The 57,671-nt window shown below is 34.2% G+C and carries 52 protein-coding genes and 2 tRNA genes (2 of these 54 cut by a window edge); 38 read left to right on the top strand and 16 right to left on the bottom strand.

Going from position 1 to position 57,671, the window contains the following annotated elements:
• From ABD859_RS22630 to ABD859_RS22605, 6 genes are all read right to left on the bottom strand, one after another.
• On the bottom strand, positions 1-512 hold the 5' portion of the coding sequence (locus ABD859_RS22630) for a bifunctional 4-hydroxy-2-oxoglutarate aldolase/2-dehydro-3-deoxy-phosphogluconate aldolase (protein ID WP_345147040.1). The gene continues 157 nt to the left of window position 1, outside the view; 512 of the gene's 669 nt are visible here — the first part of the coding sequence; it begins with the start codon at positions 510-512; the stop codon falls past the left edge of the window.
• A gap of 11 nt (positions 513-523) precedes the next feature.
• Positions 524-1,546 carry a PfkB family carbohydrate kinase gene (locus ABD859_RS22625; protein WP_345147039.1) on the bottom strand — a complete coding sequence of 341 codons (1,023 nt, stop codon included), beginning with the start codon at positions 1,544-1,546 and terminating at the stop codon, positions 524-526.
• A gap of 102 nt (positions 1,547-1,648) precedes the next feature.
• On the bottom strand, positions 1,649-3,052 hold the full coding sequence (gene uxaC / locus ABD859_RS22620) for a glucuronate isomerase (RefSeq protein ID WP_345147038.1): 1,404 nt from the start codon (positions 3,050-3,052) through the stop codon (positions 1,649-1,651).
• A gap of 24 nt (positions 3,053-3,076) precedes the next feature.
• On the bottom strand, positions 3,077-3,868 hold the full coding sequence (locus tag ABD859_RS22615; protein ID WP_345147036.1) for a gluconate 5-dehydrogenase: 792 nt from the start codon (positions 3,866-3,868) through the stop codon (positions 3,077-3,079).
• 4 nt (positions 3,869-3,872) lie between these two features.
• Entirely contained in the window at positions 3,873-4,712 is an 840-nt protein-coding gene (gene kduI / locus ABD859_RS22610; RefSeq protein WP_345147034.1) for a 5-dehydro-4-deoxy-D-glucuronate isomerase, read from the bottom strand.
• A gap of 98 nt (positions 4,713-4,810) precedes the next feature.
• Positions 4,811-6,277, bottom strand: a complete 1,467-nt coding sequence (locus ABD859_RS22605) for an MFS transporter (protein WP_345147033.1) — start codon at positions 6,275-6,277, stop codon at positions 4,811-4,813.
• 397 nt (positions 6,278-6,674) lie between these two features.
• Between ABD859_RS22605 and ABD859_RS22600 the strand changes: the two genes are divergently transcribed.
• Positions 6,675-7,610, top strand: coding sequence for an alpha/beta hydrolase (locus ABD859_RS22600; protein ID WP_345147032.1), 936 nt, complete (start codon positions 6,675-6,677; stop codon positions 7,608-7,610).
• 86 nt (positions 7,611-7,696) lie between these two features.
• Here the strand turns inward: ABD859_RS22600 and ABD859_RS22595 are convergent, their stop codons facing one another.
• The 3 genes from ABD859_RS22595 to ABD859_RS22585 all read right to left on the bottom strand — a co-directional run bounded on the left by ABD859_RS22595 (position 7,697) and on the right by ABD859_RS22585 (position 12,863).
• Positions 7,697-9,130, bottom strand: coding sequence for a PepSY-associated TM helix domain-containing protein (locus ABD859_RS22595; RefSeq protein WP_345147031.1), 1,434 nt, complete (start codon positions 9,128-9,130; stop codon positions 7,697-7,699).
• Positions 9,131-9,204: 74 nt separating this feature from the next.
• On the bottom strand, positions 9,205-10,440 hold the full coding sequence (locus ABD859_RS22590; RefSeq protein ID WP_345147029.1) for a DUF4374 domain-containing protein: 1,236 nt from the start codon (positions 10,438-10,440) through the stop codon (positions 9,205-9,207).
• 23 nt (positions 10,441-10,463) lie between these two features.
• A complete protein-coding gene (locus tag ABD859_RS22585) occupies positions 10,464-12,863 on the bottom strand; it encodes a TonB-dependent receptor (RefSeq protein ID WP_345147028.1) in 2,400 nt (799 codons plus the stop codon).
• 107 nt (positions 12,864-12,970) lie between these two features.
• Between ABD859_RS22585 and ABD859_RS22580 the strand changes: the two genes are divergently transcribed.
• The 6 genes from ABD859_RS22580 (at position 12,971) to ABD859_RS22555 (ending at position 18,475) form a co-directional block, all read left to right on the top strand.
• Positions 12,971-14,002 (top strand): helix-turn-helix domain-containing protein, encoded by a 1,032-nt coding sequence (locus ABD859_RS22580; RefSeq protein WP_345147026.1) that lies wholly within the window; start codon positions 12,971-12,973, stop codon positions 14,000-14,002.
• A 504-nt stretch (positions 14,003-14,506) separates the two neighbouring features.
• On the top strand, positions 14,507-14,821 hold the full coding sequence (locus ABD859_RS22575; RefSeq protein WP_345147024.1) for a hypothetical protein: 315 nt from the start codon (positions 14,507-14,509) through the stop codon (positions 14,819-14,821).
• A 100-nt stretch (positions 14,822-14,921) separates the two neighbouring features.
• Positions 14,922-15,482 (top strand): 2'-5' RNA ligase family protein, encoded by a 561-nt coding sequence (locus tag ABD859_RS22570; protein WP_345147023.1) that lies wholly within the window; start codon positions 14,922-14,924, stop codon positions 15,480-15,482.
• Positions 15,483-15,628: 146 nt separating this feature from the next.
• Positions 15,629-16,552: a helix-turn-helix domain-containing protein gene (locus tag ABD859_RS22565; protein ID WP_345147022.1), complete on the top strand. Its 924-nt coding sequence runs from the start codon at positions 15,629-15,631 to the stop codon at positions 16,550-16,552.
• A 225-nt stretch (positions 16,553-16,777) separates the two neighbouring features.
• On the top strand, positions 16,778-17,503 hold the full coding sequence (locus tag ABD859_RS22560) for an SDR family oxidoreductase (RefSeq protein WP_345147021.1): 726 nt from the start codon (positions 16,778-16,780) through the stop codon (positions 17,501-17,503).
• 207 nt (positions 17,504-17,710) lie between these two features.
• The gene (locus tag ABD859_RS22555) at positions 17,711-18,475 is read left to right on the top strand and encodes an SDR family oxidoreductase (RefSeq protein ID WP_345147020.1); all 765 of its coding nucleotides are present in this window, start codon (positions 17,711-17,713) and stop codon (positions 18,473-18,475) included.
• A 99-nt stretch (positions 18,476-18,574) separates the two neighbouring features.
• On the opposite strand, the gene ABD859_RS22550 is transcribed toward ABD859_RS22555, so the two are convergent.
• From ABD859_RS22550 to ABD859_RS22540, 3 genes are all read right to left on the bottom strand, one after another.
• The gene (locus ABD859_RS22550; RefSeq protein ID WP_345147019.1) at positions 18,575-19,048 is read right to left on the bottom strand and encodes a hypothetical protein; all 474 of its coding nucleotides are present in this window, start codon (positions 19,046-19,048) and stop codon (positions 18,575-18,577) included.
• A gap of 163 nt (positions 19,049-19,211) precedes the next feature.
• Entirely contained in the window at positions 19,212-19,907 is a 696-nt protein-coding gene (locus tag ABD859_RS22545; protein WP_345147018.1) for a LytR/AlgR family response regulator transcription factor, read from the bottom strand.
• A 1-nt stretch (position 19,908) separates the two neighbouring features.
• A complete protein-coding gene (locus ABD859_RS22540; RefSeq protein WP_345147017.1) occupies positions 19,909-20,943 on the bottom strand; it encodes a sensor histidine kinase in 1,035 nt (344 codons plus the stop codon).
• Between the two features lie 175 nt (positions 20,944-21,118).
• On the opposite strand from ABD859_RS22540, the gene ABD859_RS22535 reads away from it, so the two are divergent.
• From ABD859_RS22535 to ABD859_RS22515, 5 genes are all read left to right on the top strand, one after another.
• A complete protein-coding gene (locus ABD859_RS22535) occupies positions 21,119-22,504 on the top strand; it encodes a TolC family protein (protein ID WP_345147015.1) in 1,386 nt (461 codons plus the stop codon).
• A 12-nt stretch (positions 22,505-22,516) separates the two neighbouring features.
• A complete protein-coding gene (locus ABD859_RS22530; RefSeq protein ID WP_345147013.1) occupies positions 22,517-25,801 on the top strand; it encodes an efflux RND transporter permease subunit in 3,285 nt (1,094 codons plus the stop codon).
• Positions 25,791-26,876: an efflux RND transporter periplasmic adaptor subunit gene (locus ABD859_RS22525; RefSeq protein WP_345147011.1), complete on the top strand. Its 1,086-nt coding sequence runs from the start codon at positions 25,791-25,793 to the stop codon at positions 26,874-26,876. The genes ABD859_RS22530 and ABD859_RS22525 overlap by 11 nt, the downstream gene beginning before the upstream one ends.
• 319 nt (positions 26,877-27,195) lie before the next feature.
• Entirely contained in the window at positions 27,196-30,435 is a 3,240-nt protein-coding gene (locus tag ABD859_RS22520) for a DEAD/DEAH box helicase (protein WP_345147010.1), read from the top strand.
• A gap of 9 nt (positions 30,436-30,444) precedes the next feature.
• Complete coding sequence (locus ABD859_RS22515; protein ID WP_345147009.1) at positions 30,445-30,984, top strand: hypothetical protein; 540 nt, start codon at positions 30,445-30,447, stop codon at positions 30,982-30,984.
• A 51-nt stretch (positions 30,985-31,035) separates the two neighbouring features.
• Here ABD859_RS22515 and ABD859_RS22510 read toward each other — a convergent pair whose 3' ends face one another.
• Positions 31,036-31,269 (bottom strand): hypothetical protein, encoded by a 234-nt coding sequence (locus ABD859_RS22510; RefSeq protein ID WP_345147007.1) that lies wholly within the window; start codon positions 31,267-31,269, stop codon positions 31,036-31,038.
• A gap of 439 nt (positions 31,270-31,708) precedes the next feature.
• Here ABD859_RS22510 and ABD859_RS22505 point away from each other — a divergent pair, with 439 nt between their 5' ends.
• From ABD859_RS22505 to ABD859_RS22485, 5 genes are all read left to right on the top strand, one after another.
• Positions 31,709-33,067 carry a hypothetical protein gene (locus ABD859_RS22505; protein WP_345147005.1) on the top strand — a complete coding sequence of 453 codons (1,359 nt, stop codon included), beginning with the start codon at positions 31,709-31,711 and terminating at the stop codon, positions 33,065-33,067.
• 30 nt (positions 33,068-33,097) lie between these two features.
• Positions 33,098-33,170 (top strand) — tRNA-Lys (locus tag ABD859_RS22500).
• A 6-nt stretch (positions 33,171-33,176) separates the two neighbouring features.
• Positions 33,177-33,249 (top strand) — tRNA-Lys (locus ABD859_RS22495).
• A gap of 228 nt (positions 33,250-33,477) precedes the next feature.
• Complete coding sequence (locus ABD859_RS22490; RefSeq protein ID WP_345147004.1) at positions 33,478-33,705, top strand: DUF2683 family protein; 228 nt, start codon at positions 33,478-33,480, stop codon at positions 33,703-33,705.
• On the top strand, positions 33,695-33,991 hold the full coding sequence (locus ABD859_RS22485; RefSeq protein ID WP_345147003.1) for a type II toxin-antitoxin system RelE/ParE family toxin: 297 nt from the start codon (positions 33,695-33,697) through the stop codon (positions 33,989-33,991). Before ABD859_RS22490 ends, ABD859_RS22485 begins: the two co-directional genes overlap by 11 nt.
• Before the next feature lie 108 nt (positions 33,992-34,099).
• Here the strand turns inward: ABD859_RS22485 and ABD859_RS22480 are convergent, their stop codons facing one another.
• Positions 34,100-34,648, bottom strand: coding sequence for a type 1 glutamine amidotransferase domain-containing protein (locus ABD859_RS22480; protein WP_345147001.1), 549 nt, complete (start codon positions 34,646-34,648; stop codon positions 34,100-34,102).
• Positions 34,649-35,362: 714 nt separating this feature from the next.
• Here ABD859_RS22480 and ABD859_RS22475 point away from each other — a divergent pair.
• The 9 genes from ABD859_RS22475 (at position 35,363) to ABD859_RS22435 (ending at position 44,921) form a co-directional block, all read left to right on the top strand.
• Positions 35,363-36,040, top strand: a complete 678-nt coding sequence (locus tag ABD859_RS22475) for a response regulator transcription factor (protein WP_345146999.1) — start codon at positions 35,363-35,365, stop codon at positions 36,038-36,040.
• Positions 36,037-37,392 (top strand): sensor histidine kinase, encoded by a 1,356-nt coding sequence (locus ABD859_RS22470; RefSeq protein ID WP_345146997.1) that lies wholly within the window; start codon positions 36,037-36,039, stop codon positions 37,390-37,392. The genes ABD859_RS22475 and ABD859_RS22470 overlap by 4 nt, the downstream gene beginning before the upstream one ends.
• Positions 37,393-37,489: 97 nt before the next feature.
• Entirely contained in the window at positions 37,490-38,776 is a 1,287-nt protein-coding gene (locus ABD859_RS22465; protein ID WP_345146995.1) for a TolC family protein, read from the top strand.
• A 30-nt stretch (positions 38,777-38,806) separates the two neighbouring features.
• Positions 38,807-39,895: an efflux RND transporter periplasmic adaptor subunit gene (locus tag ABD859_RS22460; protein ID WP_345146993.1), complete on the top strand. Its 1,089-nt coding sequence runs from the start codon at positions 38,807-38,809 to the stop codon at positions 39,893-39,895.
• 31 nt (positions 39,896-39,926) lie between these two features.
• A complete protein-coding gene (locus ABD859_RS22455) occupies positions 39,927-43,028 on the top strand; it encodes an efflux RND transporter permease subunit (RefSeq protein WP_345146991.1) in 3,102 nt (1,033 codons plus the stop codon).
• A 125-nt stretch (positions 43,029-43,153) separates the two neighbouring features.
• Complete coding sequence (locus tag ABD859_RS22450; protein ID WP_345146990.1) at positions 43,154-43,525, top strand: hypothetical protein; 372 nt, start codon at positions 43,154-43,156, stop codon at positions 43,523-43,525.
• A 161-nt stretch (positions 43,526-43,686) separates the two neighbouring features.
• Positions 43,687-44,478, top strand: a complete 792-nt coding sequence (locus ABD859_RS22445; RefSeq protein ID WP_345146989.1) for a helix-turn-helix domain-containing protein — start codon at positions 43,687-43,689, stop codon at positions 44,476-44,478.
• Positions 44,479-44,575: 97 nt separating this feature from the next.
• Positions 44,576-44,785, top strand: coding sequence for a cupin domain-containing protein (locus ABD859_RS22440; RefSeq protein ID WP_345147069.1), 210 nt, complete (start codon positions 44,576-44,578; stop codon positions 44,783-44,785).
• Complete coding sequence (locus tag ABD859_RS22435; RefSeq protein WP_345147068.1) at positions 44,715-44,921, top strand: cupin domain-containing protein; 207 nt, start codon at positions 44,715-44,717, stop codon at positions 44,919-44,921. Before ABD859_RS22440 ends, ABD859_RS22435 begins: the two co-directional genes overlap by 71 nt.
• 196 nt (positions 44,922-45,117) lie before the next feature.
• Here ABD859_RS22435 and ABD859_RS22430 read toward each other — a convergent pair whose 3' ends face one another.
• On the bottom strand, positions 45,118-45,555 hold the full coding sequence (locus tag ABD859_RS22430; RefSeq protein WP_345146988.1) for a cupin domain-containing protein: 438 nt from the start codon (positions 45,553-45,555) through the stop codon (positions 45,118-45,120).
• A gap of 530 nt (positions 45,556-46,085) precedes the next feature.
• Between ABD859_RS22430 and ABD859_RS22425 the strand changes: the two genes are divergently transcribed.
• From ABD859_RS22425 to ABD859_RS22375, 11 genes are all read left to right on the top strand, one after another.
• Positions 46,086-46,679, top strand: coding sequence for a TetR/AcrR family transcriptional regulator (locus ABD859_RS22425; protein ID WP_345146987.1), 594 nt, complete (start codon positions 46,086-46,088; stop codon positions 46,677-46,679).
• A gap of 248 nt (positions 46,680-46,927) precedes the next feature.
• On the top strand, positions 46,928-48,145 hold the full coding sequence (locus ABD859_RS22420) for an efflux RND transporter periplasmic adaptor subunit (protein WP_345146986.1): 1,218 nt from the start codon (positions 46,928-46,930) through the stop codon (positions 48,143-48,145).
• A 12-nt stretch (positions 48,146-48,157) separates the two neighbouring features.
• Complete coding sequence (locus ABD859_RS22415) at positions 48,158-51,322, top strand: efflux RND transporter permease subunit (protein ID WP_345146985.1); 3,165 nt, start codon at positions 48,158-48,160, stop codon at positions 51,320-51,322.
• 127 nt (positions 51,323-51,449) lie between these two features.
• On the top strand, positions 51,450-52,868 hold the full coding sequence (locus tag ABD859_RS22410; protein ID WP_345146984.1) for a TolC family protein: 1,419 nt from the start codon (positions 51,450-51,452) through the stop codon (positions 52,866-52,868).
• Positions 52,869-53,206: 338 nt separating this feature from the next.
• Complete coding sequence (locus ABD859_RS22405; protein WP_345146983.1) at positions 53,207-53,812, top strand: Crp/Fnr family transcriptional regulator; 606 nt, start codon at positions 53,207-53,209, stop codon at positions 53,810-53,812.
• A 73-nt stretch (positions 53,813-53,885) separates the two neighbouring features.
• Positions 53,886-54,617 (top strand): GNAT family N-acetyltransferase, encoded by a 732-nt coding sequence (locus tag ABD859_RS22400; protein ID WP_345146982.1) that lies wholly within the window; start codon positions 53,886-53,888, stop codon positions 54,615-54,617.
• A 266-nt stretch (positions 54,618-54,883) separates the two neighbouring features.
• Complete coding sequence (locus ABD859_RS22395) at positions 54,884-55,264, top strand: DoxX family protein (RefSeq protein WP_345146981.1); 381 nt, start codon at positions 54,884-54,886, stop codon at positions 55,262-55,264.
• 12 nt (positions 55,265-55,276) lie between these two features.
• Positions 55,277-55,486 carry a hypothetical protein gene (locus tag ABD859_RS22390; RefSeq protein ID WP_345146980.1) on the top strand — a complete coding sequence of 70 codons (210 nt, stop codon included), beginning with the start codon at positions 55,277-55,279 and terminating at the stop codon, positions 55,484-55,486.
• Between the two features lie 76 nt (positions 55,487-55,562).
• Positions 55,563-55,934 (top strand): VOC family protein, encoded by a 372-nt coding sequence (locus ABD859_RS22385; RefSeq protein WP_345146979.1) that lies wholly within the window; start codon positions 55,563-55,565, stop codon positions 55,932-55,934.
• A gap of 26 nt (positions 55,935-55,960) precedes the next feature.
• Positions 55,961-56,467 (top strand): DinB family protein, encoded by a 507-nt coding sequence (locus ABD859_RS22380; RefSeq protein WP_345147067.1) that lies wholly within the window; start codon positions 55,961-55,963, stop codon positions 56,465-56,467.
• Positions 56,468-56,470: 3 nt separating this feature from the next.
• Positions 56,471-56,935: a DUF1440 domain-containing protein gene (locus tag ABD859_RS22375; RefSeq protein ID WP_345146978.1), complete on the top strand. Its 465-nt coding sequence runs from the start codon at positions 56,471-56,473 to the stop codon at positions 56,933-56,935.
• Positions 56,936-57,014: 79 nt separating this feature from the next.
• Here the strand turns inward: ABD859_RS22375 and ABD859_RS22370 are convergent, their stop codons facing one another.
• Positions 57,015-57,176 (bottom strand): DUF1328 domain-containing protein, encoded by a 162-nt coding sequence (locus tag ABD859_RS22370; protein ID WP_012026284.1) that lies wholly within the window; start codon positions 57,174-57,176, stop codon positions 57,015-57,017.
• A 269-nt stretch (positions 57,177-57,445) separates the two neighbouring features.
• Here ABD859_RS22370 and ABD859_RS22365 point away from each other — a divergent pair, with 269 nt between their 5' ends.
• Positions 57,446-57,671 carry the 5' portion of a glycoside hydrolase family 130 protein gene (locus tag ABD859_RS22365; protein ID WP_345146977.1) on the top strand. It continues 854 nt past the right edge of the window, so only the first 226 of its 1,080 coding nucleotides appear in the window; the start codon lies at positions 57,446-57,448; its stop codon lies off the right edge, out of view.

Below are 57,671 nucleotides of genomic sequence, written 5' to 3'. Positions count from 1 at the left end.
GTTGGATAAACACCGCCTGTAGGCATAATGTTTGTCCACGGGCATGGCCCTTTTATTGCTTTAATAAACTCAGGCCCGTAAGTATCTGCCGGAAATAATTTTACGATTTCACAGCCTAATTCTTCTGCTCTGGCTATTTCTGATAAAGTACCGCATCCAGGAGACCACAATACTTTTCTGCGGTTGCAGGCAATGGCGATATCTTCTCTAAATACCGGCGTTACAATAAAATTAGCTCCCAGACTCATGTATAATGAAGCCGATGCCGCATCTGTAATAGATCCAACGCCCAGAATCATTCCCGGAAGTTCTGCTAATGCATATTTATTTAAAGCTCCAAAAACTTCGTGCGCAAAATCACCTCTGCTTGTAAATTCCATTAATCTGGAACCGCCGTCGTAACATGCTTTTAAAACTTTTTTGCTTAATTCTATATCAGAGTGAAAAAACAAAGGAACCATCCCATTGTCTTTCATTGTCTGTGCAACCTCTATTCTTGAAAACTTTGCCATATTTTTATTAATTATCTTGATACTAATGCAGAACCATCACCATCAATCATATTTTCAACTTCTTTTAAAGTAACCAGATTATAATCACCAGCAATTGTGTGTTTCAAGCAACACGCTGCCACTGCAAAATCTAAGGCTCTCTGGTTATTGTTTTGATATTGTAACAATCCGTAAATTAATCCTCCCATGAAAGCATCACCGCTTCCTACTCTGTCTACAACCGGAGTAACTTCTTTTACAGCGGCCTGATAAAGTGATTTTCCGTCGAACAAAACGCCGCCGATTCTTTGGTGAGAAGCACTCACAGAATAACGAAGTGTAGTCGCTGCTATTTTTAAATTTGGGATTAATTCAAATAATTTTTCATATAAAACAGGAAGCGATTTTTCGTCCTGATAATTCGGATTTACTTTTGGAATTCCCAGCATAAAATATGCTGTATCGATATCTCCTAAAATTACATTACTGTATTGCAGCATTTCCGGCATTACATCGCTTGGTGTTTTGCCATACTGCCAAAGTTTTGATCTGTAATTCAGGTCGCATGAAATTTTAATTCCTTTTTTATGTGCAGCTTTTATAGCTTCTAAACAAGCTTCTGCTGCGGTTTGAGAAATAGCCGGTGTAATACCGCTCCAGTGAAACCATTCGGCTCCTTCAAGAACTTTATCCCAGTCTATCTGTCCTTTTTCTATAGTTGCCATAGCACTGTGTGCACGATCGTACACTACATTGCTGCCACGGGTTCCGGCTCCGGTTTCCAGAAAATAAATTCCTAAACGGTCTCCTCCATACACTATATTCTGTGTACCGACATTCATTTTTCGCATTTCTTTTAATGCAGATAAACCAATCTCGTTTTGAGGAAGTCTTGTAACAAATTCAGCGTTTACGCCATAATTAGCCAAAGAAACGCAAACATTAAATTCGCCGCCTCCGTATGTAGCACCAAATGCCGTTGACTGCGAAAAACGTAAATGTCTTTCAGTCGACAAACGCAGCATGATTTCTCCAAATGCAACTACTCTGCTCATGTTATATTTATTTTGCCACAGATTACAAAGATTTGAAGGATTAAAAAACTTAGCGAACCTTGCGTAAATCTTTGCGAACTTTGCGGTTAAACTTTACTTTAATTAAAATTTGAAATACTCTTTTGCATTATTGTATGAGATGTCTGAAACTAATTTTCCAATCCATTCCATATCGTTTGGTAATTCTCCTCTTTTAATTTCGTCACCAAGAAGATTACATAAAATACGTCTGAAATATTCGTGTCTTGGGAACGATAAGAAACTTCTAGAATCTGTTAACATTCCAACAAAACAGCTGATTAATCCCATGTTAGACAAAGCATTTAATTGTTTTGTCATTCCGTCTTTCTGATCTAAGAACCACCATCCTGATCCAAATTGTACTTTTCCGCGAACGCTTCCGTCGTTGAAATTTCCAATCATGGTTGCCATAACTTCATTATCGGCAGGATTTAGGTTATAAATAATTGTTTTAGTCAATTTATCTTTACTGTCTAAAGCATTTAAGAAAGCAGATAATTTTTGTGCCTGTGGATAATCTCCAATAGAATCCCATCCTGTATCAGGTCCTAAAATTCTGTGCATACGAGCATTGTTGTTACGCAATGCACCTAAGTGAAACTGCTGTACCCATCCAAACTCATGATATGTTTCTGATAAGAAGATTAGAATGGCACTTTGGAATTTTAAAGCTTCTTCCGGCGAAATGATTCTGTTTTCTCTTTTCTTTTTGAAAATTGCACTTACTTCAGATTCAGTAAATTCTTCAAAGTCGATTTGATTTAAACCGTGGTCACTTAATTTACATCCGTTTGCATTAAAAAACTCAATTCTGTTTCTTAAAGCAGATTGTAAATCAGCATACGTATTAATTGCAACTCCGGACACATCCCCTAATGTGTCCAGATATGCATTATATCCATCATTAGCAATTAAGATGGCTTTATCAGGTCTGAAAGCCGTACTCATTTTGATTCCAGTCGAATTGTTAGCGAATTTTTGGTGAAATTCTAATGTATCGATTGGATCTTCTGTTGTACAAACTAATTCAGCATTTACTTTTTTAAGAAGATTTTGTGTGCTGTATGCCTGAGAATTAATTTTTTCCGAAGTTTCGATATAAATTTTCTCAGCCGATTTTTCATTCAATAAATCATAAATATCAAAATAGCGCGCTAACTCTAAATGTGTCCAGTGGTACAAAGGATTACGCATTGTGTACGGAACTGTTTTTGCCCAGTTTAAGAATTTACCTTTATCTGAACCATTTCCGGTTACAAACTGCTCGTTAATTCCTAATGTACGCATTGCACGCCATTTGTAGTGATCTCCATTGATCCATACATTGGTAATGTTATCAAAAATCTTATCCTCTGCAATAAACTGTGGATTTAAGTGATTATGATAATCAATAATTGGCTGATTTTTAGAGTAATTATGATACAACTCTTCAGCGTATTTATTTTCTAATAAAAAATTGTCATGTATGAATGTGTTTGCGCTCATGTCTTTTTAAATATAATTTGAGAATTATTCTTCGTTTGAAGGTTTTCCAATTGTAGCAAGAATTCCGCCGTCGACATATAAAATGTGACCGTTTACAAAATCACTTGCTTTTGAAGATAAAAATATTGCAGCTCCGGCTAAATCACTTGGATCTCCCCATTTTGCAGCCGGTGTTCTGCTTATAATAAAATCGTTAAACGGATGTCCGTCTACACGAATTGGTTTTGTCTGTTCTGTTGCAAAATATCCCGGACCAATTCCGTTGATCTGTACATTGTATTTTGCCCATTCTGTTGCCATGTTTTTAGTCAGCATTTTTAAGCCTCCTTTTGCAGCTGCATAAGCCGAAACTGTGTTTCTGCCTAATTCGCTCATCATAGAACAAATGTTGATGATTTTTCCTTGTCTTCTTGATATCATTCCTTTAGCAACATGCTTAGAAACGATAAACGGACTTACTAAGTCAATATCAACAACTTCTCTGAAATCCGAAACTTCCATATCCAGCAATGGAATTCTTTTAATGATTCCGGCATTGTTGATTAAGATATCGATTGGCCCAACTTCACTTTCGATTTTTTGAACAGCCGTTTTCACTTCCTGCTCTTCGGTTACATTAAATTTGTAACCTACTGCATGAATGCCTTCACTTTTTAATTCTGCTACAGCATTATCAATTTTTTCCTGAGAAGAATTTCCGTTTACTACAATGGTAGCACCCGCTTGACCTAATCCTTTTGCCATTGCCATTCCAAGCCCGTGTGTCGAACCTGTAATAAGAGCAACTTTTCCTTTTATATCAAATAAATTTGTCATTTTCTTATCTTAAATCAGTGATTTTACAAACATCCATATCTCCGTAATCTAAGTTTTCACCTGCCATTCCCCAGATAAAAGTATAATTGCTGGTTCCTGAACCTGAGTGAATTGACCAAGGCGGAGAAATTACTGCCTGATGATTGTTCATCCAGATATGTCTTGTTTCCTGCGGCTGTCCCATAAAATGACAAACAGCCTGATCTTGTGGAATATCTAAATAAAAATAAACTTCCATTCTGCGATCATGAACGTGTGCCGGCATGGTATTCCAAACACTTCCCGGTTTCAACTCTGTCATTCCCATTTGTAATTGGCAGGTTGTAACAACACTTCCAATAATCATTTGGTTTACGGTACGGTGGTTTGCCGTTTCCATTGTTCCTAATTGTAATTTATTAGCTTCAGCCAGACTTACTTTCTTAGTTGGGTAAGTTGTGTGCGCTGGTGCTGAGTTCAAATAGAATTTTGCAGGATTGTTTTTATCATCACTTTTAAAAACAACTTCTTTATTTCCGGCTCCAATGTAAAGAGCATCTTTAAAACCTAATTCGTATGTTGTTCCTTCAACTACAACAGAACCGTTTCCGCCAACATTAATGATTCCTAATTCTCTTCTTTCTAAGAAATAAGGCGCTTTTAGCGGATCAATAGTTTCTAATGGTAAATCACCTTTTACAGGAACAGCAGAACCTGCAATGTATCGATCGTAATGTGAGTAAACCAGAACCACTTCATCTTCCTGCATTAAGTCATCAATTAAGAATTCTTCTCTTAATTGCTGTGTATCATATTTTTTTACAGCTTCTGGGCTTGACGCGTATCTTGAACTATATTTTGTCATAATTTTAAATTAATGTAATCGATTGCACAAAATTAATTTTTTATATTGAAAAACCATAATTGAAACTGAAAAAATATTTTATCAGCTTACATTTTTCGTTACAAATCTGTAATTGGGCTGTATTTTGGCACTAATGATTTCATCACGATCCATCCTGTTAAGTAGCAGACAGCACAAATAGAGAAAATGATGAAATAACCTGCTTCAATTCCTTTAAAGCCTAAAAACACCATTTCAGTATCTTTAGCATAATCAAATAATACACCTGATCCTTTGTTAATTAAAGTCGATCCTACACCGCCTGCTAAACCTCCAATTCCGGTAATGGTTGCAATTGCTTTTTTAGGAAACATATCACCAACAGTTGTAAAAATATTTGCCGACCAAGACTGGTGTGCCGCACCTGCAATTCCGATAATAACAACCGGAACCCAGTAACTAATATATCCTAATGGCTGCGCGATTAAGGCTAATAACGGAAAGAAGGCAAAAATCAACATGGCTCTCATTCTTCCTTCGTACGGATTCATTCCTTTTTTCTCTACGAAATATGTTGGAAGCCAGCCACCTATGATTGATAATAAAGTAATCATGTAAAGTACAAACAACGGAAGTGCCGCTTCTGTAGAATCCATTCCGTAAACAGAACTTAAATAAGCCGGAGTCCAGAATAAGAAAAACCACCAAACACCGTCTGTCATAAATTTACCAAAAGCAAAAGCCCAGGTTTGTTTGTATTTAAAACATTCTACTAATGATACTTTTCCTTTAGCTTCTGGCTTAAAACCTATTTTACTATCTTCAATATCATCCTGTTGAATATAAGCTAATTCTTCTGCACTTACTTTTGAGTGTCTTTCTGGTTTATCGTACATAAAAACCCAAAATCCCATCCATACAAATCCTAAAGCTCCAATGATGATAAATGACATTTCCCATCCAAAAGATTTTGCAATAAACGGAATTGTAATTGGCGCCGCTAAAGCTCCAACGGTTGCTCCTGCATTAAAAATACTGGTTGCAAAAGCTCTGTCTTTTTTAGGAAAATATTCGGCAGTAGTTTTAATCGCTGCTGGAAAGTTTCCAGCTTCTCCAACAGCCAGAACAAAACGTGCAAAAATGAAAAGTGCAACACTTACATTGATTACCAATGCAGTATCATTTACAGTTTCGATTATTTCTTTTGAACCATGAAAACCAACAAACCAGTTTCCTGTAATAATTCCTGAAGTGGCAATGCCGCAAAATGCGTGAAGACATGCTCCAACAGACCAAATCCCGATTGCCCAAAGAAATCCTTTTTTAGTATCTAACCAGTCTACAAATCTTCCGGCAAATAATAAAGACACGGCATAAAAAATAGAAAATAAAGCTGTTATATTTCCGTAGTCATTATTTGTCCAATGAAATTCCGGCGCAATAAAATCACTCCATGTTAACGATAGAACTTGTCTGTCAAGATAGTTAATAGTTGTAGCAAAGAACAAAAGCGCGCATATACTCCAACGGTATTTTCCAGCAGCTTTGACGGATTGATTTACTGTAACAGCATCGGTTTGATTCATGGTAAATGGTTATTATAGTTAGATATTTTTAGGAAATCTTTTACATCAATACAAATGAATTTAAACACATTAAAATCAATATTTTAATTTAAAAAGCGTACAACAATGTAATCGATTGCACAAATATAGTTTTTAATCTTTACATTCCAAATAAATTATAGATAAAATTATTTTAAGTGTTATATTTCATGTATTGCGTAAAAAAAAGAACTCAAAATTACACATTAAACAATATATTTGTTAAAAGCTATAAGGTGAAATTTATCCGTTTTTAGGGGTAAAATTGTCCTGAAATTTGATAGCTTTGAAAAAGGAGTTTTATGGAATTTGAACATCTGTAAAATCGCTTTTAAAGACACAAATAACCCATTGTAAAACAATTAATTACTTTTTAAAATTGAAAAATACAGCCAGCCATCCGTTTAAAAAATACATACTAAGTTTCCTGCTTTTTCTGGGAGTTTTTATTCAAATTAATGCACAGGAAATGCCTCTTTGGAAAAAAATTCCTGATGAAATAAAAGCAGCAGATTACAAAGAGAAAGAAAATGTAACTGACGGAAAGTTACAAAGCACCAGTTTAGTTACAATACCTACAATTACGGCATTTATTCCTGCTGTAACAAAACCCAACCAAACAGCAGTGATTATTCTTCCCGGCGGTGGTTATCAGCATCTGGCAATTGATAAGGAAGGAACAAAAGTGGCACAATGGTTTAACAGCTTAGGAATTCCTGCTTTTGTATTAAAATACAGACTTCCGAGTGATTTAATTATGAAGAATAAAAATGTGGGACCTTTGCAGGATGCACAGGAAGCTGTACGTTATGTAAGGCAGAATGCAGCAAAATGGAACATTGATCCTAATAAAATTGGAATTCTTGGTTTTTCTGCCGGCGGACATTTAGCTACGACTGCTTCTACGCATTATGATGATAAGGTTTATGAATCAGCATATAAAGTGAGTGCACGTCCTGATTTTTCTCTTTTAATTTATCCGGTTATATCTATGGAAAATGCTATTACACATAAAGGTTCTCAGTCTAATCTGCTTGGTAATAATCCAACGCAGGATTTAATAGATTCTTTTTCCAACGAAAAGAAAGTAACGGCACAAACACCGCCTGCATTTTTAATTCATGCGACAGATGACACTGTTGTTCTGCCTGAAAACAGTATAAACTACTATTTAGCGCTTAAAAAAAACGGAGTTACAGCAGAGTTACATTTATATGAAAAAGGCGGTCACGGTTTTGGTTTAGGCGTAAAAGACACCAGTAAATTCTGGACGAGAGACTGTGAAGAATGGCTTAAAGCGAATAGTTATAATTAAAAAATAGAAAAGGCAAAACGTATTACGTTTTGCCTTTGATCAAAAAAAAACAAAAAAAGAAATTAAAAACCAATTTTAATTTTTCTCTAAGCAGGAACTTCTTGTTCTGCAATATTTTTTTTAGCAATCGGAATTGCTTTCGCTGCTATTTTAGGTTTTGGTGCGGGCTTCTTTTTACCAAACTTTTGTTTACCCCACCAAATTATAAATCCTGTAATAGGCAGTGTAGCCGAGATTAAACTGGCAAAAAATGCAATAAATTTTCCGGTAAGTCCCAATACGCTTCCCACATGAATATCATAATTCATTCTGCGGATTTTATCAGGTATATTGGCTTCTATATATTTACCCGAAAAGGGTGTTTTTATAGAAATTTCTTTTAAGGTCTGCTGATCAAAATTATACCTATCCATATTATAGTAGGTATTTTTTTGTTTGTAAATAAAAGCACCAATTGGATCTGCGGGTTTTGACGGAATAGAAATCAAAATTCCGGAAGCCTGTGGATTTTCTTTTCTCATTTTAAGCAGTACTTTATCTGCTGTTGTTATATTAAAAGCTTTAATATTTGTTGTATCAGATTTAGGCGATTCACGGTTTTCGGTTAATGGTTTTCCTCCAGAAGTTACCCAGTATAACGATTTACTCCACCAGCCAAAACTCCACACTAAGCCTGTAACAGCAATGAAGAAAAGAAATATACAGCTGTAAAAGCCCAGTACATTATGAAAGTCATAATTGACACGTTTAAAACTGGCATCCCATTTAATTTTAAAACTTTTATCAATTATTGATTTAATCCATTTGGTTGGCCACCAAAGAACTATTCCGGAAATTAACAAAACAACAAAAATTAAAACTGCAACACCTACAATTGGTCTTCCAATATCATATGGAAGCCATAAAGCTCGGTGTCCGTTTAATATCCATCTGAAAAAATCAGGAGAATCTCCTCTTGAAAAAGATTTCACATTTAATATTTCTCCTGTATAAGGATTCATATAAATACTGGTAAAAACACCATTTCTTCTTTTTCTGGGTTTTTCTTCTTTCTTTTTATCTTTTCCCTTTTCCTGAGTTTTGAGTTCCGATTTTCCTTTTGGATTTTCGTTTTTAGCGAAATCCTTTTTTCGGTTTCCTTTTCCTTCTCCTCTTTTATGTTCTCCTTTTCCGTCCTTATCTTCTTTTTTTTCAACAAAATAACCTACAATGGCAGCTTCGTCTTTTTCTCCAAAAGTAACGCTTGTGGCATGATTGCCTTTCATAGTTTTATCTGCAATTGTAGCTAACTGTGAGGGAAGCAAAAAAGCTTTTTCCTGTGGTTTTACAAAACGCCAGTCTTCGATAAAATCTTTTATTTCATTTTCAAAAACATAAATGCAGCCCGTAAGGCTGACAATGACAACAATAATTCCAGAGGCTAAGCCAAGCCATAAATGGAGCCAGGCCATAATACGCTTAAAAAGCGATTTTTTACTTTTTTTCTTAGTATTAGGTTTTGGTTTGGAAGAAGAAAACATATTTTTGATAGATAAATAGAATAAATAAAAAACCGCGAGTCCCCGCCAAAAGACTCACGGTTTAAAAAAAATAATTAATATTTTAATTTTTGGATAGCAGTAATTTGTCCGCCTTCCACTTTCATACCTTGTGTAGCTGCACCAGAAGTACCATTGATAGTATAGATCCAGTTACCATCAGGAGTATTTACACCTAGAACAGCTGAATTTCCATCTTCTGTTGTAATATTATAACGAGTAGTCGCATTTGTTAATATAGCAGGCATTCCTGTAACCCATTTAAAGGTTTGGTTGTACACATCAGCAACAGCTAACTTAACAGCTCCTGCATTAGTTCCTGGAGTTCCGTACATTAATAATAAGAACTTACCATTTGAAATATAACTTGTTGAAGAGATTTTATATCCTCCAGATTTTTCCTGAACGTTAAAGAAGTAAGATTTGTCAAATTCTGTAGTACCTTTATTAATTTTAATAACAGCCGAAGGTTTTGTAGAAGTAACTACGCTATTAGATGTTGCAATAGCTCCGGAAAATCCATAAGCATCTCCTTTTTCATCCTGAAACAATCCATTAATAAAATAAGCTCCTAAGTAACTTGTACGGTCATCTTTAATTACTTTTTCTAATTTTAAATCTGGATAACTATAAACAGCTACCCAAGTACTATCAGGATGTCTTGTTCCAAAAGTATCCCCAGCACCGTTAATTTTCATATAAGGCATAAATACTTTATCACCCACCTGAGTTGCCCAGGTAAAATGCGCTCTTTCTGCTAAATCTGGGTTTTTATTTCCAATTAAAAGTCTGGTATCTTGTGACACTGTTCCTGTAAGAATAGATTGTTCTGCATCAACTTTATACATATAAGAAATTGAAGCACCGCTTCTTGGCACTTTTACCATTAAGATATCTTTGTTAACTGGCGCAAAAACTTGGACTGTCTCTGCTTGGAAATTTGAAGTTTTAGTCAAATCTCCATTAGCAGTTAATCCATAAGTAGTAACAGCTCCCGGATTTCCCTGACCATAAAGGAAACTAAAGAATTTGTTTTGCGTTGATAAATAATAACGATAAGTACCGTCTTGTTCTAATCCGTTACCAGCAGTGGTAATTGATCCTTTTGAAATATCGTCGGCAGTTAATAAATAATCTGCTACTCCCGTTGCTCCTGTAGAAACGGTAACTATATATTTTGATTTTCCTGTTTCCCCGCTAGTTCCTTCATTTTTATCATCACTACTCTCGCATGAAGTAAAAGTGAAAGCAAATGCAGCTAATAGTAAAGGTAATTTGCTAATTGTTTTCATAAGTATTAAAATTTATATTAGGATTATTTATTAGACTTGTTAAAGAAGTATCTGAATTTTAGATAAAAAGCACGACTAGGTTTTTGAAGTGAAAAATTATCTACAAGTTCATTATCCAATAAGTTTTGACATTCTAAAGCAATGTTATATTTTCCATTAGCCATCGTGTAGACCAAGTTTAAATCATGCTTGAACTGTACAGGAATATCGTGTTTACCATTTGAGCTTCCTTGACTTGGCCAGTACAGATAATAAGAATGTACATAAAGAAGATTATAGCCTGCAGATAAATTATTTCCTTTTTTAAATACATCGTTAAAAAATACTGTTCCATCCAGATTACCAAACAAATAAGGAATATTGGGCACTCTGTCTTTATAGTAATAGGAAACAAAATTTTGTTCTGGCTCATATTTGGTCAAATTACGTATATCCTGATAAGTCATATTAAGACCAGAGGTAAATCGCTTTTTGTAAGAGTATCGAATCTCTCCATCGATACCTTTTGTTTTTACACTTCCTTGATTGACAGTTACAGTTTTGTTCTGATTATTATTAAATTGAGTACGAATAAAATCAGAAGCATCACGATAAATACCATTTACATCAAATGTTAAGGCATTCACATCATTAAAACTAGTTTGATAACTAAGACCCAAATTGATATTATTACTCGATTCTGGTTTTAAATTATTGTTACCCTGTAAATTATCATTTGGATCACCAAAAATTTCATTCGATGTTGGCAATCGATAGGTTTTTTCATAAGAAGCTTTTAACTGCAGATTTTGCTTTAAATAATAGCTGCTTGCTCCTCCATAACCTAAAGAAGATGATTTATCATTTAACTCCATATAGGCAACATCTCCCCAGTTTCCAGAAGGATTATAACTTCTGGTGAGAGTAGTACTTAAACTATAATTCTTTACAAATAATGAAGTACTCCATTTTTGATTGTAGTCAAATTTATAGCCCGCTGCCAAAATATTCTTTTGCAGCTTTTCTGGCTGCTGATACGTTACGGACTCAGGATAAAGTTCGTCACTTCCTTTACGGTTAAATGTGTTAAATGTGTTGTTTATTAAAAAAGAATGGTGTTCTCCTAAAGCATAATTAGCATTGAAAGTGGCTATTCCATTATTGTTTTTAAATTTATACAAAGATCTGCCAGCTTCTCCACCTGGTCCATCGTTTTGTGTATATTGTCCAAACCAATTGTATCGTCTATTTACAGTATCGACAGTTTGTTCATAACCAAAATTAAAGTTTCCCGTTACATCTATATTCAAACCTTTTGTAAACAAATCTTTTACCTGATATTTTAAAGTAGGCATTAAAGTATTCCCGCGTCTATACCTTTCTCCAAATACTGCAACCATTCTGGCTCCAGTTTGAATATCGGCCTTATTTTGTCCGGCTGTAAAACCAATCATTAATTTATCGGCATATTTTTTACCCGTAATTCCAATATTAAAGATTACAGTTTCATTATGGTAATTATCATGAAATCTTCTTACTCGTGTTTCTGGATAATATTTACCAGTCTCTAAATCATTAGTTTCAACATTTACCCAGTAATTATTATCTGAATAATTCTGAAATGCATTAATCTCCGTAGTAAAACCACTTTTTGAAGTATAGCCCGCGTTTATTGCCGTCTTGAACGTGTTGAATGATCCAAAGGAATAAGAAGCATCCACATAGGTACGAGGTTTACTGTTTGTTACAATATTAACAGCCCCTCCTAAAGCATCGCCGCCCAGCCAAATGGGCACAACACCTTTATAAACCTCTACACGATCAGCCAGGTTAATTGGAATATTGTTGATTTGAAAAGACGAGCCAAAATTATCCATCGGCACACCATCAATAAAAATTTTAATTTGGTTTCCGGAAAAACCATTAATCGATAATTCTGATCGAGATCCTACTCCGCCGGCTTCACGAAAACGTACTCCTGATACTCTGTCTAATGCATGTGCCAAATCTAAAGTAGAGTTATGCAGTTTTTTTGCATCGACAGCTGTTACATTATAAGCTTGCTTATTAACCTTATTAACTGCCGAACGCCCTATAACCGATACACTTTCTAATTCGTTTAACTCATTCTCTAATTTTATAGAAAGGTTTACATTGTTATTATTAGGCGAAACTTCTATATGCTTTTTGAAGTTCGAAAAACCTATTGCGGAAATTTTCAAAGTATACTTTCCGGGCTTGACATTCTTAAAAACAAACTTTCCGTTTTCATCAGAAATCACGCTTAAGTCAGTTTTTTCTATCATTACGGTTGCATAGGGAATTGTTTGTCCTGATTTTTCAGAAACTTGTCCAGATACTACGAAACCCTGATTTTGCTGGGCTTTTACAAAGAACGAAAAGAATAAAAATGAAATAAAAAATAAAATTTTACGAGTTGACATATCTTTAATTAGACTAATTATAAATAACTTTGGCGCAAAAGTACTCTCAACTGGTTTAAAAAAGTTAGGGAAAAACGGATTATTATTTTGTAAAAACGGATTATATTTTGAAGATCAGATCGAAACTATCAGCCCATGAAAAACCAATTATCAATATCGAAATTAAAGATCAATACGATCCTAAAAGTATCCTTACAGAAGAAATTATTGACATAAAAAAAGAAAAAACTGAGGAAATAAAAAGCCATATTTTATCTACAGATGGAATGGTTATAATTGATACTCAGCTATGTCTTTCTAAATCACAAACAGACATTTTTGAAATTAACGAAGAATGTGTTGTAATGGATTTTGTAAATTCCGGCAACATCGAAACTAATATTGAACTGCCAGAATCAGATCAAAATATCAAAGAAAGCACACATAATATTTTTTATACAACTAAGTTTAAAGCTACTTATAGTATTCCAGCGTTTGAACAAGTTAATTATCTGGCTATAATCTTCTCTAAAGAGTTTTATTACAAAATAATTAATGAAAACTGGAAAGTACATGAAAAATTCTCGAAAAACATTCTATTAAAAAAATCCGGTTATTTAACTTCTCAATACATACCGCTTACTCCGGCTATACAATGGATAATTTCTGAAATTAGAAACTGTAACCGCCAAGGGGCATTAAAGAAAATGTTTATTGAAACAAAAATTCGGGAACTTTTAATACATCAGCTCGAAGCTATTTCAACAAAACCTAAACTAAAAGACAAAATTGACGATGAAGATTATTCTAAACTTCAGCAAGCAAAACTGATTCTGGAAAAAGATTATATAAAGGCTCCCACCCTTACAGAGCTATCAAGAATGATTTCTTTAAACGAATTTAAACTCAAAAAAGGTTTTAAAGCTTGTTTTGGAACAACTGTAAAAAGCTTCATTATTAAACTGAGAATGGAATACGCTAAAGAATTATTTAGAGAAAAATCAGCAACCGTAAGTGAAGTAGCTTATAAATGCGGCTACAAAGACATTTCTCATTTTTCGGCCGCTTTTAAAACGTTTTATGGTTCATCGCCGCAAAAATTTAAAAGCAATTGGGACTACCTATATTTATGGATTACAGGGATTTTATTACTGGGCTAAAAAAAAAGGTTTTTAGATTACGGTTAAATAAATAACCCAATCTAAAAACCTAAAAAAATTAGACAGTATTTGTATATAACAATTTTCTACAAGTTACCCACGATCAAATGAATATGTCAAATTTTAAAAATTAAAAAATTGTCTCTCCAAAAACATTTTTAACCGTAAAAAACACACGGAACAGCATAAAAAGGTAAAACACTATTCTTGATTTTTACACCGCAAATCTATACCCAGTTTATCAAATATCATTACGGTTTTCCTCATTCCGGTAAGATTTTTTTTAGATATTTAACCGCAGAATTTCCACAAAAAACCTAAGATTCTAATTCTCTTATATTTGTAAATAAAAACTAAAATTCTAAGTCGCTTTAAATAATCAAAAAAAAGTAAAATAGAAACTAAAAAACTTATCCTAGATTAAGTTGAAACAAAATTAGAACCTCTAAATTTGTAAAATAAAAGTTAAATATTCGGTATCTCAGAACCTTAGAAACTAAAAAAATGAAAACTCTGGAATTCTTATTACTTGGAAAAAATGAAGAAATACTGGCCATTTTACTTCGTCTTGTAAATGCTTATGAAGATTGGAATGCAATTGCATTTAACAATGAAAAAGAGGCTCAAGAATACTTTCAGAATCATAAAATTGATGTTGTTCTCCTAAGTTCAGCAATAGAAGATCATGTCGAAAAAGAATTTGCTTCATTTTGCTTAAAAAACCAGCCAGATGTTGAAGTAATAGAGCATTTTGGAGGCGGAAGCGGTCTACTAAAATCTGAAATTCTGCATAGATTACATTTAAAAGGAAAAATATAGCCGCCTTCGTTTTTCTCTTTCAAAGTTTATTAAAAGCTTAACGAAAATATTTGACCGCACAATTTAAATTATAAATTTGTGTAAATCAAAGTTTCAAGATATGGAGAAAACATATTCTATTGTATTTTATTCTAAAGAATTGGTTGAACCAGTTAAAAAATTAAAAGATTTTTTAAGAAGTAAAATCAAATGGTATCACAGCTGCAATTCTGAAGCACATATAACAATTTGCGAATTTACAATTGATGAATCACAGCTTAGTTCAATCAAACAAAAGGTTTCTAAAATTTCCGATACATTTACACCTTTTCAAGTTTCTCTAAATCATTTTAGTTCTTTTCCCAATAGTGGTGCTTTTTTTATTGGTGTAACCGAAGATTCAGAAAAAAATCTTGTTCCAATAATGAAAAAGATTCATGAAACCTTAAAGTTTTTAAAACTTAAAAAAAGTGAAAATCCACACATGTCTATTGCCAGACAATTAAGTCCTGAACATCTTAAAACAGCTTCAGAACTTCTTACCACAGTTAATTTCGATTTTTTATGCAGTCAAATAGTTTTAAGAGAATTTGATCCTATCATAAAACAGTTTTTTGTGATTGACACTTTTCAATTTGGAAGCAATCCTGAGCCTGAATTTGTACAAGGGAGTTTGTTTTAACCGCAAAGACGCTAAGAATTACGCTAAGTTCGCCAAGTTTTTTCATTTAAAAGCTTTGCGAACCTTGCGAGAAACATTGCGCTCTTTGCGGTAAACCACACAATCTTTTTTTTTTCGTATATTTGAATTTTACAATTCGAAACGATATGAAATCCTTAGATTCATTTTATAAAGATATTACCGAAGGCTCAACAGTTGAACCCAATTCGTTACTTCCAAACGACATTCAAAAAGAAATCGGTCATTTTAATGTTTTTGATATAAAAGAACTTTTAGAGCGCATGAAAGGAAAACCTGGAATGCCTTATGACAGAAGAGCTTATTATAAAATAAGTTTGATCAGAGGACACAATAAAGCCGAGTACGCCGACAAAGTAATCGAAATCAAAAAACAGGGATTGTTATTTGCAACTCCTAAAATTCCATACAATTATCTTCCGCAGGATACCAACCAAGGCGGACAGTTTTGTGTTTTTACAAGTGAATTTTTATCGAAAAGCAAAAGCGGTATCGACTTAGACGAACTTCCAATATTTGCTTCTGACGGTTATCCTATTTTTCAGCTTTCTGACGAAGAAGTTTCAGAAGTAGAATTGATTTTCAATAAAATACAAAAAGAAATCAATTCTGATTATATATATAAGTATGATTTAATTCGAAATTATGTTGCCGAATTAATTCACTTTGGACAAAAATTACAGCCTATAACAGCTTTATATTCCAAACATAATTCTGCAGCGAGAGTTTCTTCTTTATTTGCCGAATTATTAGAAAGACAATTCCCAATAGAATCTCCAAATCAACGACTTGAATTAAGAACCGCAAAAGATTTCGCCGAAAGATTATCCGTTCACGTCAATCATTTAAATAAGGTTTTAAAAGAAAACACTGGAAAAACCACAACCGAATTAATCAGCAGCCGTTTAATAAACGAAGCTAAAATTCTTTTAAAACAAACGGATTGGAATATCTCTGAAATAGCCTATTCACTTGGTTTTGAAGAATTAGCACACTTTTCTAATTTCTTTAAAAAACAAACTACTTATACGCCGATTGCTTTCCGAAGTTGATTTTAGATTGTAGATTTTAGATTTTAGATTTTAGATTTTAGATTTTAGATTTTATATCATCCTTCCTTCGTCAGGATGACATAAAATGAAATTTGGAATTTGGAATTTAAAAAATTGAAAATTAAAATTCGTGATTTGAATTTCGCAAACATCGGTTTGATATTTACAAACTCTCAATATTACCTTGCCCCTACCTTTGTCTTATCAATTTAAAAGATTAAAAAGATGAATTTAGTAAACAACAAAATTTTAATAACCGGTGGAGCAAGCGGTATTGGTCTTGGGCTTACCGAAAGATTTATTCAAGAAAATAATACGGTTATAATCTGCGGAAGAAGAGAATCTGTTTTAAACGAAGTAAAGGAAAAATTCCCATCCGTAATTACTAAAGTATGTGACTTATCTATTGAAACAGAACGTATTGAACTTTTCAATTGGATCAAAGAAAACCACAGCGATCTCAATGTTTTAATTAACAACGCCGGAATTCAAAAATGGGTTTCTGTAACTGATGCTGATTTTTACGAAAGTATGAAAGCTGAATTGTCAACCAACATTGAAGCTCCGTTACATTTAACTTCCCTTTTTATCAATTTACCTTCTTTAAAAACGGTAATGAATGTAACTTCTGGATTGGCTTTTTCTCCTTTTGCAAAAGTTCCCGTTTATTCGGCTACAAAAGCATTTTTCCGTTCGTTTACGATTTCACTTCGTCATTTATTAAAAGAAAAGAATATTGAAGTAGTCGAAATTATTCCACCAGCATTAAATACGGATTTAGGCGGAATTGGGCTTCACGACGCGCATCCAAGCGTAAGCAGTTTCATCGAATCTATTTTTGAGCAGTTAAAAGAAGGAAGACAAGAACTTACTTTCGGAACCAGCGAAACTAGACTTAATGCAAGTGTACCGGAATTAAAAGCTTCATTTGAAGCATTACACGGTAATTAATTTAATGCACAAATTAAATTAAACACATAGAAACATAGATTGGGAAATGTAAAAAAGGTGTTTTACTTCTCTAAATACACATAGCTATGTGTGAGAAACGAGTTTCTTTCTCTACTCTTTTAAACATAACAAAAAACTATGTTTCTATGTGTTTAAAATTATTCGCAAACAATAAACAACAAACTATAAACTATAAACATTAAAAAAATGGCAGTAAATACAAAAATAGCCTTAATAACAGGCGGCAGCAGAGGTTTAGGGAAAAACATGGCAATTGCGATTGCTAAAAAAGGATTAGACGTAATTATTACTTACAACAGCAAAAAAGAAGAAGCAGATGCAGTTGTAGCAGAAATAGAAAGTTTAGGTCAAAAAGCGGCTTCATTACAATTAAACGTTGGCGAATCTGGAACTTTTGATGCTTTTTTTGAAGAAGTAAAAACAGTTTTAAAAGATACTTTCAAGACCGATAAATTCGATTTCATCGTAAACAATGCTGGAATTGGAATTCACAATTCATTTGAAGGAACTACAGAAGAAGAATTTGATTTGTTAACTAAAATTCAGTTTAAAGGGCCTTTCTTCTTAACTCAGAAAGCATTAAACGTTATGAATGACGGCGGCGGAATTGTAAATATCTCAACTGGTTTAGCAAGATTTTCAACTCCAGGTTATGTAGCTTACGCTTCTATGAAAGGTGCAATCGAAACTTTGACTAAATATCAGGCAAAAGAATTAGGCGCAAGAGGTATTAAAGCAAATGTTGTGGCTCCAGGAGCAATAGAAACCGATTTTGGAGGCGGTGTTGTTCGTGATAATGAACAATTAAACAAAATGCTTTCATCAATAACAGCTTTAGGACGCGTTGGACTTCCTGATGATATTGGCGGTGTGGTTGCCTTTTTATGTACAGAAGATGCGCGCTGGGTAAACGCACAAAGAATTGAAGTTTCTGGCGGGATGAATTTGTAAATTTGAAATTCCAATAGAATTTATATTTGTAAAACAAAACCCGATATGTTTAAAACGTATCGGGTTTCTCATTTAATATAATTGAATTAGTAAGTAAGCTTAATTTTTTTCGATAGCTACATTAAAATCTCCATCTTTATCAAACACAACATCATAAAATTTTCCATCTTTCTGCACACCAACTTCATAGGTTGTCGTTTTTTTGTAATCAACAACTAAGGCTATTTCTTTAACCGCTTTTGCCGCATAATTTTTCTTCAAATAAGTTTGTGCCGCCAACGGAAGTTTATTCAGCGGGATTTGAAGCTCGTAAGCTTTTAAAACTCCTAAATTATCGTATATCGCAACCGCTTTTGTTTTACTGTCGACATTATATTTGGCTTCATAACGTATTTCGTCATTGTCGTCTCCTACGTATTCTTCAGACCAGACAGGCACTTTTCCCGGATATTCTTTTTCAAAAGTAAACTTGACCTTTTCTGGCGGCGTTACAACTTTCTTCATATTAGTTCCTTCCTGTGCCATTAAAAAACTGCTGCATAAAAAAACAGCAATTAAGAATACGTTTTTCATGATTTCAACTTTTTTAATTCGACTTGAATAACGTATTAAAAGTACTACTTATTTATTAAGAATAGATGAATTAATTCTAAAAATTAAAAGCCTGCAAAAGAAATAATTCTTTGGCAGGCTTTTTTGAAAATAATTGAATTAGTAAGCAATATTATTCTCGTCGTTATTTTTTTAATCTGTCGGTTAATTCCCGTTTATAGGTAATTCCGATTGGTAATTTTTCATTTTTAATAATCACAAAATCTTTTTCTGTAGAATCTATTTTGTCCAAAGCAATAATATACGATTTATGAATACGCATAAAATTCTTTTCCGGCAGGCATTTCTCTAATTCTGTTGTTGTTATCGAAGCCAGATACGTTCGTTTTACGGTATGAAGTTTTACATAATTTCCAAAACTCTGCGCAAATAACAATTGATCGAGTTCAATTTCAATAAAATAACCATCGACTTTTACACTTACAGAATTGATAATCTCTTCTGTTTTAGGTTTATGACTTTCTGTTGCAAAAAAGCGGTCGATTGCCTTTAAAAATCTCGGAAAATAAATCGGTTTCAGCAGATAATCAATTACGCCGTAATCATAACTTTCTAAGGCAAATTCAGAATATGCTGTTGTCAAAATAGTTTTTGGGTGTGTTGGCAGAATTTTCAATAATTCCATTCCCGAAATCTCAGGCATGTTAATATCAAGAAACATTAAATCTACTGTATTTTCGCGAAGGTAATTCATAGCTTCAATGCCATTATAACCTTGAAAAACCAATTCCAGCTGCGGATTTTGTTTTATATAATTGGCTAAAACATAATGCGCTGCGGGTTCGTCGTCTACGATAATACACTTTTTAGTTTCTTTCATCCTATAAAAACTTTTTAAGTTGTATTTCTAAATCAACAACATACGTTTCTTTATCATCATTAATATCTAATTTATAGTCTTTTCCATAAATTAAATTCAGACGTTCGATTGTATTTTTTAATCCGATTTTAGTCGAAATCACGTCGTTTTTCTTCGGAATTGAATTGGTTACGTGAAGTTTCAACAAACCGTTTTCAACTGTAATATCAATTTTTACAAAGCAATTTTCAATCGCGCAGGTTCCGTGTTTAAAGGCATTTTCAATAAATGCAATTAATAACATCGGCGAAATTTTATAGGTGTAATCTTTGTCTACTTTACTTTCAAAAGTAATATCGCATCGATAACCAACACGCTCTTTTTCCAGCTGTACATAACTGTTTATAAACTCCAGTTCGTCTTCTAAAGAAACACATTGTTTGCTGTTACTTTCTAACTGATAACGCATTAACTGCGAAACTTTCATAATCAAATCGGGCGTTCGGTCTGGAAATTCTAAACTGATTCCGTAAAGCGTATTAAATGTATTAAACAAAAAATGCGGATTTAATTGTCCTTTCAATGAATTCAATTGCATTTGATTGAACAATAAAGCCGCATCGGTTTGCTTTCTGTGAATACGATAAAACTTAAAAACAATAATCGGACTCAGAATGCAGACCAAAGTTCCTAAAACGCTCGCCAATTGGTAAGCATAACTTCTCTGATGTGAATTTTGATACAAATGACATTTGGCAAACATATCCAACATTGTGATTTCGTACAAAATGACCGAAAAGACAAAAACTCCAAAAAGCGTTAGAATAATATACGTTACAGGTTTATTTGCTTTGAAAAGAATCGGCAGTAAAAAGAATCGGTTAAATTGGGCATGCATGTACAAAATGCAATAGAAAAATATACCCATCATGATCGAAATGAAGGAGCTGAAAAGCATCCAGTCATTTTTTAAGGTATAAATCGTAAAGGAGAAAAGGACAACGGCGACCTCTTGCCACCATTTGTTATCCAGTATGTTATCAATTCTTTTGTTCATTCTTAATTCTGAAATAGTTTACAAAGTACGAACAAATATTTAATAATTATTTCCATTAAATGACAAATTCAATTCGTCATTTACTAGTGCAGTACATCACTAAACCTGACTTTTATCAGCGTAAGAGAAATAAATTTGTGTCATCAAAAAATATTCTATATCACACCTTGAGTTTATGTATTTCAAAAAAATTACCTTTTTATTTTTATTGATTTTTGCCTCAATCGGTTACGCTCAAACCCTGTCTTTAAAAGAAGCTGTTAAGACAGGACTTGAAAACTACGGTTCTATCCGAGCAAAAAACAATTACACCAATGCATCAAAAGAGACTCTAAAACAATCCCGTCGTGATTATCTGCCGAATCTTAACTTATCGGCACAGCAGGATTACGGAACCGTAAACGGACAAAACGGACCGCTTTACGGATTTGGAGGTTTAGGAGTAGCTTCGTCAGGTTTACCTCTTCCTGAACAAAACTGGAATTCGGCGTTTGGAGCGTTGTATTTAGTGAACATGAACTGGGATTTTTTCACTTTCGGAAAAACGAAAGAAAAAATCAACCTTTCTAAAATTGATGTTCAGGCTAAAGAAAGAGATTTACAGCAGGAAAAATTTCAACAGGAAATTAAAATTTCGGCTGCTTATTTAAATCTTTTGGCAAGCCAAAGATTATTGATTTCACAGCAAAAAAATCTTTCTCGTGCAGAAGTTTTCAAAAAGACGGCTGCTGCGAGAGTTAAAAACGGATTGTTGGCCGGAGTAGATTCTACATTGGCTACAGCCGAAGTTTCAAAAGCTAAAATTGCTTTGAACCTTGCAAAAAACTTCGTTAAAGAACAAAACAATAAATTAGTAGATTTAATGGGTGTTGCACCGCAGGATTTTGTGGCTGACACACTTTTTGTAACTCAGATTCCAAAAGAATTGGTTAAAAGTGAAGCTGCTACAGACAGTCTTCACCCATTATTGCAATTATATAAAACCAAAATTGATTACAGCAATCAACAGGTTAAATTGTACAAAAGATTCTATTATCCTACTATGACAGCTTTTGGCGTTTTGCAAACCAGAGCTTCTGGATTTGAAAATTCATACGCGACCGATCAAACCGCTTTTTCTAGAAATTATTGGGATGGAGTAAATCCAGACCGTTCGAACTATTTGATTGGTGTTGGAATTACTTGGAATTTAACCACACCTTTCCGTTCAAGCAAACAAGTAAGCGCTCAGAAATTTGTTTCGCAAGGTTTGCAGGAAGAATACAATCAGGCTGATCGCGAACTAAAATCACAGCTTAATTTTGCTGAAGATAAAATCAGAATTACTTTGGAAAACTATGCCGAAGCACCAATTCAGGTTGATGCTGCAAAAAGAGCGTACATCCAGAAATCGACTTTATACAAAAACGGCTTAACCGATTTGACTGATTTAACGCAGACGATGTATGTTTTAAACCGCGCCGAAATCGATCGTGATATTGTCAATAATAATGTGTGGCAGTCGTACTTATTGAAAGTTGCTGCAACAGGAAATTTTGACTTATTTATAAATGAATTTTAATTATAAATCCTAATGAATTTAATACGTTTTGCACTCCGCAAACCCATATCGATCTTAGTATTGGTTGCGGGTCTATTTTTCTTCGGAATCGGTGCCATCAAAGACATTAAGGTAGATATTTTGCCGAAAATGAATTTGCCGGTTATCTACATCGCGCACCCGTTTGGAGGTTATACGCCAGACCAGATGGAAGCTTATTTTGCCAAAAACTACGTGAACGTTTTACCTTTCTCCAACGGTATCAAATCGGTAGAAACCAAAAATATTCAGGGGTTAATGATTATGAAATTAACCTATTATGAAGGAACCAACATGGCGCAGGCCGCAGCCGAGTTAAGTGCGCTTTCGAACAGGATTCAGGCGGCTTTTCCTCCAGGAACACAGCCTCCGTTTATCATTCGTTTTGATGCTTCGTCTCTGCCGATTGGACAATTGGTTTTGAGTTCAAAAATTAGATCAAACAACGAATTACAGGATTTAGCCAACGTTTATGTTCGTGCTTCGTTTACTTCAATTCCTGGTTTATTATCTCCTGCTCCATTTGGAGGAAGCCCAAGAACAATTGAGGTTAACGTAGATCCAGATTTATTGCGTTCTCATAATATGACGCCAGACCAAATCGTAGATGCGATTCGTTTGAACAACCAAACGGCTCCGTCTGGAAACGTGCGTATGGGCGACAAAAACTATATTACACCAACCAACAATACGATTAAAGAAGTTAAAGATTTTGAACAGATTCCGTTATTCAAAGGCGGTGTTCAGAACTTAAAACTGGGCGATGTGGCTCAGGTAAAAGACGGTGCCGATATTACGGCGGGTTATGCTTTAGTAAACGGAAAACGTTCGGTTTATATTAGTATTGCAAAAGCCGGAGACGCTTCGACTTGGGATGTGGTTCAGAAATTGAAAAAAGAATTACCAAAAATTCAGAGTACACTTCCTGAAGATGTAAACATTACGTACGAATTTGACCAGTCAGTTTATGTAATCAACTCGGTAAAAAGTTTGATTACAGAGGGAATTATCGGTGCGGTTCTTACGGGATTAATGGTTTTATTATTCTTAGGTGATAGACGTGCCGCATTAATCGTAATTATGACGATTCCGATTTCGATTATTTCTGGGGTTTTATTCCTGAAATTATTCGGACAAACGATCAACTTAATGTCATTATCAGGATTGGCCTTGGCGATTGGTATTTTGGTGGATGAAAGTACGGTAACAATCGAAAATATTCACCAGCATCTCGATATGGGAAAACCCAAGGCACTCGCCATTTGGGATGCCTGTCAGGAAATTGCATTGCCTAAATTATTGATCTTACTATGTATTCTGGCAGTATTTGCTCCGGCATTTACCATGGTTGGTATTCCGGGAGCGTTGTTTTTGCCTTTGGCTTTAGCCATTGGATTTTCAATGGTTATTTCGTTCTTATTATCTCAGACTTTTGTTCCCGTAATGGCGAACTGGATGATGAAAGGTCACGAAAAACATGCACATGGTCCAGAAATCACAGATGATGAAGCCGAATTTAATGATTGTGGTTTAACTCCTGAATCTGAGCAAAATTTAATCGCTCAGAAAAAAGATTTAGTTGAAAGAGAAGATTTTAACGACGACGGAAAAGTAAGTGGTTTCGAGAAATTCAGAAACCGTTTTATGCGCACTTTAGACCGTTTGTTTGTACATAAAAAAATAACGAGTATTACGTATTTAGTTGTGGCTACAGTTTTAGCCGTAATCTTTATTGGATTTATCGGAAAAGACGTTTTCCCAAGAACCAATTCGAGTCAGTTTCAGTTAAGAATGCGCGCCGTTGACGGAACGCGTTTGGAAAGAACCGAAGAACAAGCCCGAGTTGTTTTGAAAGAATTAGAAAAAATGGTGGGCAAAGATCATATCGGAATCACTTCTGTTTATGTCGGTCAGCACCCTTCTCTATTCTCGATTAACCCGATTTATTTGTTCATGGCAGGTTCTCACGAAGCCGTTTTTCAGGTAAGTTTAAAAGATTATCATGAAGATATGGATGACTTTAAAGACGAGTTTAGAGCACGTTTGAAAAAGGTTTTACCAGACACCAAACTTTCTTTCGAACCAATCGAATTGACAGATAAAGTTTTAAGTCAAGGTTCTCCTACTCCAATTGAGATTCGAGTTGCCGGAAAAGACAAAAAACGAAACGAATTATACGCGACTCAAATTGTAGACAAACTAAAAGCGATTTCATATTTCAGAGACGTGCAGATTGGACAGCCAATTCATTATCCGGCTATGAATATTGATATCGACAGAACCCGTGCAGCTGAATTAGGAGTTGATATGAATGATATTTCACGTTCATTGGTAGCTTCGACCTCATCTTCTCGTTACACCGAAAAAAACAACTGGGTTGACGAAAGAGCGGGATTATCGTATTCGGTACAAGTTCAGGTTCCGTTGAACAAAATGAAAAGCAAAACCGATATTGGAGAAATTCCAGTATTAAAGAACTCGCTTCGTCCTGTTTTAAGTGACGTTGCCAAAATTACACCGGGCTTTGTAAGCGGTGAAAATGACAATTTAGGAGCCATGCCATACATTACCGTTACGGCCAACATCTACCAAACCGATTTAGGTACGGCATCAAAAGATGTGTCGTCAACAATTAGTTCATTAGGCGAATTGCCTCGTGGTTTGTTTATAACGCCAATTGGACTAAGTACTGTATTGACCGAAACATTAAGCAGTTTACAAACGGGGTTATTGGTTGCCGTTTTCGTAATCTTCTTAATGTTGGCTGCTAATTTCCAATCGTTCAAAGTTTCGCTGGTAATCTTAACGACGGTTCCTGCCGTAGTTTTAGGATCATTATTAATGCTGACTATTACAGGTTCTACGTTGAATTTACAATCGTATATGGGAATCATTATGTCGGTTGGGGTTTCTATTGCCAATGCCGTTCTTTTGGTCACGAATGCCGAGCAATTGCGCAAAATAAACGGAAATGCCTTAGAATCGGCTCGTGAAGCGGCTGCGTTGCGTCTTCGTCCAATTATCATGACTTCGGTTGCGATGATTGCGGGAATGTTGCCAATGGCGATCGGACACGGCGAAGGAGGTGATCAGGTTTCTCCGTTAGGAAGAGCGGTTATCGGTGGATTATTATTTTCTACATTTGCCGTATTATTAATCCTTCCGCAGATATTTGCGTGGGCACAAGAAAAAACATCGACACAATCTGTTTCTTTAGATCCTGAAGACGAAGAAAGCATCCATTATATCTCATCATTAAAACCAAAAAATGAAAAATAATATAAAATCAATCGCAATATTGTTTACAGCTTTATTAGCATTAAGCAGCTGTGAAAAGAAAAAAGAAGAAACTGCGAAACCAGAAATCGAACCTAAAGTGGAAACTTTCCTTTTAGCGAAAGAAAAACTGACTACAGAATTACGTTTACCAGCAGAATTAACGGGTTTTCAACAAGTTGATTTGTACGCCAAAGTGAGCAGTTTCGTAAAAACCTTAAAAGTTGATATTGGTTCTAAAGTAAAAAAAGGACAGCTTTTAATTGTTTTAGAAGCTCCGGAAATCAGTTCGCAATTAGCAGCTGCCGAATCGAGATTAAAATCGATGGAAGCAATTTATGCAACCAGCAAAAGCACTTACAACCGTTTGTACGAAACAAGCAAGGTGGAAGGAACAATTTCTAAAAACGATTTAGAAATGGCAAGCGGCAAAAAGAATTCTGATTACGCACAATATCAGGCAGCAATTGCAGCACACAAAGAAATCTCGATTATGAGAGGTTATCTTGAAATTCGTGCGCCATTTGACGGAGTTGTAGCAGCAAGAAATGTCAATTTAGGAACATTTGTTGGACCAGCAGGAAAAGGTTCAGATTTACCTTTATTAACGATTCAGGAGCAAAGTAAATTACGTTTGGCGGTTTCGGTTCCGGAATTGTACACAGGATATCTGCATCCGGGCGACGAAATGAGTTTTAATGTAAAATCGTTACCAGATACTTTTACCGCAAAAATTACCAGAATGTCTGGCGCTTTAGATTTAAAACTGCGTTCTGAAAGAGTCGAAATGGACGTTCACAACACCAGCGGCAACTTACTTCCTGGAATGGTTGCCGAAGTTTTATTACCGCTTAACGCGAAAGACAGCACCTACGTAATCCCGAAAACGGCTTTAGTAAGTTCTGCAGAAGGACTTTATGTGGTAAAAGTGGTTAACCATAAAGCAACCAGAATTGACGTTAAAAAAGGAAGAGAAATCGACGATAAAGTAGAAATATTTGGCGATTTAACTCCAAATGATAAACTGGTAAAAATTGCCAGCGAAGAAACTAAAGAAGGCGATACAATAAACGAATAACCTGCGTTTAGCCTTTTTAGTAGATTACCATTAACTGTACGCATTCGTTAGAATGCAAATCTAAAAAATTTGCCTAAGGACAGTTCCTCTTTTTGGAGGGATTGTCCTTTTTTATATCTTTTTATTTTTCAAAAGATTTGACATTTTTTTCTAAAAAAATCAGGTAAAAACACTTGCTTTTTTTATTCTACTTATTATTAAAATTGTTTCTCAATGCTTTATTAAAGCAATTATGGTTTTCCGTAAAAATACAGCAATTCAGATAATTAAATTTGAGAATAATTTAATTAATAGACTTTAACTAACTAATTGAACCGTTATGAAAATAATTTTACCAGAGTTACGAGAAAAAATAAAAATCTATAATAACTACATAATTAATTTAAAAGATATTGAAAGAGAAATCGAAATTGTTGTAAATGAGAAAAACAGAAGTTATATTACATTTAATTACAACAATAATAAGTATTGCATAACTGGAAATAAGAACATATATTCTGACAATACTGATTTCATTTTATTGTCAAATGGGGCTCCTACAACTGAAAAAATTGTTATAAAAAAGTGGATAAAACATCCTGATATGAATGAAAACGATCCAAGTATAATAATTGATTCTTGGAAAGATAGCTTTGTTTATAAAAGTGATAACAATTCTAAAGTTAGCGGAGAAGGATTGCGAAAACCACAATTAGGAGCCATACATAATATTTTAGGGCATTTTACAAATTCGAAAGAAGCTGGTATTGTTGTATTGCCAACTGGAACAGGAAAGACAGAAACCATGCTTTCTGTATTAATAGCTAATAGATGCGAAAAACTTCTCGTTATTGTACCTTCTGATTCTTTGCGTGGTCAGCTTTCCGAAAAATTTATTTCACTAGGTATCTTAAAAAAATTTGGTATTGTTTCTCAATCTGCATTATATCCAAAAGTTGGAATATTAGATACAGGAATAAAAAAAATAGAAGATTTAAAAGATTTTTTTGAAAAATCAAATGTTATTATATCTACAATGAATTTAATTTCAAATATACCTAATGAATATATTGAAATTATTGCTGGTCTATGCTCACATTTATTTGTTGACGAAGCGCACCATGCAAAAGCAAAACAGTGGAGCAGAGTAATTGGATATTTTGAAAAAGGAAAGGTAATACAATTTACAGCTACACCTTTTAGATACGATGGAGAGCGTCTTTCAGGAAAATTTATCTATAATTTTTCTATGAAGGATGCACAAGAGCAAGGTTATTTCCAAAAAATTGATTTTATACCAGTTAGAGAATATGATAGAGAAATTGCTGATAAGGAAATTGCTTTAAAAGCCATTGAAAAATTAAAAGATGATAGAGATATTAAAAAATTGGATCATTTTCTCATGGCAAGATGCAGAACCAATTTAAGAGCTGATGAAGTATTTAAATTGTATGAAAATTATACTGAGTTTAATCCCGTTGTAATCCATTCGAATGTTTTAAACAGACAATTTATTCTAGAAAACATAAAAAAAGGAAAACATAAAATAATAGTGTGTGTTGATATGCTTGGAGAAGGTTTTGACTTACCTGAATTAAAAATTGCAGCATTACATGATATAAGAAAAAGTTTGCCTATTACCCTTCAGTTTATTGGAAGATTTACAAGAGTCAGTAATTCAATTAAATTAGGGAATGCTTCATTTATTGCTAATTTAAGACAAGAAGGAATTGAGGAAGGTATAGATTTACTTTATAATAAGGAATCTAATTGGAATACTATTTTACCAGATTTAAGCCAAATTGCAACTCAAGATCAGATTGATTTTAGTGAGTTTTTAGCAGGATTTAATAATATAGAAGAATCAGATATTCCTTTTCAAAACATAAATCCTGCATTTAGTACATTAGTTTATAAAAATTCGAAAAATGTCTTTCAGAAATTAAATGTAATTACAAAAGAAGATTTTCCTGAATACAAACATAGGTTCATCTCATATAATGAAGAAGAAAGGACTTTGGTTATTTTATTAGGTAAAGAATTTAATGTTGAGTGGGGAAGTTTTAGTGAATTTCAAAATTTTGATTGGCATTTAATGGTAATTCATTATGAGACCAAAAATAATTTGCTTTTTATCCATTCATCAGTTAAAAAAGAAAGTTTTAATTTTTTAGTTGATAAAGTTTTTGTTGAAGGATATACAAAAATTTCAGAAATTGATGTATTTAAGGTATTTTACAACGTAAAGAGATTATTGTTATTTAACGTTGGTATGAGAATGACTCCAGGAAAGGATAAGAGTTTTCAATCTTACTTTGGCAGTAATTTACAATCTGCTATAACAAAAGCTGAATTAAATGCTGGTTTTAAGAATAATATTTTTGGAGTTGGATTTGAAAATGGAGATAAAGTCTCTTTTGGAGCTTCAACTAAAGGTAAAATCTGGTCATATTTAAGAGGGAATTTAAAAGAGCTTACAAATTGGTGTTCAAGTGTAGGAGATAAATTAATTGATCCGGACATAGATCCTAATGAAGTGCTGGATACACTAGAACCCAAAGTTATAGAAACAAGACCAGCGTCAATACCTTATTTTATTGACTGGAATCCTCTATTTTATAAAGAAATCGATAAAAAGTACGTACTAAAAATTTCAGGTGTCTTATTTAACTTATGGGATTGTGAATTACAAATTAAAAATCCAAGTGAAACAGGAGATATATTATTTGATTTATTAACTGCAAAGGATATAATTAGTTTTAAATTAGTAATAAATACAAATGGATTTAAAATAGAAAAAATTTCAACATTAGATGTTTTAATAATAAAAGGAACACAAGAGCCAAAAACTTTACTTAGTTATTTTAATGGAGATTATCCTCCTCAGATAGGTTTTATAGAAAATTCTATTCTTTTTGGAAATCGATATATAAAATATAATGAAGAAATTTTAGATTTTCCAAAAAATGAAATTATACCTTTTCATTGGGAAGGAGCAGATTTAACAAAAGAATCAATGGGATTTGATGAAAATAATTTTGTAAAAGATTCTATACAATACAAATTATATGAATCATTGCAAAATGAAAATTGGGATGTCATTTTTAATGATGATGATAGAAATGAGATGGCAGATTTAGTAACATTAAGAGATGAAGTCAATAAGGTTTGTCTAAATTTATATCATATCAAATTTGTCAGTAAAGGAGACAAACAATCTATAGCTGTTCCAACTAACAATTTAGAAAAATTAAATTTATATCAGATATGTGGACAAGTTCAAAAATCTATCAATTGGAAGTATAAAGATTATAAATTTTTTAAAGAGCATTTCAATAGAAGAGAGAATTTGAAGAAACTAATAAATAAAACAAGGATTTTAAAAGGTGATTTAGATCTAATCGATGAAGTGTGTAACAGTATGAGAAAAAAACCTTTAGAAATTCAAATTTTTTTAGTGCAACCTGGAATAAACAAAAATGATGTTTCTGAAAATGTTCTCAAACTATTATATGTTACAGCTAATCATTTAGAGATTACAGCTGGACTAAAGTTAAAAGTAATAGGATCTGAAATTTAAACTTAAAAAATGATACGAATAGTTGATACAGAAATAACCAAACAACTTGATTTAATTAAAACATTTGCAAATGAACTTTATTTTAAAGAAATATGTCAATTTGAATTGAACGAAAAATTAGAAAATATTCCATGGAATAATTTAACACATTCAGGACTTTATTTAATAGAAGTTAGAAATAATAAGAATTTCGATTTTTTTGAAGAATGGGTTAATGATTTTAAATTTAGATGGGAAGACAAAAGCTATTTAAAAAAGTTTACTCCAAATTTTAAATTGAAAAGAATAAAAGCTCATAAAGAATTAAAAGAATGGATTCCTTTATACATTGGGAAATCTAAGAACATTAAAACTAGATTGCATGGTCATATTTATAAAGAGTTAGGTAAAACAACTTTTGCTATGAAACTTTTAGCAAGAGAAAATATGAAACAAGAAACTTTTAGAATTAGTGTAATAAATCTTCAATTAACAAATTATGACGCTATAATTCCTGTTATAGAAAATCAATTAAGAAATAAAATAAATCCACTAATTGGTAAACAATAAATTAAAACCTCGACTTTTTTAAAAATCGAGGTTTTTCCATTTTTACAAACCTTACTCCTCACTCAAATAAGGATTCAAAATCTCCGCCAATTCATTGAGCCAATAATAATTGTCTTCAAAATTTGCTAGTCCGATTTGGAGGGTTTCGTGTTGTCGCATGACGGCGACAGCTAAAATGCAGTTTACTTGTCTTAGTATTTTAGCCATATCTTCGGGATCGATAATATGGTTAAAAAAATCAATCAGCCTTGTTTCGGCTTCTTTGGAAAGGGTGTTGTTTTTCATAAAGTGAAGAATTTAAGAAAAACCCTCGCGCCTTAGCAGTCTTACGCTTCTTCACGGCGTCAAAGTCCTTTCGGAGCTTTACTACATAGCACAAGGGCAAATTTTAATGCGTTCTTAATGTGAAGATTTAAGAACTGCAAATGTAAGAAAAATACATTTTAAAAATAAATATTTTCTTACAATATTATTTCTATATTTATCGGCTTTATAATATATCAAATGTATAAAATTCGTGATTAGAATTTTGATTATTAAATGTTGTTTGTCATTTTTGAGAACGAAATCAAACACACAGGTTTAAAATTCGCTATGCATTACTTTTACGAATACTCAAATTTGTAGCTGAATTTTTATATTTTTGTTTTAAGATAAAACGGTTGTTTTAGTATCAATTCCATTCATACTATAATGAATTTGTATTATTTTTAATTGATTATAAATGAGTAATTCCGAACTTACTCTGAGAATAAATAAAATGACGACAATAGAGCTTTTATATCAAACGTTAAATGAACGCAGGCGACCAGAAGACATTGCAGAAATGGTTTTCGAATTAACAAAAGATAGTTTGACAAACAATGAAAAGCTTCTTTTAGAAAAAGCATCAAAAGGTTCGTTATCAAAAAACATTTACGGTTATACCTCAATGCTTCAGACTTTTGCAGAAGCCAAAGGAGCAACAAAACAAATTGAAAAGGCTTTAGAAATTTTTCAGCTCAATCCCAACACTAAATTTGATTATAATAATCAAAAAGATATAGAAGAATTTATCGCACTTGTTTCTCCGATTATCAATAAAAGTATAGGAAAAAACGATTTTAAGGCTGATAGACTTAATAAATCGCAGAGAATAGAAAACGGAATTGATTTATCTAAACGCAATTACAATAAAAAGTGGCGACTGCTTAAACGAATAGAAAATAAATTATTAAAATTTATTACGGAAAGTAAAAAAGTTGAATTTCAAAAAATTGCAAAACACGGCTTAATTCATACTCTGAATTTTACAAATTTCTCTTCAGATATAAATACTGCCTGTTTTATTGCTTATTATAATGCTCGATGTAATCTTAGAAGTGTTTTTACAAATGAAAGTCAGATTAGATCTTTTGATGAAATAAGTGAAATGCTATTAAGCAAATGCAATAGAAAAGATACACAATTACCAAACCCGACCAATTGGTGGGCAATAGCACATATTTATACAAGTCAAGAAGTATTATCTCATTTAACAGACCATCAGAAAGGATTACTCTTGGGCAAATGGACAACTATATTACAAGAAATTGCTGCATTTTTAGATCAAATCTGGAATCAAAATGATATAAATAGAGAAACTATGGTTGTAAAAAGAGGCAATGACTCTACAACTTGGAATAATACAGCAGGCGCATGGAATAAAGCAAGAGATAATTGGATGAATTTAATCTATTCATTAGGATTAGATTATATTCTGGAAGAAATTTGTTTTGGTAAAACATTACGACTTATGGCTGCTGATGTAGTTGCCTGGCATTTTTCGACAAACGGAAAACTTGATCCCAATACTGAAGTATGGAATAAATTACCTTTGCCTTGGGAAATTTTTCAAAATAAAGTAAATTGCAACAAAGATTTGGTTATTAAGTATTGCGAACAAGCAGGCCTTGATCCAGAAAAATCAGGTTGGATAGCTCCTAGAACACATGGAGTGGCAGAATTTACTCCAACGCCAGAGCTTGTTCATGGCGTTGCAATTTCTAATCCATTTTTAGCGACGGCTTTAAAAAGACATCGATTTTTTTCAGGGAAAAAATAATACTTCTTATTCCTTAATTTAAATAAAACAGATAGGTTAGTTCAGTGGTAGAACATTCGGCTCTTTTACCGAATAGACGTAGGTTCGAGCCCTACACCTATCTCAAATTTCTGATATAGCTCAGTGGTAGAGCATTCGGCTCTTGGACCGAATGGACACAGGTTCGAGCCCTGTTATCAGAACAAAACAGCAAAAAAAACTTTGAGCAATTATCTTATTCAGGATATGTCGCTCCGTTGGAGCTTTTTGTACATCACGCATTATGAAACTATACATATTTAATTCCTCTGGAATTTTTAATTCATTTTTATGAATAAAATTCGATGTCAAAAAAATAATTTTAAAATCATTAACATGAAACCTGGACTTTTGCCTTAACTTTGTTTATCAACTTTAGTAAACTAAAAATCATGCAGGCAATCAACATCACAGCGTATACAGAAGATGCTTCACAAATTGAGGCTGTAAAAGCTTTTATGAAAGCACTAAAGATCAAATTTGAAATCGCAAATGTAAAGCCTTACGAATTATCGGCAGAACAACAAGAGATATTAGACAGTCAGGTCAATTCAGATAAAAGCGAATACAAAGATGCAGAATCAATTTATACAGATTTAAAAAAGAAGTATGAATTATAAAATTATTGTTTCTCCGATTGCATTAAAAAATATCGAAGAAGCTGTTGAATACTACATTTTTAAAGCCAGTAAAAAAGTTGCTTTAGATTTTCTTAATGATTACAAGAAAGTATATAAGGCTTTACAAATAAATCCTTTTTATCAAATTCACGATACTAATTATCGTTTCCTGCCTTTTAAAAAATTCCCTTATGCTGCTTTCTTTATGATAGACGAATTATCTAAAACCGTTTTTCTAAATGCTGTTTTTCATACTTCACAAAATCCTGAGAAATATCCAAAATAATAATTTTAAAAAACAATTAAATCAGATTCAATCAGCGTGAAACAAAAAAATGCAAGACCAAAATTGATCCTGCATTTTTGTAATTTGATAATCTAAATAAAAAGATATTTACACTCTCTGACGCTCGTGTATTCCTTCTTTAATTTCTTCCACCATTTTTTTATTAAAAGCGGGTAAATCATTTGGGTTTCGGCTGGTTACTAATCCTTGGTCTACAACTACTTCTGAATCTTCCCATTGTGCTCCGGCATTTTTCAAATCGTTTTTAACAGAGAAAAACGAAGTTACTTTACGACCTTCTAAAACATCGGCATCAACCAAAATTTGAGGGCCGTGACAAATAGCCGCGACTGGTTTTTTGCTTTCAAAAAACGAACGTACAAAATTTACGGCAGCTTCTTCTCTTCTTAATAAATCAGGATTTATAACTCCTCCCGGAAGAACCAAAGCATCGTAATCGGCTTCATTTGCTTGATCTAAAACTACATCGACATTATATTCTTTGCTCCAGTTTCCGTCTTTCCAGGATTTAATAGTTCCTGATTTCAAACTTACAATATCTGCATTCCAGCCTTGTTCTTCCAAGTAAGCTTTTGGAGATGCTAATTCTGATTCTTCAAATCCGTTTGTGGCTAATATGGCTATATTCTTTTTCATAATTTTAAATTTTTAAAACGTTATTAATTTGATTTACCTAAAATTAGGTATTTCAAACAGCCAGCGAAAACGTACGATGTTAAAGGTTTCTTTAATAAAAGTTAATTAATTGTAGTTCAAATATTTATTAAAAATTAAATTAAAATTATATAAAATTGATGTCGATTTAGTTTGGTATTTTATACCAGGAAAACTAACGGAGTGTATGAATTAAATCGTAAAAAGTCCCAGCGGGAAGAAATATCTATAGAAAACAAATTACCTATTTCAAAAAAGCCCCAGCGGGGAAATATAATTTATGATATGTCGCTCCGCTGGAGCTTTTGGTACGGTACGCATTATGAATCTATACATATTTCATTCCTCCGGAATTTTTAACGATCGTTTTTTCAACGGATTGAAATCCGTTGCTACAATATAAATAATTTCTAACGGAATTTCGAAAAGAGCCATCGGTTCGAAAAATATTTTAGCCCGGGATTTCAATCCCGGGTTAATGAATCCCGGATTAATAGATTCCCAAAACAAAAAAGATCCAAAGGATCGAACCATTTTATCCACAACAATCCAAAAACCATAAGAAAAAACTTCAATAACTTCAATGAACTTATATGGTTCAAAAAAATAAACCGTATTTTTGAAAATCTTTTAAAAAAACATCTGACGATTCAAAACACCCTGTTTTAATCAAAAATCAATAATATTATACCATTTATGAATGTTTTACTCATTGAAGATGATAAACGCATCAGCGAATTTATTGTAAAAGGTTTAGAAGAAAACAACTTTACCGTGCACCTTGCCGAAACGGGCGAGATCGCGCGCGAACTGGTTCAGGAAAATACCTGGGATATTATTTTGATGGATATTATGCTTCCTGGAATCGACGGAATCCAGCTGACGAAATTAATGCGTTACAAAAAGATTCATACCCCAATTTTAATGCTCAGCGCACTCAGCGATACCGACGATAAAGTGACCGCTCTGGATTCTGGCGCCGATGATTATCTTGTAAAACCTTTTCATTTTAAAGAACTGATTTCGAGAGTCAATGCGCTTACACGCAGAACGAAATTCAATTACAACGAACCCGAAAATTTATATACCTGCGGAGATTTAACCATTAATCCGCAGGAACATAAAGTGACTGAAAATGATCAGCTTATCGATCTTTCGCCAAGAGAATACAAACTGCTTTTGTATTTATTAGAAAACAGAAATAAAGTTCTGTCGCGAACGCAGATTCTTACCGCAGTTTGGGGCATTAATTACGATAATAATACCAATGTGGTTGATGTGTATATTTCGTACCTGAGAAATAAAATCGAACAAAATAATAAGTTCATTCATACCATAAAAGGAATTGGGTATATGCTAAAAGAGGAATCATGAAGATACGTAACCGTTTTACCTTAATCTCTTCTTTGACGTTCAGCGTGGTATTTGTGATTGCCTCGCTGATTACGTATTTTTCGTTCTACAGCTATTCGGAGAAAATCGTTTATAACGAACTGCAGAAAACCTGTTTATTAACGGGAATTTTTTATCTCGAAAAAGATGAACTGCCCGAAAATCAGCATTTACTTATCGGACAGCAGTTTAAGGAGAATTCACTCGAAATCATTACAAGAGTTTACAACAAACAAAATCAGATTGTTTACGGCGATAAACATATTGACAACAATATCACTTCGGCAAAACTGGATTATATCCGCAAAAACCGAAAACTGAGTTTTAAGTCCAAACATCACTTTTATTTCGGAAGTTTTTACCACGACAATCAGGGCGATTTTGTTGTTTTAGTCAAAAAAAACGATACCGAATTTAAAACCATGACCGACAGATTGCTTATTATTATGCTTTTGGTTTTGGTTTCGGGATTAATCAGTATTTATCTCGTGAGCCGTGTGCTTTCTAATCTCGCTTATAGCCCGATAAAAAATATTATCAATCAGGTTAATGAAATTCAGGCTTCTTCTCTCGACAAACAAATTGTTTCTTCCAATACCAAAGACGAAGTTCAGGAATTGATAGAAACCTATAACCAGCTTCTGAAACGTCTTTCGGATACTTTTGTGATTCAGAAAAACTTTATCAATTACGTTTCGCATGAATTTAAAACGCCTTTAACAGCCATTTCTGGAAATCTGGAAGTCTTTGCCCAAAAAGATCGTACGAGCGCCGAATACAAGGAAATGTCGGAGAAAGTATTAGAAAACGTTTACGAAATCGAAAACACAATGAATACTTTAATGATGCTTTCTGGACTTCGCACTAATATGGAACTCAACGAAATTTTCAGAGTTGATGAACTCGTTTGGGACATTAACGATCAATTGTCTGAAACGTATCATTTAAAAGGACAAATTCAGATTGCGCTTGAAGTTACGAATGATAAACTGCTTTCGATACAAGGAAATTCGAACGAAATTAAAATCGCTTTGTTCAATATCATCGAAAATGCGGTAAAATATTCCAAAGAAAATCCAATCAAAATCAGTTTATTAGAAGAAAACAATCAATTAAAAATTGAAGTTGAAGATCAGGGAACCGGAATCAGCGCAGAAGATCTGCAATTTATTAAACAAACCTTTTACCGAGGCCAAAATGTAAGCGATATAAAAGGAACCGGAATCGGACTTCCGCTGGCCAATATGATCTTCAAACAGAATAATATTGAGTTTACCATCAGCTCAGAAAAAGACACTGGAACTGTTGTAACACTGCTTTTTCCGAAACTCTAATCGTTTTCTAATCTAACTCTTACTGGTTTCTAACAGACATCAAATTACCACTTAATACGTTGCCAATAGCTTTGCAACTTATTAAAACCGATGTAATTTGAAACGTATACTTTTAACACTGCTTTTTATTGTATCGCTCAAAACTATGGCGCAAAATGCCATTATGAGTGATACAATTGTTCTTTCGCGAAAACAGGCCGAGTCTTTGTTTTTGGAGAAGAATATTTCTCTTATCGCCGAGAAACTCAATATTGACATTGCCGACGCACAGGTTATTCAGGCAAAATTATGGCCGAATCCGAATCTGGATGTTGGTGAAATCAACCTTTGGAATAATGCTACGGCACAGCAATTACCACCACTTTGGGGCAATTTCGGAACTACTTCTCAGGTAAATGCCGAGCTTACACAATTGGTTCAGACTGCAGGAAAACGTAAAAAATTAATTGCAATGGAGAAAGTAGGCGTTGAAATTGCCAAAGAATATTTCTCTGCTTTTCTTAGAAACCTAAAAATCGAATTCAGGGATAATCTTACCGATTTGCAATACAATCAGGCACAGCAAGAAGTGTATCAAAAACAACTTGCTTCGATGCAGACTTTGATTAAAGCTTACGGAAATCAGGTGGCTCAGGGCAATATCGGTAAAGGCGAATACATTCGTTTAAAAGCATCTGAATTGAATTATCTAAAAGAAATCAACGATTTACAAAAGGAAAATAATTCATTACAGAAAGAGCTGAAAGTTTTAATGAATCTTCCTGCCACAAGTTTTATCAAATTGACAGATGAAGGTTTTGTTCCTGAAAATAAAAATATCAACGAACTGAATCTGGCCAGTCTTATGGATTCGGCAATAGAAAATCGTCCCGATATGAAAGTCCTGAAACTCGGCAACGAATACAATGACAACAAATACAAATACGAAAGAGCTATGCGTACGCCAGACGTAACACTTGGTGTAAGCTACGACCGTGGAGCAAGTTTAATGAATGATTTTGTGGGTGTTGGATTCTCGCTTGATCTTCCGTTTTTCAATCGAAATCAGGGAAACATAAAAGCCGCCAAACTGGCTTCTGATCAAGGAAAATTGATGACCGAAGAAAAAACAATCAGCATACAGGCAGAAGTTTTAAATACCTATCAGGATTATTTAACCACGAAAAAACTTTACGAAAGTGCCGATGCGAGCTACGAAGGCGATCTGGACAAACTGCTGGAAGCGTATCGCAAAAACTTTTTACAGCGTAATACGAGTCAGTTGGAATATCTAGATTTTGTAGATGCGTATTTAGACAACAAATCTATTCTGCTGAATTCTAAAAAAGATCTGAATAAAAACCTCGAAGAACTGCGCTACATCACGGGACAGGAAATTAATTAAGAAACCCATTCAATTAAAATATAAAAGATAATGAAGAAACTTATTGTACTCCCAATGCTTGGGTTAATGCTCGTTTACGGATGTGGCAAAAAGGAAGAAATTAAAAAAGCAGTCGAAGAAAAATTCTGTATCGACAAAGCTTTAAAAGAAAAAATAACGATCGAAAAAGTAGAAAAACGTGCTGTAAGCGAATCGATCAATCTTACGGGAAACATCACTTACAACGCCGATCATGTCGTTCAGTTTAACAGTCTTGTTGAAGGTATTATTACCAAAACGACTTTCTCTTTGGGCGATTATGTCAAAAAAGGACAGGTTTTAGCCGAAATAAAAAGTACCGAATTAAACAGCATGCAGTCTGAAAGCAGATCGTTACAGTCTCAAATTGCCGTGGCTCAACGTCAGTTGCAAGCTACTAAAGCAATGTTTGAAGATGGAATTTCTTCTCAAAAAGATCTTTTACAGGCACAAAGCGAATTGGACGTTTTAAAATCTTCGCTTCAAAATGTACAAGCCAATCTTGCTATGTTCAGTGCTAGTAGCGAAAGATCAGTTTTTCAAATCAAAGCGCCGACAGAAGGTTTTATTGTCGATAAAAACATCAGCACGGGAATGCAGGTTACAGACAGCAGTGAGCCTTTGTTTACCATTTCTGACTTAAAAGAAATCTGGGTTTTGGTAAACGTGTATACGAGTAACCTAAAAAATGTAAGCGAAAATATGCAGGTTGATGTAACAACTCCGGCATATCCGGGAGAAGTTTTTAAAGGAAAAATCAACATGCTTGGAAAAGTTTTTGACGCCGATGAACACGTTCTAAAAGCCCGAATCGTAATGGATAACCGAAACCTGAAACTAAAACCAGGAATGACCGCTGATATTATTATTGATAAAAGTCTGGGCGGAGAACAATTAGCTGCAGTTCCTGCAAAAGCCGTGATTTTTGACAACAACCGCGATCATATTCTAATTTATAAAAACGACTGTACGATTGAGTCGAGAGAAGTAAATGCAAAAATAAAAAACAACAACTGGCTGTATTTTGACAAAGGAGTTAACGAAGGCGAAATGGTCATTACCAAAAACCAATTGTTGATTCACGAACGATTAAAAAACTAAGCATCCCGAAAACGGATAAATACAAGACAACATGAAAAAATTTGTACAAGGTCTGGTTGCTTTTTCGCTGAAAAACTCACTAATTGTTTTTTTCCTGACAGCGGTTCTGTTCGTAGCAGGAATTGTGAGTTATATTCACACGCCGATTGAAGCATTCCCAGACGTAACCAATACAAGAGCCAGAATTATTACACAATGGCCAGGAAGAAGTGCCGAAGAAGTCGAAAAATTCGTGACACTTCCTATTTCCAAACAAATGAACACGATCCCGAAAAAGGCAGAAGTCCGTTCGATTTCCCTTTTCGGATTATCAGTAGTAACGGTTTTATTTGATGACGGCGTAGATGATTTTTACGCACAGCAATACGCCTCCAACCGAATGAGCGGACTCGATCTTCCCGAAGGAGCCGATGCCGAGATCGATCCGCCTTCTGGGGCAACGGGAGAAATCTTTCGTTATGTCATCAAAAGTGACTTGCCGATTAAAGAAATCAAAGCCATTCAAGATTGGGTAATTGAGAGAGAACTGGTTTCAGTTCCAGGAGTTGCCGATGTGGTAAGTTTTGGAGGTGAAGAAAAAATGTTCGAAATCAAAATCAATCCAACCGAACTTGAAAATTATAATTTATCGGCATTAGATGTTTACGAAGCCGTTTCTAAAAGCAATATTAATGTCGGTGGAGACGTAATCAAACGAGGCGATCAGGCGTATGTAGTGCGTGGAGTTGGTTTGATTAATAAAGTCGAAGATATTGGCAATATTTTAATTGAAACCAAAGGCGGAGCACCCGTTTTGGTAAAACACGTAGCCGAAGTTTCAATTTCAGCAAAACCAAGATTAGGACAGGTAGGTCTTGACGGAAATGATGATGTCGTAGAAGGAATTGTAGTTATGCTTCGCGGAGAAAATCCTGGAGAAGTAATTGCGAGACTAAAAGAACGTTTAACAGAATTGAACGAAAGAGTCCTGCCAGATAATGTGAAAATTGTTCCGTTTATTGATCGTACCGAATTGGTAAATACAACCGTAAAAACGGTAACCAAAAACTTAATTGAAGGTGTTTTACTGGTTTCGTTAATCGTATTTATTTTCCTTTACAACTGGCGTACTTCGCTGATTGTGGCTTCGGTAATTCCGCTTTCGTTTTTGTTTGCGATTGTCATGTTACGAATTCAGGGACTGCCTGCGAACTTGATTTCGATGGGAGCTTTAGATTTCGGATTACTGCTCGAAGGAACATTGGTTATTGTCGAAAATGTCTTTGTTTCCCTCGAAAAGAAAGCGCACAAAGTGGGAATGGAACGCTTTAACCGTATGAGCAAAATGGGCTTAATCAAGAAAAGCGTAGGAAGTGTGGCAACTTATATTTTCTTCGCCCTGATTATTTTGATTATGGCTTTAATGCCGATTTTCTCTTTCACGAAAGTGGAAGGAAAAATGTTCTCTCCCCTAGCCTTTACGTTAGGTTACGCTTTATTAGGTTCGCTGATTCTGTCGCTTACGTACGTTCCAGCGATGTGTAAAGTGATGCTGACGAAAAATATTGTAGAGAAAGAAAACATGATTTCGCGTTTCTTCAGAGAAAATCTGTACAAGCTTTTTCAATGGAGTACCAAACATCGCAAATTGACGCTATATGGTTTCTTAGCTTTATTGGCAGTTTGTTGTGCGCGATTTGCTTTTTACGGATCAGAATTTATTCCGAAGCTGAATGAAGGTGCGATTTATGTGAGAGCAACGCTTCCGAATAGTATCAATTTGGATGAATCGGTTCGACTGACACAGGAAATGAAAGCCAAAATCAGGAAGTTTGAAGAAGTAAAATTTGTGCTTTCGCAGACGGGAAGGCCAAATGACGGAACCGACCCGACCGGATTTTTTAATATCGAATTCCATATTGAATTAAAACACAAAGACGAATGGAAACACGATATCAGTAAAGAAGAACTGATTGCCGAAATCAAGAAAATACTCGATGTATATCCGGGAATTGCCTTTGGTTTCAGCCAGCCGATTCAGGATAATGTTGAAGAATATGTAGCGGGAGTCAAAAGTCCGCTAGCAATTAAGATTTTTGGAAACGACCTTTTTGAACTCGAAGAAATGGCTGCAAAAGTGGCCAATTCGATTAAAGATGTAAAAGGAATTGAAGACATCAACGTGTACAAAAATATTGGTTTACCAGAATTGAGAATTCAGCTTGACGACGAAAAAATGGCGCGTTATGCCGTAACAACTGCAGATGCGCAGGCAGTTATTAGAATGACGATTGGCGGGCAGGCAGCAACAAAATTCTACGACGACGAAAAGATTTTTGATATTACACTTCGTTTTGAAAAAGAATATCGTGATTCGAAAGAAAAAATCGAAGGTATTTTGATTCCGACCATGAACGGTAAAAAAGTGCCATTAAAAGAAATCGCAACGGTAGATTACAAAACCGGACCGACTTTTATTTACCGTGAAGGAAACAGCCGTTATATCGCCGTAGGTTTTAGTATTGAAGGACGCGACTTGGGAAGTACGATCGAAGAAGCGCAGAAAAAAGTAGCTGCCGAAGTAAAACTTCCAAAAGAAAACGTCATCAAATGGGCGGGCGAATTTGAAAGTAAAGAACGTGCTTCTAAACAATTGGCAATGATTGTTCCAGTTGTATTGATTTTGATTTTATGTCTGCTGTATTTCAACTTTGGTAATTTCAAAGATACACTTGTAGCGATCAGCGCGATGCCTTACGCCTTTATCGGCGGATTTATATCGCTTTGGGTTACGGGAACGATTTTCGGAATTTCGGCGGGAATTGGATTTATTATTCTCTTTGGAGTAAGTGCGATTGACAGTATTGTCCTCATCGGAATGATCCGAGAAAACATGCGCGCCGGAATGCATTTAAAAGATGCCATTTCTCACGGAATTTACAGCCGTATCCGTCCGATTGTGATGATTGCTTTAATGGGATCTTTAGGATTATTGCCTGCAGCACTTTCGACAGGAATGGGTTCTGAAGTTCAAAAACCTCTTGCGATCATGATTGTGGGCGGTTTAATAACCTGTATGATTTTGTCTTTAACGGTTTTACCTCAGGTTTTTTACTTGGTTTATCGTAAAAAAGATACAAACATAGAATCGTAATAGTAATTTATTTTAAAACACCTTTAGGTTTAATTATTTAAAGGTGTTTTTTTTATTTCGAATTAAAAAAAATAACAGGATTAATCTGAAACATCAAAAAGAAAGTTCAATTAAAAACGAATGAAATGAAAGAAACAGATTTAATTAAACACGTTACACTCAGCATAAATCCTAAATTTCAGGATTGGGTATTATTTCAAAACGGAACGTATATCATATTTGAAAATGCAGATGCCATTAACAATTTAGAAGAAGAAGCCATACGATTAATCGAAAAATTTGGTCCCGTGTCTATTGGAAATTCTTCTGAAGATTTTGATGTTACTAGTTTAAATAAGACAGAAGGATGGATCGTTTCCTGCCACGGATATGGCATTTATACGTATGTAAGTCCGCAAGAAATAAAATCTAAAAACGTGAATCAAATTGGTTTATTTGGACGCACTAAAAGAGATTTGGATGGCAGAAATCCAATCATAATACATATCAACCGATAATAATAATCTAAAAAATAAACGCAAAGAACGCAAAGGTTTCGCAAGGAACGCAAAGTTTATAACATACAGCTTTGCGAAAAAAACTTTAAAAAAAAACTTTGCGCCTTAGTGTCTTGGCGGCGAAAAAAAAATAATTCCTTATATTTGATAATATGCAGGAAATGATATCTATAAAAACTTTTGATGAAGCCGAAGAACTTCAGAATCCGAGACGTGTTTTAAAATACGTCCTGATTTTCTGTACCTCTGGCGAAGTCACGGTTTCTGTAGATGAAAGTGAATATATCCTTATTCCGAATACGGTTTTAACGATTACTTCTGGGCAGATTCATTATTTTACTAATAACAAATTTGCGCAAGGTTATGTTTTAGAGTTTACTTATAATTTCTTCTGTAAAGACGATACCGACATGGAACTGATTTTTCATAACGGTTTGTTTTGTCATTTTGCAATGAATGAAATTATCTTGGTGGATAACAACCAAATCGTAATTGATCAATTAGAAGAAATCACAAAGGAATTGATTGAAGAACCGTATCAATATCTCATTTCCGTTCATAGCCGAATCGAATTAATTCTCGTTGAAATCAACCGAACCAAAATCAAACGCGGAGACGAAATCTACAAACCCGATGCTTTGTTTCTGCATTTTCTGGAAACCGTTTTAAGAAACTTCGACAAAAATCTTTCCGTTGCAGAAATCGCTGATTTGATTGGTACTACGGAATCCAAACTCAACGAACTTTCTAAACTGCACTGCGATAAAACCGCTCAAAACATCATTTTCGGTTTAATTATTTCTGAAGCGAAACGTCTTTTTAATTACGAGAAACTTTCGGTTAAAGAAGTGGCGTATACTTTGGGTTTTAATGATCCTTTTTACTTTTCGAATTTCTTCAAAAAACACACTAATATTTCGCCGAAAGCTTATAAAGAGCATTTATTGATATAATTCTACATGCTTTTTCCAGAATTCTCTATTCTTTAAAATTGACCACTCTCCCATCTTTGTATTGTAATTATTTTAAACAATTTAAAAGCAATAAAAAATGGAAAAGCAAATCACAAGAACAAGCGAAATCAATTGGAAACCACTTATAGAAGAAGGCGTAAACACAGACGGAATTTCTGTAAAAGCTTTATGTTTTGATCCAATCGCGAAAAGACCAACAGCATTTTTATCGAAGTTTGAAGCGGGAGCATCGTATCCAAATCACGTTCATCCCGCGGGGAGAAGAAATTTATGTTCTGGAAGGTGAAGTCCGTTCTGGAAAAGACGAATTAAAACAAGGCGATTATTTGTATATGCCGCCGGGAAGTACACATTCTGTATATTCTAAAACAGGTTGTGTTTTATTGTTTATTGTTCCTGAAGAAGTTGTGATTTTGAAGTAGTTTTTTTTCGCGAAAAATCCCAGCGGGACGAAATATGTATGGAAATAAATTTATGCAAGTTTTCAAAGAGCTCCAGCGGGGTGAAATGTTATTATTTATAATATATGTCGCTCCGCTGGAGCTTTTAATTTGACAACATGAATTTTTTCTATATTTTTTTAATTCCTACGGAATTTTTATCTTTTGACAATATAAATCACCTCAAATCCTTCTTAATTACCAAATATTTCAAATTGGTATTTCCTGCATTGCTGATTCCGTGTTCGGCATTTGGCGGGCAGTACAAACTGGTATTTGGACCAACAACAACCGTTTTTCCGTCTAAGAAAAAAGAAGCGGAACCTTCGAGAATATAAAAGAATTCTTCTTCAGGATGATGATGCGGTGCGTGTGTTGATTTTCCAGGTTCAACAATACTCATTTTAAGCGTGTTTTCGTGAGTGAAGTTTTTATCGCCAAACCAATATTGATAACCTACTTTGGTTTTGGTGGCTTTGTCTAAATCAAAATGATTGACGCAGTTTTCTATTGTGTATTGTGGTGGTGTCGTTTCTTTTTTAGTTTCCTGCGAAAAAGCTGTTTGTTGGAAAAATAAAAGAGTGATTGTGGTTTTTAGGATCGTTAGTGTTTTCATTTTTTTTTATTGTAATGTTACGAAAAAATCTCCTATGTTGATTTCGATTTACATTTCACAGAAAGTCCCAGTGGGACGAAATATTTCTAGAAAATAATTCGTCCTATTTCAAAAAAGCCCCAGCGGGGTGAAACATGCTTTGAATTAATATATCGCTCCGCTGGAGCTTTTACAAACTGGTATTAATAATCTATAAATATTTCATTCCTCTGGAATTTTTATTAACCAAATGCAATAAAATTATGAAAATGATACGTTCTCGCCTAGCCCCGATCGAAACGGCATCCTTTTGTATTGGGGTTCAATACAAAAGATATAGTTTAGAGCGGGACAAAAGGTCTTAAAAACAAAAAATGTTGTGCTCCTGAAAAATATTCACGCAACAAAATCTCAATTAAATAAGGGCTTCACAAGCATTTTCAGAAATACTTATTGCACGATAAGAAAATATTATGATAAAAATATTTTGTAATTCGAAAAACCGCCATACATTTGCCTAACAGTGTTAAACGATTTAATACTCGAATAAAATGGCTAGCAAAGATCGAATTTTAAGACAAAAAGAAGAGACAAGAAATAATATTCTTGGCGCTGCTTATGATATCGTAAAAGAAGAAGGCTGGAATGGTTTGAGTATGCGTAAAATTGCCGATAAGATCGAATATACTGCTCCTATTATTTATGAATATTTCTCGAATAAAGAAGCAATTTTAGAAGAGCTTACAGGCAAAGGTTTCGTAAAACTAACTAAAGAACTGCAAAGTGCAATAGATAAGTTTGAAAAACCCGAAGACCAATTAGAAGCCATGTGGATGACGTATTGGGACTTTGCTTTTACTAATACTGAAATGTATCAACTGATGTTTGGTGTTCAGATGACCTGTTGCGCACAGCGATGTTCGGCTCAGGAGGGACCTTACAAATTATTCACTCAGGTAATTGCTGAAGTAATGAAAGACAGCAATCCGAGTCAAGATATCATAAAACAAAAGTACTTCACTTTCTTTTCTGTTATTCATGGTTTAATCGCCATCAATATCATTAACAAAAGTGACATTTTAGAAACAATTAATGCCCAAATTTTGAAGGATGCCATTGGTGGTATCATCAAATCAATACAATAAAAATTTTTTCAAGTTTTACTTAACGGTGTAAAATAATTTAATCGGATAATATAAAATCCTTTTTTTTGAAACATTAACTTAACACTGTTAGAAAATTTAATAAAGGTAACAAAAGCTCTTTTTTTAGACTTTTACTTAACGATGTTAGATAATTTAATACCGATTTAGAAATAAACTTGGAAAGGCTTGCTGTATGGAAATTTGTGCTCATTTACTTAACAACGTTAGATAATTTAATTCAATTAAATATGAATCCCGAGAATGCCAGAATGCCCAAAGAATTAATCCGAGAAAATGTTCAACCAATTAAAACCACTATGAAAATGAAAAATGTAATTATAACCAGTTTTATTCTGGCATTAGTTTTAAGCAGCTGTGCCGATAAAAATCAAGGCCCTGCTGCTCCGCCTCCACCGGTTTTACCAGTTTTAGCGATCACAAGTGCAAATACTACTACTGACGCTGAATATCCTGCTTCTATACAAGGAACTGTTGATGTTGAAATTCGCCCGCAGGTAAGCGGTAATCTTGACAGAATTTTTGTTGATGAAGGTGCTTATGTAAACAAAGGACAAACTTTATTTAAAATCAATGAGCGTCCGTTCCGTGAGCAGTTAAACAATGCTTTGGCAAGTCTTCATGCAGCTGAAGCAGCTTTAATCAACGCTAATTTAGAAGTAGATAAACTGACTCCGCTTGTACAAAACAAAGTAGTTTCTGATTATCAGTTAAAAACAGCTAAAGCAACTCAAAAAATTGCTGCTGCAAATATCGAGCAGGCAAAAGCAATGGTAGGTTCTGCTAAAATTAATTTAGGATATACCAATGTTACGGCTCCGGTAAGCGGTTACATTGGAAGATTACCTAAAAAACAAGGAAGTTTGGTTTCGTCATCTGATGTTGAAGCTTTAACAACACTTTCTGATGTTCATGAAGTTTTTGCTTATTTCTCTTTGAGCGAAACAGATTTCATCAACTTTAAATCGAAATACGCTGGAAATTCTTTAGGTGATAAAATCAAAAAATTACCTCCGGTTAACTTGATTTTAGCTGATAATACGGATTATCCAAAAACAGGAAAAATCGATATGGTTGACGGTCAGTTTGATAAAACTACTGGTGCTATCACACTTAGAGCGACTTTCCCAAATACAAACGGAACGCTTCGTTCTGGAAACACAGGAAGAATTCGTTTGGGATTAAATCACGACGATGCAATTTTGGTTCCGCAGTCGGCTACAGTTGAAATGCAGGATAAAGTATTCGTGTTTACTGTTGGAAAAGACAACAAAGTAACTAAAATGCCAATTACTGTTGTAGGGAAAAGCGGTACGAATTATTTAATTAAAGACGGTGTAAAAACAGGCGATCAAATCGTGTTAAGCGGTATTGACAAATTACAGGACGGACAAGCAATTCAGCCTGAAAAATCAACTAAAGTTGCCGAAGTAACTAACAAAAAATAATTTTAAAATAAAATGTTCAAAATATTTATACAAAGACCAGTACTGGCAACTGTAATCTCCATTTTACTGGTGATCTTAGGGGTACTAGGTTTAACTAAACTGCCTTTACAACAGTTTCCAGATATTGCGCCTCCATCGGTTTTGGTAACGGCGGTATATCCGGGAGCGAATGCAGAAACGGTTTTACGTTCTGTGGCACCTTCTCTGGAAGAGTCTATAAATGGTGTAGAAAACATGACTTACATGAGTTCTACTGCGAGTAACGATGGTACTTTGGCAATTACTGTTTTCTTTAAATTAGGAACAGATGCCGATCAGGCTGCGGTAAACGTTCAGAATCGTGTGGCACAAGCTACGAGCCAGCTTCCGGCGGAGGTTGTGCAGCAAGGTGTTATTACGGCAAAACAGCAAAACTCTTTCATCATGGCAATTGGTATGTATACCGATGATGAAGCGAAATACGATCAGACTTTTGTTGCAAACTATGCGCAAATCAATATTATTCCTGAATTAAAACGTATTCCGGGTGTAGGTTCTGCCAGTATTTTTGGTGGTGTAAAAGATTACTCTATGCGTGTTTGGTTAAATCCAACGCAAATGGCAACTCACAATGTTACGCCAAGCGAAGTTATGGGCGCTATTCAGGATAAAAGTTTGGAAGCGGCTCCAGGGAAATTTGGAGAGCGAAGCAAAGAAGTTTTCGAATATGTAATTAAATACAAAGGAAAACTTACTAAACCAGAAGATTATCAAAATATTGCTATTCGTTCTAACGCAGACGGTTCTGTTCTTCGTTTAAAAGATGTGGCGAGAGTAGAATTAGGTGCTTACTCTTACAACAGTTTAACTCGTTTAAATGGTAAAAAAGGAATTGTAATTGGTGTGATTCAGTTAGCGGGTTCTAACTCAAATGACATTCAGATTGCGATCAATAAAATGATGGAAAAGGCTTCTAAAGATTTTCCAAAAGGCATAAAACACAATATATTTTACAGTACAAAAGTTTCTCTGGATCAATCTATCGAACAAGTTGAGCATACTTTGATTGAAGCTTTTATTCTTGTATTTATTGTGGTATTTATTTTCCTTCAGGATTTTAGATCAACTTTAATCCCGGCTATTGCTGTACCTGTAGCAATTTTAGGAACGTTCTTCTTCATGCAGTTATTCGGATTCTCGATCAACTTATTGACACTTTTCGCATTAATTCTGGCGATTGGTATTGTGGTCGATGACGCCATTGTGGTGGTCGAAGCGGTGCATGCGAAAATGGAGCACAAACATCTGTCTCCAAAAATCGCAACTCATGAAGCAATGCACGAAATCACGGGTGCTATTATCTCGATTACGCTGGTAATGGCTGCTGTATTCCTGCCGGTTGGTTTTATGGAAGGCTCAACAGGGGTTTTCTATCGTCAGTTTGCCTTTACGATGGCAATCGCAATTGTAATTTCGGCTGTTAATGCATTGACTTTAAGTCCAGCCCTTGCTGCTTTATTCTTAAAAGACAATCATTCAGCTCACGATCACGATGCTTCTTATCAGAAAAAAGGATTTAAAGAGAAATTCTTTACCGCTTTCAACACTAGTTTCGAATCGTTGACGAATCGTTATGTGGGCGGCATCAAATTCTTAATCAGAAAAAAATGGTTGAGTTTAGGCGGATTAGCTGCTATTACTGCTGCAACGATTTTATTGGTAAAAACAACTCCTGCCGGATTTATTCCAACAGAAGATCAAGGATTTATCGCGATTGCAGTAAACACACCATCAGGAACTTCGCTTGACGGAACTCAAAAAGTAATGACTGAAGCTGAAAATACTTTAAGAGGTTTAGATGCTTCAAGATTCGTAACAGCGATTTCTGGATTCAACTTATTGACCAATTCAACAAGTCCATCTTCTGCGGTAGTTTTCGTTTTATTGAAACCAAACGAAGACCGTGGAGAAGTGAAAAACATTGATGAAATCATGAATCAGGTTCGTGGAAAACTAGGCTCAATTTCTGGCGGAAGTTTCTTCGTATTCAGTTTCCCAACGGTTCCCGGATTTAGTAACGTTGAAGCTTTAGATTTGGTTCTTCAGGATAAGACCGGAGGAAAATTGGATAAATTCTCTGGAATCTCTCAAAATTTCATCGGCGAATTGATGAAACGTCCAGAAATTGCGGTTGCCTTTACCAGTTTCAAAGCTGATTATCCTCAATTACAATTGGATATCAACGACGAAAAAGCGAATCAGTTAGGCGTAAATGTAAAAGACATTTTACAAACGATGCAGGCTTATTTTGGTAGTGCGCAGGCATCAGACTTTAACCGATTTGGTAAATATTACCGAGTGGTAGTTCAGGCTGATATTGCCGACAGAGCTGATCCAACAGCAATTGACCGTGTTTTCGTTAAAAATAAAAACGGCGAAATGGTACCAATAAATACGTTAGTAAAACTATCTCGTATTTATGGTTCTGAAACCGCTTCTAGATATAATTTGTTTAACTCAATTTCTATTAATGCCATTCCGAAACCTGGATTTAGTTCCGGAGATGCCATTAAAGCAATTGAAGAAGTAGCAGCTCAACAATTGCCTGCAGGTTACGGGTTTGAATTCTCGGGCCAAACGCGTGAGGAGATCTCTTCTGGAGGACAGTCTGCAACAATATTTTTACTGTGTTTGATATTCGTTTATTTCCTACTTGCTGCACAGTACGAAAGTTACATTCTGCCTTTGGCTGTAATCTTGTCAATCCCTGCAGGTATTTTTGGAGTATTTGTGGCTATTGGTTTAACTGGAATCGAAAACAACATTTATGTACAAGTTGCCTTAGTCATGCTGATCGGACTTCTCGCCAAAAATGCCATTTTGATTGTGGAATTTGCGGTTCAGAAACGAAAATCAGGACAGGCTTTAGTAAAAGCTTCTATTGAAGCGGCAAAATTACGTCTGCGACCAATTATCATGACTTCTCTTGCCTTTGTAGTTGGTCTTGTGCCAATGATGATCGCCAAAGGGCCATCGGCTCAGGGAAATCACTCGATTAGTATTGGAGCAGCGGGCGGAATGCTTTCAGGAGTAATTCTAGGATTGTTTATCATTCCGGTATTATTCATCGTATTCCAGCATTTACAAGAAAAATTCAGCGGCAAACCAATTGCCGTAGTTCATAATGAAGAAAAATAAAATATGGAAAACTATATCACAATTATTTTAACTGCCATCATATTTGGCATCGGATATATATCGTACAGAATCTCAAAAGATCTTGAAACCAGAAAAGATACTTGTACAGAAATCTAATAAAAAGACAATGAAAAATTATATAACCAAAATCGTGACCTTCGCCATTCTGATCACGACTTTAATATCCTGTAAAGTCTCTAAGGATATTGAAACTCCAAAAGATGCATTTCCTGAGAATTTCAGGAATACATCGGTTTCGAGTGATACAACCAGTATTGCCGATATTGAGTGGAAAAACTTCTTTACAGAAAAAGATATTATCACGTTAATCGACAGCGCGGTTACCCGAAATAACGATCTGCTTATTGCACAAAAAAACATCGAAATTGCGCAATACAGATTTACACAATCAAAATGGGGAAATGTTCCTCAGGTGAATTTATTTGTAAATGCCAATACAAGCAATCCTTCTGACAATAGTTTTACAGGAATGAACTTGAATCAGGCTTTAGGCCAGAAACATATTGACGACTATTCTGCCGGAGCTTCACTTTCTTGGGAGGCTGATATTTGGGGAAAGATCAGAAACCAAAAGAAAGGAGCTTACGCAGGATATCTTCAATCTGAAGAAGTAAAAAAAGCTTTGCAGACTAATATTGTCGCGAATGTTTCAAGAGGTTATTACAATCTTTTGATGTTGGACGCTCAGTTAAAAATTGCACAGCAGAATTTAAAGCTAAACGACAGCACGACTAAAATCATTAAATTGAAATACGATGCTGGTCAGGTAACTACTTTGGCAATTCAACAGTCTGAGGCACAAAAATTAAACTCAGAGCAATTGATTCCGTTATTGGAACAAAATATTGCGATTCAGGAAAATGCTTTAAGTGTTTTGACTGGTTCTTTTCCGAATTCAAAACAAAGAACAGTTCTTTTAAACGCTCTTGAAGTTAAAACCAATCCATCAATCGGAATTCCGTCTTCATTAGTAAGCAGAAGACCAGATGTAAAAAGTGCTGAATTGGCACTTAAAGCAGCAAACGCAAATGTCGGTATCACGAAAGCGGATTTATACCCAGCTCTCAGAATTACGGCGCAAGGCGGTTTGAACTCTTTCGAAACGAGCAGCTGGTTTAATATTCCAGCTTCTCTTTTCGGAACCGTTGCAGGTGGTTTAACACAGCCAATCTTAAACAACAAAAGAGTAAGAACGCAATATAATATCGCTGTCGCGGAAAGAGAAAAAGCAGTTTTAGCTTTTAGACAACAGGTTTTAGTTGCCGTAAGCGAAGTTTCTGATGCTTTGGTGAAAGTAGAAAAGTTACAACAACAAGAAACTTTCTTAAAAGAAAAAGTAAAAACGTTACAACAGGCAATTAAAAATTCAAACTTGTTATTCCAAAACGGATTAGCAGAATATTTGGAGGTTTTAACTGCACAAGCGAATCTTTTGCAAAGCGAATTAGAATTAGCAGATCTTAAAAGACAACAACTTACAGCCAACACCGATTTGTATCGTGCACTTGGAGGAGGCTGGAAATAATACCCACACCCGTTAATTATTTATTTTTTGAGATGAAAACGCTGTGAGATCTTTTGGATTTCATGGCGTTTTTTGTTTTGTTGCGAAGGCGCTAAGGCGCTAAGTTTTTTTTGCCACTAATTGCACAAATTTTCACGAATTATTCTTTTAAGCTTGTGCTCATTTTTGTCATCCTGACGAAGGAAGGATCTCTGCAAGAAACTCAAAGATTGGCGATTTACTTTGAGGAAATTCTGGTGCGATTTCTCGTTCCTCGAAATGACAAACTATACTTTTATTCTTAATTTTGAAAAAAGAAAACTTCGTGCCTTAGCGCCTTCGTGGCAAACCCAAAAAAAATGAACTTCAATAAAGAAACATACCTCAATAATCTAAAACTGTATTTCGAAAGTTACTCTCCCATTTCTGAAAAGTCATGGAAATTGATTGAAAATTTGGCACATTTCCAGACAATCAAAAAAGGAGAAATACTACTGGAAAATGGGGAAATTTGCAGAAATCTTTATTTTATTGCAAAAGGAATTCTGCGAACTTTTATTACTGACGAACAAGGAAATTTCTATAACAAAAATCTTTTTTTCGAAAACAAACTTGCATGCTCTAAAGTTTCATCAATGCTGCAAACTCCTTCCAGTTTTACGATCGAAGCTTTAGAAGATTGTATTTTAATCAATCTTAATTACAAAGAATATATCAGGTTGATTAACGAAAATGATGATCTTAAAAACTTTTACATTGCCTATTTGGAAAAAAACTGGGTTATTGAAAAAGAACAAATAGAAGTCGCTTTAGTTATGCAAAATGCAACCGAAAGATATCTCAGCCTTCTTGAAAAAAATCCAACGATGGCTGATCGTGTTCCTTTATTGCATATTGCTTCGCATTTAGGCATTACTCCGACACAATTAAGCCGAATCAGAAAAAGTTTAGAAAAAAAATTATAAATCAACATATGTAAAGGTTTTCTACAAAAGCCCATTTTATCTTTGTTATACTATTTAAAATGAATTACCAAAAATGGAAAATATAAATCTTATAAAAGATAATATAGATAATCTTACCACACTTTGGAGAACCGTTGCTACTCCTCTCCTTTCTTATCATAAAAATGATCCTTTTCAATTCAGTCAGATACAAAATTCAGGCTGGCCGAACCGATTATGGTTTCGGGAAGAAATTACAGAAGAAAATCTCCCGCAGATTCTTGACATCCTAAAAAATAATCCCGGATTAGTGATTCCGTATTGGGATGTTTTTAAAAGCAATTCAAATGAAATCTTCGAGAAAAACGGATTCGAAATTCGAAATCAACTTGTGGCGATGGCTTTGAAACTGGATCAAAAATTTGAACTTGAAAATAAGCTGTATTTTAAACGAGTTTTAAATGAAGAAGATGCCAAAACTTGGTCAGACATTTATCCTTTATCTTTTAATTACGTGATCAGCAAAGAAACTCTGGTTCATAATTATGAAAATGTAAAGTTTTATCTCGTTCATTTAGACGAAAAACCAATTGGAACTCTGACTCTTTTTCAAACCGGAAAAGTTATGGGAATTCACGGCGTAGGTGTAATTCCGGAAATGCGAAAAAGAGGTTTTGCAGAAGAAATCATGAAATTTGCCATTAATGAAGCAATCGATGCTAAAGCAGAATATGCGCAATTACAAGCTTCACCTTTAGGAAAAAACATTTATAGCCGATTAGGTTTTGAAGATTTATTTTCGATTACAAATTACTTTTTGGCTTAAATTTCAATTAATTTAAATACCAATTAAAAATTCCAATTTCCAATTTCTGCATGTCCTCCTGACTCAGGGAGGATCACAAACTACATGATAATTCCAGAACAACAAACAACAGACAACAAACAATAAACAATAAACAATAAACAATAATCTGAAATCACAATCTTGTCCCAAATGCCCCTAAAATAGTCGTAAATGTGTATTTCATGACAAAATAAGAATAGTACATTTGTAATACATTAACTAATAACTATTTAAAAATTAACCACATGAAAAAGGCAAAGATTATTTTTTGGATTACTACGATTATTATTTTTTTATTCGAAGGCGTTATGCCGGCTTTGACTTCCCAAACTGAATTAGCTAAAGAAGGAATCAAACATTTAGGATATCCCGAATATTTTGGAAATGCTTTAGTTGTATTTAAAATCCTGGGGGTTTTGGTATTAGTAATTCCACAAGTTCCTAAAAATGTAAAAGAATGGGCTTATGCCGGATTTGGATTTGATTTTATATTTGCATCTATAAGCCATTTTGCTGTTGATGGTATAAATTTCCAAAGCTTTTTTCCTTTGATCTTTTTAGTTATTCTGGCAGTTTCTTATACTTATTATCATAAAATTGAGCGACTGAAAAATATCGCCATGTAAACACTTCATGTAATGATAGAAGTTTTCAAAACAAATGTTCAGGAAGCAGAACAATCACAAATGCTGATTGGAAAACTTCTTGAGCATTTTCCAGACAGCGCTGTTAATTTCGATCTCGAAGACTGCGATAAAATTCTGCGTATTCATGCTTCATCAATCTGCCATAAAACAATAATTGAACTTTTAAATTCACACGGCTATCATTGTGAAGTTCTGCCTTAAACCATAATTTATTGATTTACAAAATATTAAAATAAAAATCGTAATTTTAAAACTCTAATTTTTAAAATATCGCAAAATGAATATTCCAGCAGAACATCAAACTATAATGCCGTATTTAATTTTAAGAGGTGCGTCTAAATTTATTGATTTTACCAAAAATGTTTTTGGAGCAACTGAAACCAGCACAAAATCAGTACGGGAAGACGGAACTATTATGCATGCCGAAATTACCTTAAACGGAAGCACCATAATGGTTACAGATGAAATTACAGATTGGGCAAAACAAACTTCAAACCTTTTTGTTTATGTACCAAACGCTGATGAAACATATCAAAAAGCATTAGAAAACGGAGCAAGTTCTTTAATGGGATTAAGCGACAAGGATTACGGCAGAACCTGCGGTGTAACAGATCCGTTTGGAAATGTCTGGTGGATTACCTCTGTATAACAATCAATTTAAAATCAATAATATGAATCCAAATATTCAAAAAAGATATTGTTGAAACATTCCAGAAATTAAATGAAATTTTTTCAAAATTTTCTGAAAATGAATTAAATCTTGTTCCTTTTCAGGGAAGCTGGACGCCGGGACAAGTGGTACAGCATATAATTCTTGCCTGTTCCGGATTTCCGGAACTGTTTGCAGGAAAAACCGAGAAAACGACCCGAAAACCCGATGAAAAAATAAAAGATATTGAAAGTCTTTTTTTAAACTTCAGTATAAAAATGGATGCGCCGGTCTTTCTTATACCAGAGAAAAAAGAATACAGCAAAAGCACTTTAAATACAAAACTTCAAAAAATAGAATCTGAGTTATTAGACTGCGCCGAAAAATATGATTTAACACTTATATGCCTTGATTTTCAGGTTCCGGGTTTCGATACTTTTACTATATACGAATGGATTGACTTTGCACTTGTCCATACACAGAGACATACACATCAGTTAAAAAATATTTTTCAGTACATGAATAAACTCTAAAAAATGAGATCAAAATCTAAAACTATTTTATATTCTGGTTTTCTATCCGGTACATTAGATATTTTGGCAGCAATAGTAATATATGTGGTTATACTGCATCAAACCACTGCTGTAAAAATTCTACAATCTATTGCAAGCGGCATTTTTAAACAAGAAGCATACACGAGCGGTTCAAAAATGGCTTTTTATGGTTTGCTTCTCCATTACTTTATTGCACTTGTATTTGCTTACATTTATTTTAAAATATATCCTTATTTTCCAATTCTGCGGAAAAATATTTTTCTTTCGGGATTAATTTATGGACTGTTTGTCTGGGTAGTAATGAACCTTATTGTACTGCCTGCGGTGTTTTCTAAACTTCCTGACAAACAATTTGATTTTCCTTTATTGCTTTCTATTTTAATTTTGGTTTTCTGCATTGGTCTTCCTATTTCTTATATAACAAGAAACTTTTACGAAAAACATTAAATTAAATCTTAATAAGAAACAAAAAAGCGAAATCAACATCAATAGTTAATTTCGCTTTTTTAATTTAAAATTGACAACCTTAAACTCTGCTTCTTCCGCTTATTAATGAAATAACAAATAATACAAGGAATATAAAGAATAAGATTTTTGCAATACTGGCGGCTCCGGCTGCAATACCTCCAAAACCAAAAATTCCGGCTACTATAGCCAAAATTATAAATGTGACTGTCCAACGTAACATAATACTATAATTTAAGTTAGTAAATATGACTTTTTACAAGCCTGATTTGTTTGTATCTCAAAGTTCTATAATACTTACAAAAACGATTAACTCAAATGCTTTATTTTTTATCGCAATCAACTACAAATCATAAATTTAGGGAATGCTTTTAGAATTTCAATTTCAACCTTATACAATTCCCATGTAAATGCTTTAGAGTTAATTTTTTGATCGATTGAGTTAATCACGCCTCTGTTCCCAAGGTAATTTTAACCTATAGAAATCAAGATATGGAAGCAGTAACTACTCAAAACACATTAGCGACAAAACTAGGTGTCATTTTAGAGAAAACACATCACCCATTTGAGGAATTAGGTGTTTTAAACCCTGCCATATATCAAGATGAAAATACGGTGCATATGTTTTACAGAGCCGCAAAACGAGGCAACTTTTCTACAATTGGATACTGCCGTTTTGAAGGTCCTTTAAATTTAGCAGAACGCCATACAGAGCCCA

Source organism: Flavobacterium ginsengiterrae (assembly GCF_039539785.1).
Classification (GTDB): Bacteria; Bacteroidota; Bacteroidia; order Flavobacteriales; family Flavobacteriaceae; genus Flavobacterium; species Flavobacterium ginsengiterrae.
The sequence above is the reverse complement of the archived record's forward strand: the minus strand, read 5'-3'. Positions and strand labels throughout refer to the sequence as shown.

Coding starts and splice junctions, on each gene's coding strand:
- ABD859_RS22420 (WP_345146986.1), top strand. CDS start 46,928: ATGAATCCCGAGAATGCCAGAATGCCCAAAGAATTAATCCGAGAAAAT.
- ABD859_RS22590 (WP_345147029.1), bottom strand. CDS start 10,440: ATGAAAACAATTAGCAAATTACCTTTACTATTAGCTGCATTTGCTTTC.
- ABD859_RS22525 (WP_345147011.1), top strand. CDS start 25,791: ATGAAAAATAATATAAAATCAATCGCAATATTGTTTACAGCTTTATTA.
- kduI (WP_345147034.1), bottom strand. CDS start 4,712: ATGACAAAATATAGTTCAAGATACGCGTCAAGCCCAGAAGCTGTAAAA.
- ABD859_RS22540 (WP_345147017.1), bottom strand. CDS start 20,943: ATGAACAAAAGAATTGATAACATACTGGATAACAAATGGTGGCAAGAG.
- ABD859_RS22530 (WP_345147013.1), top strand. CDS start 22,517: ATGAATTTAATACGTTTTGCACTCCGCAAACCCATATCGATCTTAGTA.
- ABD859_RS22395 (WP_345146981.1), top strand. CDS start 54,884: ATGAAAAAGGCAAAGATTATTTTTTGGATTACTACGATTATTATTTTT.
- ABD859_RS22570 (WP_345147023.1), top strand. CDS start 14,922: ATGGAGAAAACATATTCTATTGTATTTTATTCTAAAGAATTGGTTGAA.
- ABD859_RS22575 (WP_345147024.1), top strand. CDS start 14,507: ATGAAAACTCTGGAATTCTTATTACTTGGAAAAAATGAAGAAATACTG.
- ABD859_RS22480 (WP_345147001.1), bottom strand. CDS start 34,648: ATGAAAAAGAATATAGCCATATTAGCCACAAACGGATTTGAAGAATCA.
- ABD859_RS22410 (WP_345146984.1), top strand. CDS start 51,450: ATGAAAAATTATATAACCAAAATCGTGACCTTCGCCATTCTGATCACG.
- ABD859_RS22400 (WP_345146982.1), top strand. CDS start 53,886: ATGGAAAATATAAATCTTATAAAAGATAATATAGATAATCTTACCACA.
- ABD859_RS22370 (WP_012026284.1), bottom strand. CDS start 57,176: ATGTTACGTTGGACAGTCACATTTATAATTTTGGCTATAGTAGCCGGA.
- ABD859_RS22455 (WP_345146991.1), top strand. CDS start 39,927: ATGAAAAAATTTGTACAAGGTCTGGTTGCTTTTTCGCTGAAAAACTCA.
- ABD859_RS22445 (WP_345146989.1), top strand. CDS start 43,687: ATGATATCTATAAAAACTTTTGATGAAGCCGAAGAACTTCAGAATCCG.
- ABD859_RS22430 (WP_345146988.1), bottom strand. CDS start 45,555: ATGAAAACACTAACGATCCTAAAAACCACAATCACTCTTTTATTTTTC.
- ABD859_RS22390 (WP_345146980.1), top strand. CDS start 55,277: ATGATAGAAGTTTTCAAAACAAATGTTCAGGAAGCAGAACAATCACAA.
- ABD859_RS22375 (WP_345146978.1), top strand. CDS start 56,471: ATGAGATCAAAATCTAAAACTATTTTATATTCTGGTTTTCTATCCGGT.
- ABD859_RS22490 (WP_345147004.1), top strand. CDS start 33,478: ATGCAGGCAATCAACATCACAGCGTATACAGAAGATGCTTCACAAATT.
- ABD859_RS22415 (WP_345146985.1), top strand. CDS start 48,158: ATGTTCAAAATATTTATACAAAGACCAGTACTGGCAACTGTAATCTCC.
- ABD859_RS22510 (WP_345147007.1), bottom strand. CDS start 31,269: ATGAAAAACAACACCCTTTCCAAAGAAGCCGAAACAAGGCTGATTGAT.
- ABD859_RS22385 (WP_345146979.1), top strand. CDS start 55,563: ATGAATATTCCAGCAGAACATCAAACTATAATGCCGTATTTAATTTTA.
- ABD859_RS22545 (WP_345147018.1), bottom strand. CDS start 19,907: ATGAAAGAAACTAAAAAGTGTATTATCGTAGACGACGAACCCGCAGCG.
- ABD859_RS22450 (WP_345146990.1), top strand. CDS start 43,154: ATGAAAGAAACAGATTTAATTAAACACGTTACACTCAGCATAAATCCT.
- ABD859_RS22615 (WP_345147036.1), bottom strand. CDS start 3,868: ATGACAAATTTATTTGATATAAAAGGAAAAGTTGCTCTTATTACAGGT.
- ABD859_RS22605 (WP_345147033.1), bottom strand. CDS start 6,277: ATGAATCAAACCGATGCTGTTACAGTAAATCAATCCGTCAAAGCTGCT.
- ABD859_RS22485 (WP_345147003.1), top strand. CDS start 33,695: ATGAATTATAAAATTATTGTTTCTCCGATTGCATTAAAAAATATCGAA.
- ABD859_RS22520 (WP_345147010.1), top strand. CDS start 27,196: ATGAAAATAATTTTACCAGAGTTACGAGAAAAAATAAAAATCTATAAT.
- ABD859_RS22550 (WP_345147019.1), bottom strand. CDS start 19,048: ATGAAAAACGTATTCTTAATTGCTGTTTTTTTATGCAGCAGTTTTTTA.
- ABD859_RS22440 (WP_345147069.1), top strand. CDS start 44,576: ATGGAAAAGCAAATCACAAGAACAAGCGAAATCAATTGGAAACCACTT.
- uxaC (WP_345147038.1), bottom strand. CDS start 3,052: ATGAGCGCAAACACATTCATACATGACAATTTTTTATTAGAAAATAAA.
- ABD859_RS22585 (WP_345147028.1), bottom strand. CDS start 12,863: ATGTCAACTCGTAAAATTTTATTTTTTATTTCATTTTTATTCTTTTCG.
- ABD859_RS22565 (WP_345147022.1), top strand. CDS start 15,629: ATGAAATCCTTAGATTCATTTTATAAAGATATTACCGAAGGCTCAACA.
- ABD859_RS22470 (WP_345146997.1), top strand. CDS start 36,037: ATGAAGATACGTAACCGTTTTACCTTAATCTCTTCTTTGACGTTCAGC.
- ABD859_RS22515 (WP_345147009.1), top strand. CDS start 30,445: ATGATACGAATAGTTGATACAGAAATAACCAAACAACTTGATTTAATT.
- ABD859_RS22595 (WP_345147031.1), bottom strand. CDS start 9,130: ATGTTTTCTTCTTCCAAACCAAAACCTAATACTAAGAAAAAAAGTAAA.
- ABD859_RS22625 (WP_345147039.1), bottom strand. CDS start 1,546: ATGAGCAGAGTAGTTGCATTTGGAGAAATCATGCTGCGTTTGTCGACT.
- ABD859_RS22425 (WP_345146987.1), top strand. CDS start 46,086: ATGGCTAGCAAAGATCGAATTTTAAGACAAAAAGAAGAGACAAGAAAT.
- ABD859_RS22475 (WP_345146999.1), top strand. CDS start 35,363: ATGAATGTTTTACTCATTGAAGATGATAAACGCATCAGCGAATTTATT.
- ABD859_RS22555 (WP_345147020.1), top strand. CDS start 17,711: ATGGCAGTAAATACAAAAATAGCCTTAATAACAGGCGGCAGCAGAGGT.
- ABD859_RS22460 (WP_345146993.1), top strand. CDS start 38,807: ATGAAGAAACTTATTGTACTCCCAATGCTTGGGTTAATGCTCGTTTAC.
- ABD859_RS22405 (WP_345146983.1), top strand. CDS start 53,207: ATGAACTTCAATAAAGAAACATACCTCAATAATCTAAAACTGTATTTC.
- ABD859_RS22560 (WP_345147021.1), top strand. CDS start 16,778: ATGAATTTAGTAAACAACAAAATTTTAATAACCGGTGGAGCAAGCGGT.
- ABD859_RS22535 (WP_345147015.1), top strand. CDS start 21,119: ATGTATTTCAAAAAAATTACCTTTTTATTTTTATTGATTTTTGCCTCA.
- ABD859_RS22505 (WP_345147005.1), top strand. CDS start 31,709: ATGAGTAATTCCGAACTTACTCTGAGAATAAATAAAATGACGACAATA.